The sequence below is a fragment of the Oribacterium sp. HCP28S3_H8 genome, assembly GCF_052064775.1.
Classification (GTDB): domain Bacteria; phylum Bacillota; class Clostridia; order Lachnospirales; family Lachnospiraceae; genus Oribacterium.
Genome location: NZ_JBQHUZ010000007.1, coordinates 115,343 through 170,174 on the forward strand (window position 1 = coordinate 115,343; position 54,832 = coordinate 170,174).

At 47.0% G+C, this 54,832-nt stretch carries 65 protein-coding genes and 5 tRNA genes (1 of these 70 only partly in view); 7 read left to right on the forward strand and 63 right to left on the reverse strand.

The window, feature by feature from the left end:
* The 30 genes from ACTNEN_RS09610 to ACTNEN_RS09755 all read right to left on the reverse strand — a co-directional run.
* A protein-coding gene (locus ACTNEN_RS09610) for a terminase (protein WP_441206102.1) crosses the window boundary here: on the reverse strand, nucleotides 1-808 show its 5' portion. Its footprint begins 557 nt before the window's first position; only the first 808 of its 1,365 coding nucleotides appear in the window; the start codon lies at nucleotides 806-808; the stop codon falls past the left edge of the window.
* Nucleotides 808-1,314, reverse strand: coding sequence for a terminase small subunit (locus ACTNEN_RS09615; RefSeq protein ID WP_441206104.1), 507 nt, complete (start codon nucleotides 1,312-1,314; stop codon nucleotides 808-810). The genes ACTNEN_RS09610 and ACTNEN_RS09615 overlap by 1 nt, the downstream gene beginning before the upstream one ends.
* A 291-nt stretch (nucleotides 1,315-1,605) precedes the next feature.
* Nucleotides 1,606-1,800 (reverse strand): hypothetical protein, encoded by a 195-nt coding sequence (locus tag ACTNEN_RS09620; protein WP_441206106.1) that lies wholly within the window; start codon nucleotides 1,798-1,800, stop codon nucleotides 1,606-1,608.
* A gap of 453 nt (nucleotides 1,801-2,253) precedes the next feature.
* Nucleotides 2,254-2,670, reverse strand: coding sequence for a hypothetical protein (locus ACTNEN_RS09625; RefSeq protein ID WP_441206107.1), 417 nt, complete (start codon nucleotides 2,668-2,670; stop codon nucleotides 2,254-2,256).
* A 25-nt stretch (nucleotides 2,671-2,695) separates the two neighbouring features.
* On the reverse strand, nucleotides 2,696-3,028 hold the full coding sequence (locus ACTNEN_RS09630) for a hypothetical protein (RefSeq protein ID WP_441206108.1): 333 nt from the start codon (nucleotides 3,026-3,028) through the stop codon (nucleotides 2,696-2,698).
* Nucleotides 3,029-3,048: 20 nt separating this feature from the next.
* Nucleotides 3,049-3,228 carry a hypothetical protein gene (locus tag ACTNEN_RS09635; RefSeq protein ID WP_441206109.1) on the reverse strand — a complete coding sequence of 60 codons (180 nt, stop codon included), beginning with the start codon at nucleotides 3,226-3,228 and terminating at the stop codon, nucleotides 3,049-3,051.
* Between the two features lie 12 nt (nucleotides 3,229-3,240).
* Nucleotides 3,241-3,513 carry a hypothetical protein gene (locus ACTNEN_RS09640; RefSeq protein ID WP_441206110.1) on the reverse strand — a complete coding sequence of 91 codons (273 nt, stop codon included), beginning with the start codon at nucleotides 3,511-3,513 and terminating at the stop codon, nucleotides 3,241-3,243.
* A gap of 166 nt (nucleotides 3,514-3,679) precedes the next feature.
* Nucleotides 3,680-4,171: a hypothetical protein gene (locus ACTNEN_RS09645; RefSeq protein WP_441206111.1), complete on the reverse strand. Its 492-nt coding sequence runs from the start codon at nucleotides 4,169-4,171 to the stop codon at nucleotides 3,680-3,682.
* A gap of 39 nt (nucleotides 4,172-4,210) precedes the next feature.
* Entirely contained in the window at nucleotides 4,211-4,357 is a 147-nt protein-coding gene (locus ACTNEN_RS09650; RefSeq protein WP_441206113.1) for a hypothetical protein, read from the reverse strand.
* A 60-nt stretch (nucleotides 4,358-4,417) separates the two neighbouring features.
* Complete coding sequence (locus ACTNEN_RS09655; RefSeq protein ID WP_441206114.1) at nucleotides 4,418-4,693, reverse strand: hypothetical protein; 276 nt, start codon at nucleotides 4,691-4,693, stop codon at nucleotides 4,418-4,420.
* Between the two features lie 15 nt (nucleotides 4,694-4,708).
* Entirely contained in the window at nucleotides 4,709-6,427 is a 1,719-nt protein-coding gene (locus ACTNEN_RS09660; RefSeq protein ID WP_441206115.1) for an N-6 DNA methylase, read from the reverse strand.
* A gap of 152 nt (nucleotides 6,428-6,579) precedes the next feature.
* Nucleotides 6,580-6,915, reverse strand: a complete 336-nt coding sequence (locus ACTNEN_RS09665) for a hypothetical protein (protein WP_441206116.1) — start codon at nucleotides 6,913-6,915, stop codon at nucleotides 6,580-6,582.
* On the reverse strand, nucleotides 6,902-7,159 hold the full coding sequence (locus tag ACTNEN_RS09670; protein WP_441206117.1) for a hypothetical protein: 258 nt from the start codon (nucleotides 7,157-7,159) through the stop codon (nucleotides 6,902-6,904). The genes ACTNEN_RS09665 and ACTNEN_RS09670 overlap by 14 nt, the downstream gene beginning before the upstream one ends.
* A gap of 510 nt (nucleotides 7,160-7,669) precedes the next feature.
* Nucleotides 7,670-7,990, reverse strand: coding sequence for a hypothetical protein (locus ACTNEN_RS09675; RefSeq protein WP_441206118.1), 321 nt, complete (start codon nucleotides 7,988-7,990; stop codon nucleotides 7,670-7,672).
* The gene (locus tag ACTNEN_RS09680; RefSeq protein ID WP_441206119.1) at nucleotides 7,974-8,099 is read right to left on the reverse strand and encodes a hypothetical protein; all 126 of its coding nucleotides are present in this window, start codon (nucleotides 8,097-8,099) and stop codon (nucleotides 7,974-7,976) included. The genes ACTNEN_RS09675 and ACTNEN_RS09680 overlap by 17 nt, the downstream gene beginning before the upstream one ends.
* 21 nt (nucleotides 8,100-8,120) lie before the next feature.
* Nucleotides 8,121-8,525, reverse strand: coding sequence for a single-stranded DNA-binding protein (locus ACTNEN_RS09685; RefSeq protein WP_441206120.1), 405 nt, complete (start codon nucleotides 8,523-8,525; stop codon nucleotides 8,121-8,123).
* Complete coding sequence (locus tag ACTNEN_RS09690; protein WP_441206122.1) at nucleotides 8,522-9,046, reverse strand: replicative helicase loader/inhibitor; 525 nt, start codon at nucleotides 9,044-9,046, stop codon at nucleotides 8,522-8,524. The genes ACTNEN_RS09685 and ACTNEN_RS09690 overlap by 4 nt, the downstream gene beginning before the upstream one ends.
* Entirely contained in the window at nucleotides 9,043-9,777 is a 735-nt protein-coding gene (locus tag ACTNEN_RS09695; protein ID WP_441206124.1) for a DUF6291 domain-containing protein, read from the reverse strand. The genes ACTNEN_RS09690 and ACTNEN_RS09695 overlap by 4 nt, the downstream gene beginning before the upstream one ends.
* Nucleotides 9,777-10,058 carry a hypothetical protein gene (locus ACTNEN_RS09700; protein ID WP_441206125.1) on the reverse strand — a complete coding sequence of 94 codons (282 nt, stop codon included), beginning with the start codon at nucleotides 10,056-10,058 and terminating at the stop codon, nucleotides 9,777-9,779. Before ACTNEN_RS09700 ends, ACTNEN_RS09695 begins: the two co-directional genes overlap by 1 nt.
* Nucleotides 10,045-10,401: a hypothetical protein gene (locus tag ACTNEN_RS09705; protein ID WP_441206126.1), complete on the reverse strand. Its 357-nt coding sequence runs from the start codon at nucleotides 10,399-10,401 to the stop codon at nucleotides 10,045-10,047. The genes ACTNEN_RS09700 and ACTNEN_RS09705 overlap by 14 nt, the downstream gene beginning before the upstream one ends.
* Nucleotides 10,382-10,882, reverse strand: a complete 501-nt coding sequence (locus tag ACTNEN_RS09710; protein WP_441206127.1) for a hypothetical protein — start codon at nucleotides 10,880-10,882, stop codon at nucleotides 10,382-10,384. Before ACTNEN_RS09710 ends, ACTNEN_RS09705 begins: the two co-directional genes overlap by 20 nt.
* Complete coding sequence (locus ACTNEN_RS09715) at nucleotides 10,842-11,522, reverse strand: hypothetical protein (protein ID WP_441206128.1); 681 nt, start codon at nucleotides 11,520-11,522, stop codon at nucleotides 10,842-10,844. Before ACTNEN_RS09715 ends, ACTNEN_RS09710 begins: the two co-directional genes overlap by 41 nt.
* Before the next feature lie 18 nt (nucleotides 11,523-11,540).
* Nucleotides 11,541-12,038, reverse strand: a complete 498-nt coding sequence (locus ACTNEN_RS09720) for a siphovirus Gp157 family protein (protein WP_441206129.1) — start codon at nucleotides 12,036-12,038, stop codon at nucleotides 11,541-11,543.
* Nucleotides 12,039-12,254, reverse strand: coding sequence for a hypothetical protein (locus ACTNEN_RS09725; RefSeq protein WP_441206130.1), 216 nt, complete (start codon nucleotides 12,252-12,254; stop codon nucleotides 12,039-12,041).
* Nucleotides 12,251-12,691: a hypothetical protein gene (locus tag ACTNEN_RS09730; RefSeq protein WP_441206131.1), complete on the reverse strand. Its 441-nt coding sequence runs from the start codon at nucleotides 12,689-12,691 to the stop codon at nucleotides 12,251-12,253. The genes ACTNEN_RS09725 and ACTNEN_RS09730 overlap by 4 nt, the downstream gene beginning before the upstream one ends.
* Nucleotides 12,692-12,736: 45 nt before the next feature.
* Nucleotides 12,737-12,943: a hypothetical protein gene (locus tag ACTNEN_RS09735; protein WP_441206132.1), complete on the reverse strand. Its 207-nt coding sequence runs from the start codon at nucleotides 12,941-12,943 to the stop codon at nucleotides 12,737-12,739.
* Complete coding sequence (locus tag ACTNEN_RS09740) at nucleotides 12,943-13,137, reverse strand: hypothetical protein (protein ID WP_441206133.1); 195 nt, start codon at nucleotides 13,135-13,137, stop codon at nucleotides 12,943-12,945. The genes ACTNEN_RS09735 and ACTNEN_RS09740 overlap by 1 nt, the downstream gene beginning before the upstream one ends.
* Nucleotides 13,138-13,224: 87 nt before the next feature.
* A complete protein-coding gene (locus tag ACTNEN_RS09745; RefSeq protein WP_441206135.1) occupies nucleotides 13,225-13,452 on the reverse strand; it encodes a hypothetical protein in 228 nt (75 codons plus the stop codon).
* 9 nt (nucleotides 13,453-13,461) lie between these two features.
* Nucleotides 13,462-14,214, reverse strand: coding sequence for a BRO family protein (locus tag ACTNEN_RS09750; RefSeq protein WP_441206137.1), 753 nt, complete (start codon nucleotides 14,212-14,214; stop codon nucleotides 13,462-13,464).
* 23 nt (nucleotides 14,215-14,237) lie between these two features.
* Nucleotides 14,238-14,441: a helix-turn-helix transcriptional regulator gene (locus tag ACTNEN_RS09755; protein ID WP_441206139.1), complete on the reverse strand. Its 204-nt coding sequence runs from the start codon at nucleotides 14,439-14,441 to the stop codon at nucleotides 14,238-14,240.
* A gap of 124 nt (nucleotides 14,442-14,565) precedes the next feature.
* Between ACTNEN_RS09755 and ACTNEN_RS09760 the strand changes: the two genes are divergently transcribed.
* Complete coding sequence (locus ACTNEN_RS09760) at nucleotides 14,566-14,979, forward strand: helix-turn-helix transcriptional regulator (protein ID WP_441206141.1); 414 nt, start codon at nucleotides 14,566-14,568, stop codon at nucleotides 14,977-14,979.
* A gap of 25 nt (nucleotides 14,980-15,004) precedes the next feature.
* On the opposite strand, the gene ACTNEN_RS09765 is transcribed toward ACTNEN_RS09760, so the two are convergent.
* Complete coding sequence (locus ACTNEN_RS09765; RefSeq protein WP_441206143.1) at nucleotides 15,005-15,127, reverse strand: hypothetical protein; 123 nt, start codon at nucleotides 15,125-15,127, stop codon at nucleotides 15,005-15,007.
* Nucleotides 15,128-15,325: 198 nt separating this feature from the next.
* Here ACTNEN_RS09765 and ACTNEN_RS09770 point away from each other — a divergent pair, with 198 nt between their 5' ends.
* The 3 genes from ACTNEN_RS09770 (at nucleotide 15,326) to ACTNEN_RS09780 (ending at nucleotide 17,063) form a co-directional block, all read left to right on the forward strand.
* Complete coding sequence (locus ACTNEN_RS09770; protein ID WP_441206144.1) at nucleotides 15,326-15,511, forward strand: type II toxin-antitoxin system HicA family toxin; 186 nt, start codon at nucleotides 15,326-15,328, stop codon at nucleotides 15,509-15,511.
* Between the two features lie 46 nt (nucleotides 15,512-15,557).
* A complete protein-coding gene (locus tag ACTNEN_RS09775; RefSeq protein ID WP_441206146.1) occupies nucleotides 15,558-15,953 on the forward strand; it encodes a type II toxin-antitoxin system HicB family antitoxin in 396 nt (131 codons plus the stop codon).
* A gap of 114 nt (nucleotides 15,954-16,067) precedes the next feature.
* Entirely contained in the window at nucleotides 16,068-17,063 is a 996-nt protein-coding gene (locus ACTNEN_RS09780) for a tyrosine-type recombinase/integrase (protein WP_441206148.1), read from the forward strand.
* A gap of 152 nt (nucleotides 17,064-17,215) precedes the next feature.
* Here the strand turns inward: ACTNEN_RS09780 and ACTNEN_RS09785 are convergent.
* The 13 genes from ACTNEN_RS09785 to ACTNEN_RS09845 all read right to left on the reverse strand — a co-directional run bounded on the left by ACTNEN_RS09785 (nucleotide 17,216) and on the right by ACTNEN_RS09845 (nucleotide 27,679).
* A tRNA-Leu gene (locus ACTNEN_RS09785) sits at nucleotides 17,216-17,295 on the reverse strand.
* Between the two features lie 44 nt (nucleotides 17,296-17,339).
* Nucleotides 17,340-17,412, reverse strand: a tRNA-Lys gene (locus ACTNEN_RS09790).
* A gap of 8 nt (nucleotides 17,413-17,420) precedes the next feature.
* Nucleotides 17,421-17,492, reverse strand: a tRNA-Gln gene (locus tag ACTNEN_RS09795).
* Nucleotides 17,493-17,514: 22 nt separating this feature from the next.
* Nucleotides 17,515-17,588 (reverse strand) — tRNA-His (locus ACTNEN_RS09800).
* 51 nt (nucleotides 17,589-17,639) lie between these two features.
* Nucleotides 17,640-17,713, reverse strand: a tRNA-Arg gene (locus ACTNEN_RS09805).
* A 142-nt stretch (nucleotides 17,714-17,855) separates the two neighbouring features.
* Nucleotides 17,856-19,019, reverse strand: coding sequence for an RdgB/HAM1 family non-canonical purine NTP pyrophosphatase (rdgB, locus tag ACTNEN_RS09810; RefSeq protein WP_441206149.1), 1,164 nt, complete (start codon nucleotides 19,017-19,019; stop codon nucleotides 17,856-17,858).
* 47 nt (nucleotides 19,020-19,066) lie between these two features.
* Nucleotides 19,067-20,308: a THUMP domain-containing class I SAM-dependent RNA methyltransferase gene (locus tag ACTNEN_RS09815; RefSeq protein ID WP_441206151.1), complete on the reverse strand. Its 1,242-nt coding sequence runs from the start codon at nucleotides 20,306-20,308 to the stop codon at nucleotides 19,067-19,069.
* Nucleotides 20,305-20,973, reverse strand: coding sequence for a DUF1700 domain-containing protein (locus tag ACTNEN_RS09820; protein WP_441206153.1), 669 nt, complete (start codon nucleotides 20,971-20,973; stop codon nucleotides 20,305-20,307). The genes ACTNEN_RS09815 and ACTNEN_RS09820 overlap by 4 nt, the downstream gene beginning before the upstream one ends.
* A gap of 30 nt (nucleotides 20,974-21,003) precedes the next feature.
* Nucleotides 21,004-22,812: an aspartate--tRNA ligase gene (aspS, locus tag ACTNEN_RS09825; protein ID WP_441206155.1), complete on the reverse strand. Its 1,809-nt coding sequence runs from the start codon at nucleotides 22,810-22,812 to the stop codon at nucleotides 21,004-21,006.
* A gap of 57 nt (nucleotides 22,813-22,869) precedes the next feature.
* A complete protein-coding gene (hisS, locus tag ACTNEN_RS09830) occupies nucleotides 22,870-24,141 on the reverse strand; it encodes a histidine--tRNA ligase (RefSeq protein ID WP_441206156.1) in 1,272 nt (423 codons plus the stop codon).
* A 42-nt stretch (nucleotides 24,142-24,183) separates the two neighbouring features.
* Nucleotides 24,184-25,449, reverse strand: a complete 1,266-nt coding sequence (locus ACTNEN_RS09835; RefSeq protein WP_441206158.1) for a diaminopimelate decarboxylase — start codon at nucleotides 25,447-25,449, stop codon at nucleotides 24,184-24,186.
* Between the two features lie 61 nt (nucleotides 25,450-25,510).
* Nucleotides 25,511-26,944, reverse strand: coding sequence for a pyruvate kinase (gene pyk, locus ACTNEN_RS09840; protein WP_441206159.1), 1,434 nt, complete (start codon nucleotides 26,942-26,944; stop codon nucleotides 25,511-25,513).
* 96 nt (nucleotides 26,945-27,040) lie between these two features.
* Complete coding sequence (locus ACTNEN_RS09845; protein WP_441206161.1) at nucleotides 27,041-27,679, reverse strand: hypothetical protein; 639 nt, start codon at nucleotides 27,677-27,679, stop codon at nucleotides 27,041-27,043.
* A gap of 293 nt (nucleotides 27,680-27,972) precedes the next feature.
* On the opposite strand from ACTNEN_RS09845, the gene ACTNEN_RS09850 reads away from it, so the two are divergent.
* On the forward strand, nucleotides 27,973-32,364 hold the full coding sequence (locus ACTNEN_RS09850; RefSeq protein WP_441206162.1) for an acyl-CoA dehydratase activase-related protein: 4,392 nt from the start codon (nucleotides 27,973-27,975) through the stop codon (nucleotides 32,362-32,364).
* A gap of 157 nt (nucleotides 32,365-32,521) precedes the next feature.
* Here ACTNEN_RS09850 and glyA read toward each other — a convergent pair whose 3' ends face one another.
* Together glyA and recJ are read right to left on the reverse strand one after the other, a co-directional pair.
* A complete protein-coding gene (glyA, locus tag ACTNEN_RS09855) occupies nucleotides 32,522-33,775 on the reverse strand; it encodes a serine hydroxymethyltransferase (RefSeq protein WP_441206163.1) in 1,254 nt (417 codons plus the stop codon).
* 35 nt (nucleotides 33,776-33,810) lie between these two features.
* A complete protein-coding gene (gene recJ / locus ACTNEN_RS09860) occupies nucleotides 33,811-35,562 on the reverse strand; it encodes a single-stranded-DNA-specific exonuclease RecJ (protein WP_441206164.1) in 1,752 nt (583 codons plus the stop codon).
* Nucleotides 35,563-35,685: 123 nt separating this feature from the next.
* Here recJ and ACTNEN_RS09865 point away from each other — a divergent pair, with 123 nt between their 5' ends.
* Nucleotides 35,686-36,558: a lysostaphin resistance A-like protein gene (locus tag ACTNEN_RS09865; protein WP_441206165.1), complete on the forward strand. Its 873-nt coding sequence runs from the start codon at nucleotides 35,686-35,688 to the stop codon at nucleotides 36,556-36,558.
* A 150-nt stretch (nucleotides 36,559-36,708) separates the two neighbouring features.
* Here ACTNEN_RS09865 and ACTNEN_RS09870 read toward each other — a convergent pair whose 3' ends face one another.
* The 3 genes from ACTNEN_RS09870 to pflB form a co-directional block, all read right to left on the reverse strand.
* Nucleotides 36,709-38,283 carry a helicase HerA-like domain-containing protein gene (locus ACTNEN_RS09870; RefSeq protein WP_441206167.1) on the reverse strand — a complete coding sequence of 525 codons (1,575 nt, stop codon included), beginning with the start codon at nucleotides 38,281-38,283 and terminating at the stop codon, nucleotides 36,709-36,711.
* Between the two features lie 75 nt (nucleotides 38,284-38,358).
* Complete coding sequence (gene pflA, locus ACTNEN_RS09875; RefSeq protein ID WP_441206168.1) at nucleotides 38,359-39,093, reverse strand: pyruvate formate-lyase-activating protein; 735 nt, start codon at nucleotides 39,091-39,093, stop codon at nucleotides 38,359-38,361.
* Nucleotides 39,094-39,208: 115 nt separating this feature from the next.
* Nucleotides 39,209-41,455: a formate C-acetyltransferase gene (gene pflB, locus ACTNEN_RS09880; protein ID WP_441206169.1), complete on the reverse strand. Its 2,247-nt coding sequence runs from the start codon at nucleotides 41,453-41,455 to the stop codon at nucleotides 39,209-39,211.
* A 254-nt stretch (nucleotides 41,456-41,709) separates the two neighbouring features.
* Between pflB and ACTNEN_RS09885 the strand changes: the two genes are divergently transcribed.
* Nucleotides 41,710-42,144 carry an RrF2 family transcriptional regulator gene (locus ACTNEN_RS09885; RefSeq protein WP_441206170.1) on the forward strand — a complete coding sequence of 145 codons (435 nt, stop codon included), beginning with the start codon at nucleotides 41,710-41,712 and terminating at the stop codon, nucleotides 42,142-42,144.
* Nucleotides 42,145-42,285: 141 nt separating this feature from the next.
* Here the strand turns inward: ACTNEN_RS09885 and ACTNEN_RS09890 are convergent, their stop codons facing one another.
* From ACTNEN_RS09890 to ACTNEN_RS09955, 14 genes are all read right to left on the reverse strand, one after another.
* Entirely contained in the window at nucleotides 42,286-42,945 is a 660-nt protein-coding gene (locus ACTNEN_RS09890; protein ID WP_441206172.1) for an HAD family hydrolase, read from the reverse strand.
* On the reverse strand, nucleotides 42,945-43,364 hold the full coding sequence (locus tag ACTNEN_RS09895) for a cupin (protein WP_441206174.1): 420 nt from the start codon (nucleotides 43,362-43,364) through the stop codon (nucleotides 42,945-42,947). The genes ACTNEN_RS09890 and ACTNEN_RS09895 overlap by 1 nt, the downstream gene beginning before the upstream one ends.
* Before the next feature lie 13 nt (nucleotides 43,365-43,377).
* On the reverse strand, nucleotides 43,378-44,265 hold the full coding sequence (locus ACTNEN_RS09900) for a fructoselysine 6-kinase (RefSeq protein ID WP_441206175.1): 888 nt from the start codon (nucleotides 44,263-44,265) through the stop codon (nucleotides 43,378-43,380).
* A gap of 27 nt (nucleotides 44,266-44,292) precedes the next feature.
* Nucleotides 44,293-45,303: a phosphosugar isomerase gene (locus tag ACTNEN_RS09905; protein WP_441206176.1), complete on the reverse strand. Its 1,011-nt coding sequence runs from the start codon at nucleotides 45,301-45,303 to the stop codon at nucleotides 44,293-44,295.
* 30 nt (nucleotides 45,304-45,333) lie between these two features.
* Nucleotides 45,334-46,122 (reverse strand): PfkB family carbohydrate kinase, encoded by a 789-nt coding sequence (locus ACTNEN_RS09910; RefSeq protein ID WP_441206177.1) that lies wholly within the window; start codon nucleotides 46,120-46,122, stop codon nucleotides 45,334-45,336.
* A gap of 3 nt (nucleotides 46,123-46,125) precedes the next feature.
* Nucleotides 46,126-46,557: a secondary thiamine-phosphate synthase enzyme YjbQ gene (locus tag ACTNEN_RS09915; RefSeq protein ID WP_441206178.1), complete on the reverse strand. Its 432-nt coding sequence runs from the start codon at nucleotides 46,555-46,557 to the stop codon at nucleotides 46,126-46,128.
* Nucleotides 46,558-46,559: 2 nt separating this feature from the next.
* Nucleotides 46,560-47,411, reverse strand: a complete 852-nt coding sequence (locus ACTNEN_RS09920; RefSeq protein ID WP_441206180.1) for an amidohydrolase family protein — start codon at nucleotides 47,409-47,411, stop codon at nucleotides 46,560-46,562.
* A 19-nt stretch (nucleotides 47,412-47,430) separates the two neighbouring features.
* The gene (locus ACTNEN_RS09925; RefSeq protein ID WP_441206181.1) at nucleotides 47,431-48,981 is read right to left on the reverse strand and encodes an FGGY-family carbohydrate kinase; all 1,551 of its coding nucleotides are present in this window, start codon (nucleotides 48,979-48,981) and stop codon (nucleotides 47,431-47,433) included.
* A gap of 14 nt (nucleotides 48,982-48,995) precedes the next feature.
* On the reverse strand, nucleotides 48,996-49,805 hold the full coding sequence (locus tag ACTNEN_RS09930) for a BtpA/SgcQ family protein (protein ID WP_441206182.1): 810 nt from the start codon (nucleotides 49,803-49,805) through the stop codon (nucleotides 48,996-48,998).
* A 17-nt stretch (nucleotides 49,806-49,822) separates the two neighbouring features.
* Nucleotides 49,823-50,638: a sugar phosphate isomerase/epimerase family protein gene (locus ACTNEN_RS09935; RefSeq protein WP_441206184.1), complete on the reverse strand. Its 816-nt coding sequence runs from the start codon at nucleotides 50,636-50,638 to the stop codon at nucleotides 49,823-49,825.
* A gap of 156 nt (nucleotides 50,639-50,794) precedes the next feature.
* A complete protein-coding gene (locus ACTNEN_RS09940; protein ID WP_441206186.1) occupies nucleotides 50,795-51,604 on the reverse strand; it encodes a sugar phosphate isomerase/epimerase family protein in 810 nt (269 codons plus the stop codon).
* A gap of 70 nt (nucleotides 51,605-51,674) precedes the next feature.
* Nucleotides 51,675-52,994 carry an anaerobic C4-dicarboxylate transporter family protein gene (locus ACTNEN_RS09945; RefSeq protein WP_441206187.1) on the reverse strand — a complete coding sequence of 440 codons (1,320 nt, stop codon included), beginning with the start codon at nucleotides 52,992-52,994 and terminating at the stop codon, nucleotides 51,675-51,677.
* Between the two features lie 374 nt (nucleotides 52,995-53,368).
* Nucleotides 53,369-54,097, reverse strand: coding sequence for a GntR family transcriptional regulator (locus tag ACTNEN_RS09950; RefSeq protein ID WP_441206189.1), 729 nt, complete (start codon nucleotides 54,095-54,097; stop codon nucleotides 53,369-53,371).
* 13 nt (nucleotides 54,098-54,110) lie between these two features.
* Entirely contained in the window at nucleotides 54,111-54,479 is a 369-nt protein-coding gene (locus ACTNEN_RS09955; RefSeq protein WP_441206191.1) for a transposon-encoded TnpW family protein, read from the reverse strand.
* Nucleotides 54,480-54,832 lie beyond the last annotated feature (353 nt).

Below are 54,832 nucleotides of genomic sequence, written 5' to 3' on the forward strand. Positions count from 1 at the left end.
CTGCCTTTATTTCAGCCTTTATCCACTCAGGGGTAACAATCATTGTCTTTTCATCAAAAACAGGAAATACAAGTCCTGTGGCACGTCCTCTAAGCCCTTGAATCTTGTTCTTCCAGATCTTTGTGCCGCGGGGCGTATTCATCATGATCTGATCCAGCTTATCCTTGGTCAGAGTGGCATTATCGGCAAAAGAAAAGAACCAGTGCACCCATCCGGGCTTTGGTTCTTCTCGTAGCTCATCTTTTATTTCCTGTGGCGTCTCTTTTTCCCATTCCGAAAGTGGTCTCGCGTGATTGATGTACTCCTTATAGACCGGAAGTGACGGATCATCCGGGTTAAGCGTTGCCATAAGATAATCGCATCGCATTGCTGCCTCTCGGACAAAGTCAATATCTGCCGTATTGATCTCGTCAATGTACAAGCATCCGTACTGTCCGCCAAGCGCCTTCTGCCACTTCTGCTTATCTCCATATCCAAGCACATAGATGATCTTATCTCCCTTACTGGTATGCAGAATTATATGCGGAATCTTATCATCCTTAGACCCGTTGCCGTTATACTCTGTCAGAATACCGAAATCATCCAGGATGCCAAGGTCTTTGTTGATGATGTTTTTCTCAGCAGTACCGGTATCCTTGGCTGCCAGGATGTGAAGCTTTTTAGATGATTCTGCACACTTAAGGACAAACTTGAAAAGCCCGACGGTGGTCTTGCCAGCATATGTTGTTCCTTCAAGGAACTCTGCAGAAGCTTTGCACCGGATAAAAGCCTTGTATTTCTCTGACAATAGCAACCGGTCAGTACTCATTACTTACTCTCCTGCATCTGACCGATCATATCGTCCAACCTGGATTTCTCTGTCTGAATCTCGGATATTTCAACTTTATTCACCCATGACCCCATATGTCTGCCAAGCAGCTCAAGCGCGCTTTCTTTGTCATTCATTTTAATTTCAATATTTCCAAACTTATCTACCTTAATCCCGGCAATGGCTTTCTTTTGCGAATCAGTTAATTCGGAAGTATCTTTTACTCGAACATTTCCATTACTGATTGATACAATATCAGTAACATCTGTGAACGCGATTGCCGCAAGCTCCTGGAGCACACGATCCTGTGTAATCTCTGTTCGCTTCTGACGCTCTTCCATGCGTTCAGAAATATAAGCTGAAACCTTAGTATTTCTTAGCAACTTACTAGCGTTTACAGCAGCTGCCTCATCTCGCTTTACGGAAGGATACGCAACCCGGTAAGCCCGTGTAGCGTTTAAATCAATCAGGTACTCATCTGCAAATCTTTTTTGTTTTTCCGTCACTCAGGCTCACCTCCAATCTGATTAATTTTTCCAACCAAAAAGGACAGCCGGTTAAGCTGTCCTCATTTGTATTACTGTTTATAAGGCGGTCACTCAGGACCGCCTCAGGTATTTTTATCCCGGCTTAAAATCCTGTATCCGGTCGTTACGTGAGAAGTGTTAAGTCCCAGGCAACTGTTTAGCAAAACAATGGTAAAAGAAAAGAGAGGTGATACCTCCGTCTCCATGATCGGCAGTATCGCTCCTCTCAATTTTCTATGCTACCAATATATCAGAATTCTTAGTGACATTCTATGACATTTTTTTAGTAGTTTCCACAAACTCTTGCATCATCTTGGTAAGCTGTGATGCCTGCGAGACTCCGGCAGATTCACAAGCAGTGGCAAATGCTTCCACAATATCTTTTTTAAGCTTGTAGCTTTTGGATACATATCCGGCTTTTCTGTTCCACCGGTCCTGCGGTCGTTCTTTCTTAATCTCTGTCATGATCTTACTCCCTGTTTCTTAGTAATGCGATAATTATCTTTACTATTGCACAACAAATGAAAAATATGCCCAAAAATTTTAACGCAGTCATAATCTTTTCAAAAATCCGATTCCGTGTTATTCTTTTTACGTAGGGAGCCCTTCTGAACTCCCTACGTTGTCTGATTAATTGATGTGAAGGTTAATTAATCAGTTTATCGATAATCAAGAGGATTATCCCGATTATCAGCTCTACCAAGGCATTTATAAGTCGCTCTTTGGTAGAGCTTTTAATTTTTGGAATCTTCATTTTGTTTCCTCCTTTCTTCCTTTGATGGTTTAATTATATCATACTGTACACCGTATGTCAACTAAAATATGTATACCGTATAAATAATTTTAGCCGATGCATTTTGCACCGTCTTTAATTTAATCATTAACGTGAAATTTGATACAAATAATTTGTGAACTTATCTAGTTGATATACATCTTACTGAATGCCACAAGGGCATCACCATGGATACGGAAAATATGTCGTATGGACTCATGCATGTTAGATGCTATAGTCTCCCATCTCTCACAATCCACATACCTAAGAGTCAGGATCTCAATGTATCTGGTATCCGGCAATGATCGGATCTCTTCAAGGATCCTTCCCTTGTCTCTTTGCAGCTTGACTGTATCAGTGATAAGTCTCCTCTGCATCTCGTCAAGCCTTGCTATGCCTTCCGATAGTGAGTCCACTGGTGAAGACTGCACCTTGTCGCCGGAATAGTCGATAGCTCTGAGACCTCCTATTTCACTTTCAAGCTCTGCTATCCGGCGCTTGTTGCTTTCAATCTCCCTGGATAACTTATAGACTTGTGATAAGTATTCTTTCGCTGTCATCATTCACCTATCTGCTGTAATCGCTGCCTTACTGTATCTGTAAATCAATGCCGAGTTCATCCATGGCCATCCGTCTGAAATCGGTGCTTTTCAGCTCTCCGCTTTGCCACTTCTCCAGCTGGCTGTCGATGTTCTGATAGACTCGCATGACTCGAATAGCTCCGAAACCGTATTCCTGTTTGAGTGCCAAGCCGATCAGATAGTACATGGCGCTGACCAAATCATGAGTATCTTTATCGACAGCTCGGTTATGCAACTGCTCATACACCTCAGATGATGCACGTTTGATCTCCGCCATTGGATTTTTGTCTCTCAAAAGTTTCCGCTCCATAGCCCTGCGATATTTTCTGCTAAGACTCATCGTTTTCCTCCATGTTCACTTTAACGAATTATCCTTGATTCCTTGAATGCATCATCCATCATCTGCGCTGTTTCTGATTCATAATTTCCACATGCTCCAGTATAGTCGATGTCTGCAAGAACTCTTTGGAAAAATTCATCGAATCTGTCTCTTTTATAATCGCTTTCAAATTCGCTCGGTATCTCTAACTGTATAATCATTCTTCCTCCCTCTCATTTCCTGCGTGGCTTTTTCTGATCTCTCCCACCGTATCGGTACGTCTGACCGTTTACTGACTGGATGTCCCAACGGTTTACAGTCTCCTCAACGATCTTTCTTTTCACCACAATGAACTGTCGGTGAACTCTAATGCATCTTCCGAAGCTTGTCCCTATGGAGACCGTGGACTCAAAGCTGTCAAAGGTTATCCAATTACCAGGTTTGATGTGGTTTCGGCAATCTGCATCTGCTTGGGTGAGACCTCCTAGAAGTTCTTTTCCTTTCACCGCTTCACCTCCGGGATGATTCCATCAATTTTTGCACTGCAGGCGGGACAAAAGATCGGGGTATAATTGATGCATCCCGGGAACGCGAAAATCATGTGGCAGCTGGTACACTCCAGTTCAAAACTATGTGAGGTTGCCTGGTGTTTCTTCCATAGGGCGTGGATCTTCATAGCCCTAACTCCTCAACCGTGTACTCTTTGTATCTTTCCATGCCATTGTACATGATTCCGGCTTCAAACCACGGAAAGAGTGTCTTGTCTCCATTCTTACAATAAATTGCAATAAATTCTCGGCTCGGATATGAAATACACTTACTTATGCTCTTTACATTATCTCTGAACGGTCTGATCACTGCGCTCAAATATCGCTGCTCTGCATCATCAAGAATCTGCGGATGAACGATGTTCTCAAGGCTGACAGGCTCTTTATCGACACACGTAACGTTTTGAAAAATAGAAACTTGTATTGTACAGATCTGGTCATATTCGCCATCGTATTGCCACGTATCATCACTTGTATCCCTATCATAATTTTTATGCGGCTTATCTTTATATACGTAAAGGTCTCCGCAGGTCTCTCTTACAAGCCACTTATAGCCCCCTTTAAGCAGGTTCTTTGCTGTCTGAATTTCAATATCGTTGTATTTATTCATTGCCATGTTTTCTAGCCCTCTATACTTTTCTAAATTAGTTGCAAGTTAGTTGCAAGTCTCTTGCTCTAGTGCTTTGATAGCCATGTCAAGTGCATCTGCATCATAAGATGTAACATAACACACTGCATTTTCATCCTCAGTACATTCTTCTAAAATCATTTTTATTCTTTCTATTGCTTCTTCTCTAGTCATCTTTCTCCTTTCTCTCTAGTGCAAAAATCTCAGATTTTTTGGACTTACCAGCCCGTTAGTTCAATCCTCGCCAAAAACTCTGTTAAATACCTCTTCGCCGCAGTATTTGAGTACGCAGTAGTAAATCTCTTCAAGAGTAAACGTAGTCGGCTTATTCTGGGCTTTCGCTGCTTCATAGAGCTTACTGACAGAAAAGTATATAGCGTAGTCGTTCTCGCTCATTCGCTCACCGTTACTAAGTCTCAGCTCGCCGGTATCGAAGCCATGCTCGCAAATGGCCATAAACTCTTGAAAATTCATATCGTCGATGCTCATCGGGTTCTTCTTATCATTCATTGTTTGCCTCCTTGCTCAGCAGAACATATTTTCAAGATGATATTTCTTCACGTCCTTCAGTCTCTCTGTGGCCTGGTCCTCCGTACTGTCCAGCATTTCAAATTTGTCCAGGATGTCCGCTATCGTCTTTTGCGTGTTTTGATCCGTATGGACTTTCAGCCTCATCATTTTGAAAATTTCTGGATTAATATTTAATCCCGTTTGAAATCTTTCGAGAAAATGCGGCATTGCGAGTCGCATGACATAGTACAGATACTTCGGATATATATTTTTGTCCGTCACCTCAAATACTCCATCTTTCGGCTCGACTTTCCCATCGCTCTCAATAAAGCTCATTTGGCCTCGCGTCGCAGATACCTGGATCGTGATGGCTCCAGCTTTGTATGTCTTTCCTTTTCGGCTTCTTTCAAACTTGCATGCATCCATCAGACTGATGATGTGTGTTTTCTTTAGGTTTTCCTTTTCTCTTTCAAGATACTCGAGCACATCTCGCAGCATGTCTGACAATGTGCTGTCCGGCTCCTGAAGCTGATCGATAAGAACAGTCTTTTGGCTTTCATAGTCATCCGGCCCGCGGAGATCCTGTAGCATTTCGGCGAGCTCTCTGCTGATTTTCTGTTCCTGCTTTTCGATCTCTACGATTTCCTTCAGCACATCGTAAAGATTTACCGGTTCCACTTCTTCTGATGTGTCCACGTATCTCGGTATATTGAGATTAAAATCATTATTCTGCATTTCAGAAAAATCTACGACTCTGCAGAATTTTTCAACATCTTTCCGTTCCCGGTACGCATTGACAATTTTGTCCAGATGCTGCTGCGTCATTCTGTTTACTTTTCCGCACTTTTCAAACTGCTTCGATGCGTCAATAAATACTGTTCCCTCCTTGTCTCTGTTCTTCTTCAAGACCATGATACATACAGGAATCTGCGTATTCATAAATTGACCGCCGGCAAGCCCGATCACAGCATCCAGCAAATTATCTTCGATCAGCTTTTTTCTGATGGCTGCTTCGCCCTGCCCTCTGAACAGTACTCCATGCGGTAGTATGAACACCGCCGTCCCTCCGTCCTTTAAATGGTGTAGACCGTGAAGTACGAATGCATAATCTGCTTTTGATTTTGGCGGAAGCCCATAATATCGGAATCTCGCATCATCTTTAAACTGCTCACATTCCTGAAACGCTTGAGAATATGGCGGATTACTTACGACCACATCAGCCCTGAAATCGTCCATACACAGAACTCGCTCTATGTCGCTGAACCTCCCGCGCTTCGTCAATCGGTACACAGTCTTGAATTCATTCGTTAGACAGTTTCCATTCCCGACATATCCTTCAGCACCCCTTATTGACAGATTGAAGAGCAGGAGCATGAGACTGTTTTCGGATAATTCCTGGCAATAAAGCGTCGTCCCTTTCCTGATCAGCGGTATCGTCAGGCCGCCTATTCCCGAACAGCAATCAAATACAGTTTCATACCGATCTGGCACGAGCATTGACACGAGCCTGCAAATTCCGTCCGGCGTATAGTCCTGCATCATTTGTTTTCTATCACTCTGGCTTGACTGAAAATAATCGGTGAACCAGTCGTGTTCTGTATCGCTCTCTAAGCTCAAGAACTTCTCAAACGTCAATTCGCGTTTCTGTCTGTCAAAAAGAATGCCTTCAAGTGCGTCGTGCAACTGGTACGCTTCTTTTATCCCGAAAATCCCATTTATCTGTTCAGCTGTCATTAATCCTCTTTTCTTCCCTTGTCATTTTCTCCATGTTCATTCTCCTTTTGCCTGCTGCTTATCGCTTGCTTTATCTTTCATTTCACTTCTCCTATCCATGGACTAGTCTAAGAAATCCACATTCGTTAGACTAATTTCACTATTGGTTCAATTTATCGCTTATCGCTTGATTTATCGCTTGCATCCATCTTTGCGCCACAATTCGGGCAGTATGCCCAGCCGTTTTCTTTTGGTGTACCATCAATCAACATCTGTATTTCTCCACAGGCCGAGCATTTGTAAGTGTTACTTCCTTCCCCTGTTTCACTCTCATAGGGAATCCAGTGTGCGTGTACTACTGGCTTTACATCCAGTGCCGGAGCAGCCTTGATCTTACCAACGCAATCATCGACCGCTCTGTCGTATGCTTCTTCTATTTCACTGTACTCAACGAGAGCCTTTAAAGACATAAGGTCCCAAATTACTTCGTCTGCGTCAATCGGTCTCATGTAATGTCCTCAATTCCTCTTTAATTTCTTTGTCGTAACAGTCCTTGCAAACGGCATATCCCATGCCGAAAGGCGTGTGGATCTTCCTGCTAGTGTATCCTTGCCCGAACATGATTGGTTTCCCGCACTCGGCACAGTTTACTATGGTATTCATATCAGCTTCAAAAGTAGATACATTCCATTCATCCGGGACTTCGTAGGGATCATACTCATTGGTTTTGTAATTCCATTTACGTAACATCATCCTAACCACCTCTCTTAAAATGTTCCACGCTCTGACGGATGCCCCTCGCCATTTGAATACCTACAGTAGTCGTCGCAGATTTTATCTATTACATCTTGGATAATCTCATAAGCTGTCCTTCCCTTCATAGGTACTTCCATTTGATCCTCCTTTCCAATGGATCCACATACCCGTATCTGATGATCCTTAATGTTTGCTTACTGTACCGTGTAGTTGAATACTCAGGCACAAGCATCATCTTGATAGGGCCGTTCAACCGGTCCCTCTTTGGATCCCTATAACGTCCCATGGACTTTGTAAGGCTAATTGGACCGATAGTCTCAAACTCTACACATAGTCGCATGTCTGCAATCCCAGTCAGGTATGGAATTCTCTCCTCCGGAGGTACTTTATCATCAAAAAAAAAAAAAGCCTTTGCTGTCACAGCAGTTGCCGTACTGTCTCCAATCAACACTGTTTTTAAGGTCAAAGCTCCAGATATATTGCAATAATTCTTTTGGTCCCATGAATCTATATAGTTTCATCGCCACTCCTTGCTATCATTGAACCATCATCCCATTTTTCGGCTGTTCCCGCTTCGGGCGTATATTTTAACCTTCTCAGCCTTTCAGCCTGTTTTTGCCTATTTTCTTCTGATACTACACGTGGGTGAGACACCTTGACGTACTTGACCGGAATGTGAAATACCAGCTCATCAATCTGCTGACATTCATCGTATTCCTGGCAAAGCTTCATACACCTGTTGTATAATGCGGTTCCCATTGGTGCCGTAATCGTGGCTAAGCTATCACCTCTCACCCATTCAATACAAAATTCATTCATGGTTTCCATTCAATTCACCAACTCTTTCTGGATATCCTCCAAGGTCCCTGGCATGCAGTTCTTTGATGTACACCCCTAAAAGGTTAATGGTGAACGCATAATCTGTTTTTTCGCTCATAGGTTTCTCCATTTCGTTTGATTAGTTAAACGGTAAATACGGATCATCTACGTTATCAGGGATTGACATGAATCCATCTGATGCTACCTGTTCCTGTGTGCCACTTGGCTTGCTCTCGGCAAACTCCTGGCTTCCAATGACGACATCTGACGTATATACTTTCTGACCATCCTTGTTGGTGTAGCTTCCGGTCTGTATCCTCCCTGTGATCACCATCTTGGTACCCTTGTGCAGATATTTTTCTGCAAACTCTCCAGATTTGCCGAATGCCACACAGCTTATAAAGTCCGCCTGGGATTCCTGATCTTTCCGTTTGGGTCTGTCCACTGCAAGTGTGTATCTCGCAACGCACATTGCATTGTTTCCCTGGGTATACCTGACATCCGGGTCGCGCGTCAGCCTCCCCATCAAAACCACATTATTCACTTATTTCCCTCCAGTCTTTTAACTGATTTCTCCATCAGTGCCAAAACATCCGGAGAAGTCTTTTTTATCTCGTTCTCTCGTTCACGTACCTGCTGATAGGCTCGCAAGAAATTTGAACTTTCTACACTTTCGTTGTATCCGTCATTCGTTGCCATGCTTGAAAGCTTAGACGGACTCCCAACTGCTTTCTGTACGGCATTTGGAAGCTTATTAAACTCATCAACTGCGTTATAACTGCTGTTACGCATAGCTTTTACAACCAGCGCCCACGCTTGCTGTCCTGTCAGCTCATCCGGAGATGTCAGTTTCATGGCTATCTCCATCAGCTGACCTATGGACGGTGCGAACCCGGTCACATTTGTCCGGATATAGGTTTTCAACGCTGCCAATATCAGCTTGCCGTCTTGATCTTCCAGCATTGCGTGCCAAACATTGACCGTCTCTGTCATGTCCATTGGCTTGAAGGTTGGAAAACTGGCAGCTATTGCTCGGATAATTGCCACAGTCTCATCTCTTGTCATACCTTGCTCCAATCTATCCCTTGCGGCTGTCCTCGAGTTTTAAGCTCAAACAGCCCTTTCCAGCCATTCGTCACCGACTGGTTTAGTATCTCAATCGCCTTTTTCCGGTCCATTACACCATACCGGTCATCAACAGCCAGCTTTTCCAGCTCATTCATGGCAAGCTTAATAGCCCGGCTGCTCATCGGTGACTTCATCACCTTCCGGTTTTCGATGTAACCCTGGAAAGCCTCTTCCAGCTCAGGATCATCTGGGAAATAGACCGGCTTTTCTTTTTGCTTGTTTTTCTTTACACCCGAAGGGTGTTTAACGTCCGAAGGACGTACAGTATCAGTATCAATAACAGTATCAGTATCAATAACAGTAACAGTATCAGTAACAGTAACAGTATCAGTATCAGTATCACTGTTGATTTCATCATGATCACTATCTGATTTCATGTTGATTTCATCATGATTACTATCTGATTTCACATCGATATCAGCCTGTCTACATTTGCGTGCTTCACCAATTCTGTCTACTTTGTCCTGATATTTTTTATCATTGCTATCCATTTCTGGGACAACCACCGTTTCAAAAAACGCTTTGACAGTCGGATCCTTGATGGAATATTCTTCGCCAAGCTGATAATTGCAAATAGCCTTAGTTAGCTGAATGGCCTGCTCATCAGGCAGCTTTGCGATAAATGCCGCCCATGTCGTATACATTAAAAATGATTTCTTCTCAGCCATTACAGATAGCTCCTTCCAAACTCAAAAATAAACTCCCCTCTAGGTCCTATATACTGCTCGTACCATTTCTGGCAAAGCCTGCGCCATGCATTCCACACTTCGCAGTCCGGATTGGCATGAACATAATCATGGAGTGCTGGTCGGATCGCAACCAGGAATCCATAAGCCTCACTGTTCTTCCGGTTCGGACCGTTGAACACATGATGTATGCAGTAATTTCCGGTATCCAGTTTCTCCTGGAAATCTGCCTGTATTACGCTTCTTACGTCACTCTTTTTCATTCCATGCCCCATAAAGATCAATCCAGTCTGACAGTTTCATGGTGACTAGCCATTCCCCACGATCCTTGCGGTGGAAGACTGTCGGCAGTCCGTCCTTGCGTTTAGCCGCTTCTTCAACTGCCTGCTGCATAGCATCATCTACATTTAACCGTTCTTTACGTTTTATCTCCGGATGGATGCCGTCTAATCCGACCATATCAGACTCGTGGTAGAATACTTTTCCTCGCCTTACGTCATATCCCCAGGTATCCCGGATCAGGTTTACAAGCTCAAGTTCTCCCCGCTTGCCCTTATCCCTAGAAGATTTCCCTCGCTTGTGCGGATCAGTCTGCTTTATTGCCACTTTCTAACTCCTTAATCAGTGCATCAATAATCTCATCATCAGGTGTTTCAAGATTCATCTCCCGCATATCCTGTAGTACTCCGTCAATCAGTCTGCTCATTTCCTTACTGTTGTATGTAGAACTCCCAAAGTAGCAGAGCTCATGTGCCATACCATCTCGGGCTCCAAGATCTACAACTACACGGAATTTACTTTTGAGCATTGGTACCGCAGCCGGAATGACCGCAACCTCTGTCCCTACTCCATAACGTTTGATTTCCGTTTCATACATGGTCCAGTTATCCACGTGCAATGCTGCTGCAAGGTCTGTGAGGCAAGCCCACAACATTGCATTCGCATTCAGACTCCGGTGTTTACGGTGAATCTTTAGTTCAATGTCCAGATCCTTGCCAACATATCTCTCGATGTTGGCAAGATCTCCAGCCATGTCTATCCGGATGTCATGCGGGTTTACGCTCTTTATTGTCCCTCTGCATTTCACTTATCTTCCTCATTGTTGCGTCACGGTCTTTAACAGTTACTTTTTCTGGTATCCTTCTAATGGCTTCTTCTGTAGCACCGGAGTTCCGCATTGCAGTTATCAATGTGTCTCGTTCAAGAGCTGATATATATTTCTCTGTAGGCTTTCCGTATGAATACACAAGCCCGCCTTTACTGTCTTCAATCGCAAGATAGCTGATCGTATCAGCGTTATAGTCGATTTTTGCTACTTTGAATCGTGTATAGCACTTGTATTGACCTTTGACTTCTTTCACATCTGCAATGTCTGCAGGAATCCAGATAAATGGAGCTGTGTATAACTCTCTTCCAATTCCCCAGTTAAACCCGGCTCTCTTGAAGGAATCCGAAGCCTGACCTTTTTCTTTTTCGGTATAGCTCTCAGTCCCAACATCTTGCTTGGAAATCCAGTCTCCTGTATCAGGATCCTTTATTGATATCGTGCAATATAGTCTGTCACCAATTAACTGATGGCTTCTCTGCCACCCAAATATTCCGAAAGTTTCGTCCAGGATGTTCTGGTCTACTCTTGCGTCTTTGTAAAGCAAGAGGCTTACGCCCTTCTGATTTACCGTTGCAATCCGGCAGTCGATTTCATCTGCCGTTAAATGCCTAAATTTCATACTTACCTCTTACTCTCTTCATTTAATATTCAAATGCCGCCCACGATCGCCATAGTGTGCAAATGGAAGCTCCTGTCCGGCATCCAGTGCCTCTCTGATCTTGTCGTTGTCCGGGCTCACCTTAATTTCTGTCTTGGTGAACTCGTCTGGTACGATTCCGTCAATCTTCAACGGAAGCTTTCCTCCGTTATTAACAACCTTGATCTTGTGCAGGTCGGTCTTAATCTCTGCCCGACCTGTGATATCCATTGAAGCCATTAATGCATTGTTCATAGCCTTAATGTGGTTCTCAATGGTGCTTTTCAGTGCAGTCAGCCGGTCGATTTCCTGCTCAATGACAGTGATCCGTCCCTTGAGCTGGGTCTGTACTGCACAATAGCCGTCTGCTTTATGATCAATTTCCCCAAGGACTCCCTCCATGGTGTCCTTGAAGGTCTGCTCGTCTTCCGGATCCATGGAGGATGCAAGGTCAAGTAACTGCTGATATTCTTCCGTGAGTGAAAATAACGTATCCATTTAGTCCTCCCAGTTTGGGTCATAGATATTAGCAGATACCCAGTTTTCCGGATGAAAGTCGTAATCATCGACTGCATCGTTGTGAAGTATCTGCATAACCAACTGCTTAGCCGTTTCAACCGCATCAGCCCGCCAGGTAGCTTCTACTGTGACGGTGATGTCTACGGTCAGAGTAACCTGGACATCTCTGTCTACCGGCTCCTCGTCCCAGATCACGCTGTCACCTCCTGAGACTCTCTTTTTAAAGCCTTCCGGAGTTTTCTTTTCATGCTTGTAAGCTTTTCTTTTTCGGTCTTGATCGTCTCTTCCTGCTCGATGATGTCCCTCTGCAGGACCTCGGATTCTTTTTTCTCATTTAATGTATGCTGACAGTAACTTTTGAGAGAACTAATAAAATCTTCCTTGATTGGTTCATCGACATAGACTGAAAAACTTTTTTTGAAATCAGAACCTACCCCAGTAGAATCAGTGCCCCATCCATCTGGATAGACGTCTATGTTAATCTGTGAAACATGTCCAGAAAAATACATAAACACTGTCGGCAGTGTTCCAGTCTCTGCCCTCTGACGACTATATAAACTGTTGGTGTCCAGGACGATGTCCAGGATCTCATGCAGTTTCTTACGGTTTTCAAGTTCCTGTTCTTTTGTCATTTTCTTTTCCTCCATTTTTGTGATACTATGGAAGACGGATAGGTGTTAATTTCCGTCTTTGGTCTCTACATCAGTTGCCGCTGGTGTGGAGACGTTTTTTATATCATAAGTGTTACCCACTTCTGATATCGTTCCACCTATGATGGATCCTCTGTCCATCTCCCGGTGGATTAACCTCAGAGACTTGTTGATGGCTTCTGCCTTGTCTCCAAGGAAGTCAAACTTTATTGTTACAACTGTCTGCTCCATCATCAGAACTCCTCTCCAGCGACTCCAAATGAAGCACAGCCCATCATGCCTAATCCAATCCCTATGGAATCGGCAATTCCTCCAGGACTAGCCAGAAGGATGAACACCGATGCCATCGTCAGCCCGATCCCTGCCAGGGTCAGCAGACCGGCGACGACGATTCTTTTCTTTCTTCTTTTTCTGATTGTTGTTTTCATCTTCATCAGCTCCCTTAATAAAGTCTTTACAAAGTATTTCCCTTGACCTCTCTGCACATGTGGGTCCATGCAGGCAGCTCCGGCAGGTCATCCTGTCTCCTTAAAGAGCTGTACCCACTCTTCCGCTGTCCAATTCAGCTTCTTATAAAGGATCCTGAGCTCTGCCGTAGTCCAGTCTCCCCGGATCTTCCTTCTCCGCATTGTCTCGTGTGCGATTCCAAGCATCTGCTCGACATCCTGCTGATTTGGATATCCGCTTTTTACAGCCTGTCCCAGGATCAGTTGAGACATGTGGCTAATGTTTCTGCGTCTCATAGCTCCCTCCTATCCGGCAAGGAATTTATTGGTGAAGTACACCTGCCCTTTCCCAGTTAGTTTTGTTGTGCTCGTCACCAGTGGGGGCTTGTCTCCACGCTGTACTGTTCTCTCAATCCTCTCAAACAGCCCCATTTCCATTGCCCGCTGCGTCGGCTCCGTAGAGTTCTTGATGATAAAACCATTATCACGGAACCACTTGTAAAGCCGCTTCTCACCAATATCCACTCCGTTCTGACGGAGGATTTTGGCAAAGTCGCGAACGAGGATTGAGGTCTCGCTGGCAGTGACTGCATCGGCGAATAGCGCTTTAGGCTGTAGTTGCTTGTTTTGAACTTCCAAAGCTTTCCGCTTTTCCTGCTCTGCCTTCAGTGCCTTGAGAACTGTGATCATTCCGTCAGGATTAAGCAGTGCCTTTTCAAGAGTTTCCGGCGTCATGTAAGCACCGTGCTTACGGATGGACGGGAGAACTTCGGAAGTGACCCAATGTTTGAAACGCTTGGCGTTTGGCAATTTGCTCGAAAGAACTAGGCTATATAGACCAGATTCATTAATTAGCCATCCACCACGCTGCCCTAAACTCGATAACGATTCGTTATTGAGTTTGTCCTCATCGTCTACATGGTCAGCTAATGCTTTGCTTGCGTTCTGATACCCTAGAATGTCTGCGACATCCTTGCCAACAAAGTATGGCTGTTCATTGATCTCCATAGTTCGGACTGTTCCGAACTCTTCATTCTTAAAAACTGTTAATTCGTTCATGCTCCACCTTTCTTAAGTCTACATTATGTAGACATTTTAGGTAATAAAATATCATCTTCTGTAAATCCGGTAATATGGCAGAATGCATACAAAAATGTTGTTTTGACTTCTGCTTTCCCGTTTTCCACCTCATTTATGTAGGTTCTTGAAAGCCCCATCTTGTTTGCAAGCTGTTCTTGCGTTAGTCCGGCGGCAACTCTTGCAGCCCTTAACGGAATTTTCGCCATTCGTTCACCTCCTTTTTCTCTTGGTCACACGTGTATAATAGTCTACTTTATGTAAACTGTAAATACATTTTGTAGACTTTTTATTTAGAACGGATTACAATAAGTGTACATGGGAGGTGGATCAATGAGCGACTTAGAATATGGAAAAATAATATCAAAGAATTTGAAAAGAATTTTTTATGAACACCAAAAAACGCAAGCAGATGTTGCCAAGGATTTGCACATCAGCAAAGCAACTATATCTAGCTGGGTTAATGGTACAAGAGTGCCAAGAATGGATAAAATTGATCTGCTTTGCCATTACTTCAATGTAACAAGGCAAGATATTATGGAGCATCCCTCTGATAGAGAACCAAATACTCAGGCATACTACCTCAATCCCGAAACTGCCCGAGTAGCCCAGGAAATCTTTGATGATCCCAACAAACGTATTCTCTTTGATGCCGCAGAAAATGCCACTCCTGACCAACTCCAAAAAGCCGCACAATACATTGAATTTCTTAAATGGGGAGATGCTGATAATGACGATCCTGCCTGACGATATACATATTTATCCGATCAATTTACACAAGGTCTCCGGCAGAGCTTGCAATGAAGCTGTCGTGCCGGATGCAGAGGATGACGGATGGACGGTTTATATAGACAAGAATCTGTCCGATCAGAAGTACCGAGAATCTTACGATCATGCCATGAAGCATATCTTAGGAAAACATTTTGAGATGCATGATGTGCAAGATATTGAATATGAAGCTCACAGGGGCAACTAGTCGGAATTTCCGAACAGTTGAAATGTAAACAAATTGCACGCATTATACACGTGTTACCGTTGACATACGTATTTAACACGTGTATAATATATTTGTAATCGAAAGGAGGGTAAAGCATTGAAAGTATCCGAAATAGTTAAGCTCCTGAAGAAAAACGGATGTTACAAGGTTAGAGAAGGTGCCAATCATGAATGTTGGTATTCACCAATAACCGGAAAAAACTTTTCCGTTCCAAGGCACTATAGTAAAGAGCTCGTCAAGAAAACGGAGCAAAGTATTTTGAATGAAGCGGGGCTGAAATAAGCCCCACAGCTTCAATGCTTTACCTTAATTGTGCAAGGAGGTAATTATGGCTAAGTATATTTATCCGGCGGTTTTTTCTGAAGAAGATGATGGTTACGCTGTAAATTTTCCTGATCTTGAAGGATGCTTTACCTGTGGGGATACCTTGGCTGAAGCTTTGTATATGGCTGAAGATGTGTTGTCTCTTATGCTGGTAGAATACGAAGATGAAAAAAAGAAAATTCCCGCGCCGTCTAATGTGAAGTCTATACCAACGGCTGAAAACGAATTTGTAAATCTTGTTTCCTGCGATACGGAAAAATATAGAAGGTTGCTGAAAAAAACAGCTGTCAAAAAGACTCTGACAATTCCTGAATGGTTGAATGAAGCCGCAACTGCTGCTGGAATTAATTTCTCAAAGACCCTACAGGATGGTCTGAAAGCCCAATTAGGAATGCAATAAAAAATCCCCCGCTGATTGCCTTCAGCGGGGTTTGTTCTCTAAAAAGAAGAGAGTATGAAAATCGCCAACCTCATTGTACTCTCTTTTCGATCAAAGCACAAGGAAGGAGGTACTATGGCTACCATAGAGAAACGCGGTAATTCTTACCGGATTCGTAAGATGATTAACGGAAAAGTCTATTCTCTCACACTGGACTATAAGCCCAGACAATCGGAAGCTGATAAGCTTCTATATGCCCTCACGGATGCTGAGAAAACAACGTCTAAGACACTATCCTTTCAGAAAGCCGCAGAAAACTATATCTCGACAAAAGACTCTATCCTTTCACCGTCTACAGTCCGTGAGTACAGGTCCCAGCTTCGTACCATGCCGTCAGACTTCACTAAACGTCCAATAGCGGGCATTTCATGTGCAGACGTACAAACACTCATTAACGATTATTCAAGGTCTCACAGCCCCAAATCCGTGCGTAATTTGAGTGGCTTTGTTTCCGTGGTGATGACCTTTGTCAGACCGAGCTGGCGTAACTCTGTATCACTTCCGCAAAAACGCGCTGTCAGTTTTTATGTGCCGGAAAAATCCGATGTAAAGCGCATCCTGGAAGCGGTAAAGGGGACTTCATACGAGCTGCCTTTATGGCTTGCTTGTTTCGGCTTGCGGCGGTCTGAAATCATAGCCCTGGAACGGTCTGATCTTGACGGAAACACAATTTCCATCAATAAAGCTCTTGTACTTGATGAAAATCGTAAGTGGGTTCTGAAATCAACTAAAACCACAGCTTCCACTAGGAAAATCATTGTTTCTGATTATGTCGCATCTCTCATTCGGGGTTGTCCAGAAGGCAGACTTTACCGGGGACATCCCGGACAGATCAACGAACATCTGGAAGCAGTCGAAAAAGAACTTGGCATCGAAAAATTTTCTTTACATAAGCTGCGTCACTTTTTTGCATCCACTGCCAGGGAAACTATGCCGGATATTTATGTTGAGCAGGCAGGAGGATGGAAAGCCGGATCGCAGATCATGCGGAAAGTCTACGACTATGCGCAGCGAGAAGAATCTAAAAAAGCACAGGAAGCCCTGGCGTCTCATCTGTCAGATATCCTCTGATCCTTGGACCATTTTGGTCAAATTCTTGGTCAAATTTTTATATAAAAACATTAGATTCCATGTCTAATAGAATAGATTTTTAACATAAAAAAATGGCTTGAAACCTTAGGAAAATCAACGTTTTCCTCGATTTCAAGCCATCCTTTTCAGTCTGCGGATAACAGGACTTGAACCTGCACGGTCGCCCACCAGAACCTAAATCTGGCGCGTCTGCCAATTCCGCCATATCCGCTAAAACAAAAAATCCTGTAAGATTAACCTTACAGGATTTCTACATGAGACACGTGGGAATCGAACCCGCGACAACTTGATTAAAAGTCAAGTGCTCTACCGACTGAGCTAGTGTCTCGTAATCAACAGGGCCAGTTGGATTCGAACCAACGAATGCAGGCGTCAAAGGCCTGTGCCTTACCGCTTGGCGATAGCCCTATGCACTGCCTGCTATGGCTAGGGTGGGTACTGGAACTCGAATCCAGGATCTCCAGAACCACAATCTGGCGCGATAACCAACTACGCTATACCCACCATATTACGGTCTGCCATAATAGCAGTACCTTTCCTCACATCTGTGAGAACTGAGCCCGGGGGGATTCGAACCCCCGACCCACGGCTTAGAAGGCCGTTGCTCTATCCAGCTGAGCTACGGACTCACATGATGTCGTCTCAGCGACTCATATATATTAGCCAATCCGTCTTAGATTGTCAATACCAAAAAGAAAATTTTTCAGATTCCGTCTTTTAGGCTTTTGCTTTTATATAGTAGTTATACTAACCTTTTAAACTGCTTCTCATTCAGCTTTCTTTATAGTACGCCTGACTGTAAAACAGCTCTCCGTTATCCAGGATTTCAATCAGCATAAACGATGGACGGCGGTCCACCTGTCTCGGATAGCTGATGGAACCGGGATTCACGCACATAACACCATTGACTTCATGCTGAAACGGACGATGTGTATGCCCGAAAAACGCGACATCACAACCCCTTGTCCTAGCTTCGTCCGCAAGGATACTGACATCCATGCTGACACCATAATTATGTCCATGGGTCAGGAAGCATTTTTTATTGCCAAGTGTAATTTCCAGTTCCCTGGGCAGATCCGAGAAATAATCGTTGTTTCCCTGTACAAAATAACAGCTAACGTCATTGCCGGCATACTGGCGGAGACTATCCTCCGATCCTTCGACATCGCCAAGATGTATCATAATGTCAATCGGGCGCACCATATCAATAACTTTTTTGAGATTATCATCCTTACGATGGGAATCACTGACTACCAGTACACGCTTCCGACGAGGTTTGTCCTCAAGCGGAGCAACTCTTTTAGAGATTTCCGCATCGGACTCCCGGATATGCTGAAGCAGACGACGCATCTCCCTGAGAGCCTTGCCTCTGTGAGAGATACTGTTTTTTTCCTCTGCGCTTAACTCCGCCGAGGTTTTATGGAACTCCGGCAGATACAGAATCGGATCGTATCCAAAGCCATTTTCTCCGGCAGGCTTATACGCAATAATCCCCGGGAAAATTCCCTCCGTATGAAACACCCTGCCATCCGCAAATGCCGCACAGATATCGCATGTGAAATGCGCTGCTCGTTCATCGCCCTCGGCATATTTCAGCTTATCAATTATGTGCTGATTTTTAACCGCATAGCTGGTATCCTCACCCAGATATCTCGAGGAAAAAATTCCGGGGCCTCCATGCAGCCAGTCTACGCAAAGTCCGGAGTCATCTGCCATAATAATATCGTCATCTGCAAGCATATGATGTGACTTCATGTACTCCCGGATCGCAGTCGCCTTGATTTCGGAATTTTCAGCAAAGCTTTTACCATTCTCCTCCGGTTCAAAATCTATGCCCAGCTCGTCCTTCCCAACAATCTCAGAGGCAACGTCTGACATGATTTGCCGGATTTCAATCAGCTTGTTTTTATTATGCGTTGCAAAAATCAATCTCACGGTAAATTCCTCCGTTACTTAACTCTGTATAAATTGCGGAATCCGACTTACTTCCTTAGCATCCTGCCGGACCTGTCCTTCCCCGCAGGACGTAAAGCACCGGTTTTGGCTCCATCCGTACGGCGGACTCGTTTCCAGCCGTCATAGCTGTAAAAATATGTCTTCATCATACCATTGTAGATCTTACGATTCCGGTCCGCTCTGCCCAGGTATTTTACAGCATCCTCCCAGGCCGTGATGATATGCATGTTCCAGCTCGGGTCGAGACTCTGATAGACCTCCCTAAGCTCTGTATACAGCATCGGAAGATTCCGTTTGTCCTCAATGCGCTCTCCGTACGGCGGATTGGTGATGATATATCCATGCTTTCCGCCATGCGACATATCCGCAACATCCCTTACCTGCAGATGAACCAGCTTGTCAACACCGGCTCTCTCGGCATTTTCCCTTGCCACCTGTATAACCTCAGGATCAATATCATACCCCTGGATATCAACCTTCTTGTCAAACGCGTTGTACCCGGTTTCCAAAAGATGCCGGTCCACAAGATCATTGGCCTCTTCCACCGCATTATACCAGAGTTTTCTGTCAATCAGATTGGTCCATGCCTCCGATGTAAAAGCACGGTCCATGCCGGGTGCAATATGCGCCGCCATCATTGCGGCTTCAATGGGGAATGTTCCCGACCCGCACATTGGATCCACAAACGGTCGGTCATCTCTCCATCCGGAAAGCATGATCAATGCTGCCGCAAGCGTTTCCGTAATCGGCGCAAGTCCCTGCTTCAGGCGGTATCCCCTCTTATGGAGAGATTCACCTGAGGTATCAAGGCATACCATAAACTCGTCCTTCAGTGCAAATACCCGGATCGGATATTTTGCGCCATGCTCCTCAAAGCTGGAGACGCCATAATACTCCCCCAGTCTCACAACCATGGCCTTTTTCATAACAGACTGAATGTCTCTCGTGGAAAACAGCTTGGATTTGATAGAGCTTGCCTTGGTAACCCAGAAGCTTCCGTCTTTAGGAATGTATTCCTCCCACGGCAATGCTTTGGTTGCCTGAAAGAGTTCCTCAAAGGTTTCCGCATGGAAAGAGCCAACCTTAAGGAGAACTCTTTCCGTCGTTCTCAGAAAGACATTGGCTCTCGCAATGGCATCCGCATCTCCCGTGAAGCTGACTCTGCCATCCGTTACCTCAGTGATGTCATAACCGAGATCTATGATTTCCTTCTTTGTTATCGCTTCAAGCCCGAAGTGGCATGGAACAACGATTTCGCAGGTTTTCATCTGTCTAATATTCCCTTAATGAACCATAAAATAACAGCAACCACCAGAAGTGGCAGAAGTACAGGCGACAGTAACGTAAATATGCCGCCCAGCAGCATTCCCAGCAGATATAGTACCAGTATGGTTATTAAAACAAGTACAAAGCATCCCGTACCGCTGGTTGTATAAACATGAGTGTTTCCAAAGGGATTACTGCCCCAGGGATGGGAGTGCGAATTTTGTCTGCTGCCATGGCTTCCATTCTCCACACTCTGTCCATCATATGCAGTCTGCTCTCCGGAATCTGTCTCGGAATCCGATGCTTCCTCTCTCTGCGGTCCCTGATCCCGCCGGAAAAATTTATCCTGCGGACTTTCCGAGTCCTCCGCAGCACCGCGATAGCCAAGATCCTCCTCATCACTATTATAATTGATCTCAGCCTCGGTATAGCGGAACGGTGTTTCATTGGCAACAACATCACCGCCCGCTTCTGCCGCATCAATGATCGTCTTGGCCAGCAGTCTCGGATCTCCAAGTCCCTCCACAACTGCTTCCTCAGCATTGCCTAGGCGGATCTGCTCATTTATATAATCATTATAGTATTGCAGCTGGTTTTGGATGACCTCGTCAGAAACATTCTGACTCAGCTCTCCCCGCAGCTTACGGAGAAACTCATCTCTTGTCACAGTCACGATTCCTTTACTTAAGCGTCTTTATCAGTTACTCTCCGGAGCCTGATCCGGTACTACAGCGATTCCAAGGTCGGTAAGCTGCTGCTCGTCAAATACAGGCGCTGGAGCCTCCATCATCGGATCCGATCCATCCTTGACCTTAGGGAAGGCAATGACATCACGGATTGTGTCCGCACCCACCATCCACATGGCCAGCCGGTCCAGACCATATGCAAGTCCTGCATGAGGCGGAACTCCATACTTAAACGCCTGCATCAGAAAGCCGAACTGCTGATTGGCTTTTTCCGGAGTAAATCCAAGCTTTTCAAGCATCTTTTCCTGTACATCTGCCTGATGAATCCGGACTGATCCTCCACCAAGCTCTGTGCCGTTAAGAACAATATCGTAAGCCTTGGCCCTGACGGCACCCTGATCGGTATCCACCAGCGGCAGATCTTCCTCCATCGGCATCGTAAACGGATGGTGCATTGCCTGATATCTGCCAAGCTCATCCGACCACTCAAACATTGGGAATTCTGTTACCCATAAAAATTTCCAGGCTTTTTTGTCAATCAGATCCAGGTCCCTGCCAAGCTCCAGACGAAGCGCTCCGAGAGCATCCCAAACCACTGTCTTCTTGGTATCCGATACAAACATCAGCAGGTCGCCCGGCTCTCCGTCCATTGCTGTGATAAGTGCTTTGATCTCTTCCTCGGACATGAACTTACTGAAAGAGGACTTGCAGCTTCCGTCTTCATTGATTGCAAGATATGCGAGTCCCTTGGCACCATATCCCTTGACAAACTCCGTATACCGGTCAATGTGCTTCCGCGGCATATGTGCCTGCCCTTTGACATTCAGCCCCTTGATTCTGCCGCCCTCCTTGGCACAGTTAGCAAAGACTCCAAAGCCGCAGTCCTTTACCGTATCCGTAACATCATGAAGCAGCATATCAAAACGCATGTCCGGCTTGTCAGATCCGTAATTGTTCATTGCATCGATCCACTTCATGCGCATCAATGGAAGCTGTACATCTACATTGCAGATCTCCTTAAACAGGTACTGAAGCAGTCTCTCATTGACCTCGATAACATCATCCACATCCACAAAGGAGAGCTCCATATCCACCTGTGTAAACTCCGGCTGCCGGTCCGCACGGAGATCCTCATCACGGTAGCATCTTGCAAGCTGGAAATACCGGTCAAAACCAGAAACCATCAGGAGCTGCTTTAAAAGCTGCGGCGACTGCGGCAGGGCATAAAAGGATCCGTGATGCATACGGCTAGGCACGAGGAAATCTCTTGCACCCTCCGGTGTAGACTTGATCAGCGTCGGCGTCTCAATTTCAAGGAAGCCATTGTCCGACATAAAATTACGGATAAGATGCGCAATCTTTGCGCGCGTCATAATCCTCCTAGCAAGTTCCGGTCTTCTTAAATCCAGATACCGGTACTTAAGCCGGACGTTTTCGTTAGTTGCAATACCGTCCTCAATCGGGAACGGCGGCGTTTCGGCTTCAGCCAGGATCCTGAGTGTCCGTGCGGAAATCTCAATGGAACCTGTTTTCATCTCCTTATTGGTATCCTTACCTCTGGAACGTACAATACCGGTCACCGCGATTACAAACTCCGAACGGAGCTTTGCGGCCTTTTCAAATACTTCACTTCCGCAATCGGCCTCCTCAAAAACAATCTGGAGAAGTCCGCTCCGGTCTCTTAAATCTGTAAAGATCAGACCACCTTTATTTCTGGATCTCTGCACCCAGCCCATCATGGTAACTTCCTTACCAATGTAAGACTCGTCAAGCTCTGTACATCTGCACGTTCTGTGCAGACCCTTCATCGATTCTGCCATGTTACTACCTTCTTTATTTATAGATAAAATCGCTTCCTGTGCCAAAAAAGGCATCTTTCACTTCAAGTCGTCCTGATAGAACTCCTTAAATGCAGTATACCCCTCTGCTGTCAGCTGATCTTTCTGGAATTTCTTATTTTTATTCATCCGGGAAACCAGCACAATTTCGCCTCTCTGACGCATCTCCATTGCCTCATTGAGCGCTGCTGCCGTTTTTTCCGCATCGAGATTTTTATCAAGCAGGAATGCTGTTTTCCTGATTTCTCCCGGGATACTTTCACCGGCATCCATCATGATCGTGATGATTCTCTCAAAACCGATGGAAAATCCAACCGCCGGTATATCCTGACCGGTAAATCTGCCGACCATTTTATCATAGCGGCCTCCACCACCGACAGAGCCTGCAAAGCCCTCTGCACGGATTTCAAAAATCGGTCCGGTATAGTATCCCATCCCGCGTACCAGTGTCGGATCAAATTCCACTCTGACATCCACACTTTTAATCTTGGAAACTGTTTCAACAATTTCTGCAAGGTTGTCTGTCACCTTAACCGGAAGCACATCCTTAAGCTTCTCTCCCAGCGTGCGAATGTCGGATGCCTCTGTACCGATCGTAGAAAGCAACTCCTGATACCGGTCGATGATGCTCTCCTCATAGCCAAGAGAGAGCAGCTCCTCCTTGACACCAGCATTTCCGATCTTATCCGCCTTATCAAGACTAATGCAGACCTTCTCAAAATCTGCCTCCTGGAAACCGGCATATGCCTGCATCCCTCGCAGGATTTCACGGTCATTGATAACGACCTTAAAATGATACTTCTTTCCAAATCCAATGCGGTTGAGAAGCGTCGATATAGCAAGAATCAACTCAATCTCCGATGTATTGCCGGCATCGCCAAAGATATCAATATCACATTGAACAAATTCGCGGAACCTGCCCTTTTGCGGACGGTCTGCGCGGAACACAGGTCCAATCTGCAATGCCTTAAACGGATTTGGCAGCTGTGCCTGATTCTGACTGTAAAAACGAGACAGCGGAAGCGTCAGATCATAACGCAGTCCGGAGTCTGCAAGCTGGTCCATATCGCCGGATGCATATGCCTGCTCCAGCTTGTCGCCTCTTTTAAGGACCTTGAAAATCAGCTTCTCGTTATCGCCGCCCTGCTTGGAAAGAAGGTTTTCAATATGCTCCACTACCGGAGTTTCTATTTCCGTGAAGCCAAATTCACGGTATGTTTTCCGGATTTCGGACAGTACATACTGGCGAAGCTCCATCTCTCTGGGCAGTATATCCTTCATACCGGTTACCGGTTTTTTCTTTAATGCCATACAAAATACCTCATCTGAAATTAGTCACGAGTTATTATTATATCACATATATTTCTTCATAGTATCATCAATATCCAGAGTCGCAAAATAATCCTTTGGTGTCTCTGCACGGCGGATGAGCTTTACAGATCCATCCTCCCGCAGCAGAAGCTCAGAGGACCAGAGCTTACCATTGTAGTTATAGCCCATGGCAAAGCCGTGCGCACCGGCATCATGGATGAAAAGATAATCTCCCTTTTGAAGCTTTGGCAGCGGACGATCAATGGCAAACTTATCATTGTTTTCACAAAGCGATCCTGTAACATCATATACCTCCTCAGAGGCTTCCTTTTCCTTGCCAAGCACCGTAATGTGGTGATATGCACCATACATCGCAGGCCGCATGAGATTTACTGCGCAGGCATCCACCCCGGCATAATGCTTATAGGTCTCCTTGAAATGGATGACCTTGGTAACAAGTGCTCCGTACGGCCCCAGCATAAATCTGCCCATTTCCGTAAAAAGCCGGATATCTCCAAGTCCATTTGGCACCAGTACCTGATCAAACATACGGTGTACCGCTTCCCCGATCTTTAGAATGTCGTTGGCTTCCTGCTCCGGGCGATATGGGATGCCAACGCCGCCGGAAAGATTGATAAAATCAAGGCATACACCGGTCTCTGCCTTGATCTTTACTGCCAGTTCAAAAAGCTCCTTTGCAAGCGTCGGATAATAGTCATTGGTAACGGTATTGGATGCCAGAAAAGCATGGATACCAAAATGCTTTACTCCATTTGCCTTCAGGATCTTATAGCCTTCGATGATCTGGGCTGTTGTCATACCATACTTAGCATCCTGAGGATTGTCCATGATGGTATTGGCAATCCGGAAATATCCGCCCGGATTATACCGGAGACACATCGTTTCCGGCAAATATCCCAGGGTATCCTTAAGCTCCTGGATATTGGAAAAATCATCCAGATTGATGATAGCACCAAGCTTTGCAGCAAAGCGGTACTCCTCTTCCGGCGTATCATTAGAGGAGAACATAATATCCTGCCCCTGGAAGCCGCAGGCATCCGACATCATAAGCTCTGTGATAGAAGAACAGTCCGTACCACAGCCTTCCTCTTTCAGAATTTTTAGTATGGTCGGGTTTGGCGTGGCCTTCACGGCAAAATATTCTTTAAACCCCTTGTTCCAGCTAAATGCCTGATAAACCTTCCTGGCGTTTTCCCGGATTCCTTTCTCATCATAAAGATAAAAAGGAGTAGGATATGTTTCATTGATGGTTTGTACCTGTTCCCTTGTCACAAAAGCCTTTTTCATAATATATGTTTCCTCTAAACGTTCATTTCCAGTTCCCGACCGTCTGACAAACTAAACCAGATTACGCCTGCATAATCCTCATGATATTGGTAGCTGCTGCCGGCTGATGCTTGGTCAGTCTGGAAAGCACACCTGCAGTAATTACGCAGAGATCTCCATCCTGGATCAGATTCCGGTTTTTAAGCTCCTCAATGGAGGACTCAAACAGCTCATCGGTGGTATCCGCTCTTCTAGCCCATACCGGTGTTACACCCCAGAGCAGCATCATCTGACGAACCGTGCCCTGATTTGGAGACAGTGCCATGATTTCTGATTTCGGACGATACTTTGAGATGAGACGTGCTGTTGTGCCGCTCATTGTCGGTGCTACAATGGCTCTTGCCTGAAGCTCATGTGCCGTTGTGACAGATGCCGCGCAGACTGCATTCGCAATGTTCTGATAGATGCTCTTTTCTACCATCCGGTTCTTGTAGATATCCTTATAATTCAGGAACTGCTCTGTGTACTCCACAACAGACGCCATCATATCAAGTGCTTCCACCGGATACTTGCCGTTGGCAGTTTCTCCGGACAGCATCACTGCATCTGTGCCAAGGTATACTGCATTTGCAACATCCGTAACCTCTGCTCTTGTCGGACGCGGATTACGGATCATGGAATCCAGCATCTGGGTTGCTGTAATAACAATCTTGCCGGCAAAGTTTGCCTTGGAGATCATCTCCTTCTGCAGCTGCGGAAGTCTCTTGGCTTCGATTTCAACACCCAGATCTCCTCTTGCCACCATGATACCGTCTGCTGCCGCAATGATCTCATCCAGATTATCCAGTCCCTCCTGAGACTCAATCTTGGCAATGATCTGCATATGTGAACCAGCCTCATCAATCGACGCGCGGATCTGATTGATGGTCTCCGCATTTCTGACAAATGATGCCGCAACAAAATCAAATCCCTGCTGGATACCGAACTTGATATCGTCAATGTCCTTATCGGTAAGACCCGGCAGGCGAATGGAAACATTGGGAACGTTTACGCCCTTCCTCTCGCCAAGCTCACCGCCATTTACAACAGTACAGTGGATCTCCGGTCCCTGGACATCCTTAACCTTAAGACCAATCAGACCATCATCGATCAGGATCACATTCCCCGCAGACACATCCTGGTTCAATCCATCATAATTGATGTAAACCTTGTCCTTGTTACCTGTGATTTCCTCTGTTGTCAGAGTAAAGTCCTGACCGGTCACAAGTGTAACCTTCTCATGATTCTCCAGAAGTCCGGTACGGATCTCCGGTCCCTTGGTATCCAGGAGAGCTGCGATCTGACGTCCGCTGTCCTTTCTTGCTTTTTTAAGAAGCTCCAGACGATCCAGATGCTCCTCATGGTCACCATGCGAAAAATTAAATCTGGCAACATCCATCTTTTCCGCAAGCTTTCTCAGAATTTCATAATTATTTTCATTTGGTCCAAGTGTACATACAATTTTGGTCTTTCTCATAAATGAACTCCTTTACTTTGACTCAACTCATTTCAATAAACTCTATAGCTAAATGCCGCACATGGCAGGTCCTCCTGCTCCATCTGCGGCATGCCTTTAACGATAATCATTAATATGAAAAATATGCTTCGGTCTTCTGGTGGTTAAGAAAAAAAACAGCGCCACATTGAGAAGTGCAAGGCCGATCATCACCTTGGTCGCCACACCGCCGGTAATAAACTGAAAAACATAAAGAACTACTTCAAATACCGCAAGCCAGCTTGCTTTAATCGGGATCAGAAAATAAAGCAGAAAGGTTGCATCCGGAAATGTAATGGCGTAGGCCAGGAAAATGCTGAAGCTCATATAAATAGGATAAAGCTGCATCGGATATCCGGTAAATATGTAGATTAAAAGACTGGCAAGCACCAGCATCAGCGCTCCGGAAAAGAAAAAGAAATTATACTGAAATACTCCCCAAACCCGTTCCAGCGTTGTGCCGAGACTATAGTAGACAAAGACCGCGATCAGCATCCAGATGAGACTCGTGGAGGGCGGATAAAACAGAAATGTAACAATCCTCCAGATGTGTCCATGCAGGATTGCTTCCGGATCAAGATCCAGGTAATAGTAGTAAAACAGCGGATTCACTACCTGAATCAGGAAACCAACCACATACATGACGCAGATATATTTCATAAGATTCGGAACTGCATATTTGCCGAATTTTCTCTCAAGCTTCTGAAAAAAAGTCAAATTTCAACCTCCTGCTCTCTCATGACAGCTCGCTGCCATACGCCGTGATGATAAATCCACTAAGTACCTGCCGCAGGGCATACTACGCGCGCTATACTCTAAGTTAGCAAGAGTATACTTGCTATACGAGGATTTTTCAAGAAAAAAAATGCTTTTAAATAGGTATGGAATTTATAATTATTTAATGATGTCCTGTCTTGAAGCGGACATACATCTATGTTACATTACCTTATTGACATCTTTTTTTGCCTTAAGGATGTCGTTTTTATATGGAAATGGAGTGTAATTTATATATGACACATCAATACAGATTAGGAATTGACATCGGTTCTACCACTGTTAAAATCGCAATTCTTGATACTGAAAATACTCTTTTGTTCTCGGATTACCGTAGACATCACGCCAACATTCAGGAAACACTGGCGGATATTCTGGAGGAAGCACGGGAGAAGCTCGGCGAAATCCATCTCGCATCCGTCATCACCGGTTCCGGGGGACTGGCTCTGTCCAGACATATGGATGTATTTTTCTGCCAGGAGGTTGTCGCAGTTGCGACTGCTCTTAAGGATTTCCGTCCGGATACGGATGTTGCGATCGAGCTCGGTGGAGAGGACGCCAAAATCATCTATTTCAAGGGCGGAATTGATCAGCGTATGAATGGAATCTGTGCAGGAGGTACCGGTTCCTTTATTGATCAGATGGCATCGCTCCTGCATACGGATGCTGCAGGTCTCAACAAGCTTGCTGCCAATTACCAGATGATTTATCCGATTGCTGCAAGATGCGGTGTATTTGCCAAAACCGACATTCAGCCGCTGATCAATGAGGGTGCCGCGAGAGAGGACCTTGCTGCCTCGATCTTTCAGGCTGTGGTAAATCAGACGATTTCCGGTCTTGCGCAGGGGAAGCCTATCCGGGGACATGTTGCCTTTCTCGGCGGACCTCTGCATTTTATGCCGGAGCTTCGCAATGCATTTATCCGTACGCTCAATCTCCATGATGATGAAATCATTGCGCCGGAAAACAGCCACCTTTTTGCCGCGATCGGTTCAGCGCTTAACTGTCCGGAAGACGCCAAAGAGACTGCGATTTCAGATCTCGTGGAGCTGCTCCGCCATGGCATCAAGATGGATGTGGAAATCAAGCGAATGCCTGCGCTCTTTAAAAATGAAGCCGAGTATCAGGAGTTCAGCGAGCGTCATGCAAAATCCAAGGTAAAAACCAGAGACCTCGCATCCTACCATGGAGATGTTTTCCTTGGCATTGATGCCGGATCCACAACAACAAAGCTTGCGCTGGTTTCCGACCAGGGAGAGCTGCTCTATAAATTTTATGCCAACAATAACGGATCTCCCATCGCGACAGCCATAAAATCCATAAAGGAAATCCGTGATCTGCTGCCTTCGGACGCTCATATTGTATACAGCTGCTCCACCGGCTACGGCGAAGCATTGTTAAAGTCCGCCTTCCAGCTGGATGAGGGCGAGGTGGAAACCATCGCGCATTATTATGCCGCTGCGTTTTTTGAGCCGGATGTGGACTGTATCCTGGACATCGGCGGACAGGACATGAAATGCATCCGCATTAAGGATGGCACTGTGGATTCCGTTCAGCTCAATGAAGCCTGCTCCAGCGGATGCGGTTCGTTCCTGGAAACCTTTGCCAAGTCACTGAATTATTCCGTCATTGACTTTGCACATGAGGCGCTTTATGCAGATAATCCGACCGATCTCGGTTCCCGCTGCACGGTTTTTATGAACTCCAACGTAAAGCAGGCACAGAAGGAAGGCGCCAGTGTTGCGGATATTTCCGCAGGTCTTGCTTACTCTGTAATTAAAAATGCGCTGTTTAAGGTCATCAAGGTTACCGATGCCAAGGATCTCGGTCAGCACATTGTTGTACAGGGCGGTACATTTTATAATGATGCCGTACTGCGCGCATTTGAAAATCTGCTTGGAACGCACGTCGTTCGTCCGGACATCGCCGGTATTATGGGAGCCTTTGGTGCCGCGCTCATTGCAAGAGAGCGTTACCATCTTGCCAACGCCAGATTAAAGGCAATGAAGCCCGGCGAGGAGGTTGATGTACCAAGAACCTCCTATGGGCGGATTCAGTCCAGCATGCTTTCTCTTGACAAGATCATTGAGCTTAAATACACCACAAAGATGACTCGCTGCAAGGGCTGCAATAACAGCTGCGTACTGACCATCAACCAGTTTGGTGCCGGCAGAAACTTCATTTCCGGAAACCGCTGCGAGCGCGGTCTTGGAAAAGCCAAGGTAAAGCAGAACATTCCCAATCTGTTTGAGTATAAGCTCAAGCGCATGTTTGACTATGAAACTCTGCCCCAGGACCTGGCGGTCCGCGGCGAGGTAGGTATCCCAAGAGTTCTCAATATGTATGAGAATTATCCATTCTGGGCTACCTTCTTCCGCGAGCTTAAATTCCGTACGGTTTTGTCTCCGGCAAGTACAAGGCAGATCTACGAGCTTGGAATTGAGTCCATCCCGTCCGAGTCCGAATGCTATCCTGCCAAAATAGCACATGGTCACATTGAGTGGCTGATCCGCAAGGGACAAAAATTCATCTTCTACCCCTGTGTACCATATGAGCGCAATGAAACCCCGGATGCAGGCAATCACTATAACTGCCCGATGGTCACCTCCTATGCGGAAAATATAAAAAACAACGTGGAATCCATAGAGGACAACAGCGTCATGTTTATGAAGCCCTTTGTGGCGTTTACCAACGAGAAGATCCTGACCGATCAGCTGGTAAAGGTATTTGTACATCCGCAGCATATCGAGGACTCCATCCGTCCGGTCGGTGAGCTTACACTGGATAAAATCGGGGAACAGTTCCGCAAGTGGAATTTCACGGAGGAGGAAATCCGTCAGGCGGCACATGAAGCCTGGGAGGAGCTTAACCGCGCACATACCGATATAGAAAAGAAGGGGGAGGAAACCCTCCGCTGGATGAAGGAAACCGGGCACCGCGGCATTGTGCTTGCCGGTCGTCCGTATCACTGTGATCCGGAGATCAACCACGGCATACCGGAGCTGATCACCTCCTACAACTTTGCCGTTTTGACCGAGGATTCTGTATCTCATCTCGGTAAGGTGGAGCGTCCATTGATTGTCACAGACCAGTGGATGTACCATACCAGACTGTACCGGGCCGCGGAATTTGTTAAGACACAGGATAATCTGGATTTTATCCAGCTAAATTCCTTTGGATGCGGTCTGGACGCTGTTACCGTAGACCAGGCAAGAGATATCCTCACCGGCTCTGACAAAATCTATACCGTACTGAAAATCGATGAGGTCAACAATCTCGGTGCTGCAAGAATCCGGATTCGTTCTCTGCTTGCCGCGATCCGTGTCCGGGACGAGAAGCATTTTGACCGGACGATCCGTCCCGCAAATTATGACCGGAAGCTCTTTACCAAGGAAATGAAGCAGGAACAGTATACAATCCTCTGTCCTCAGATGTCGCCGATTCACTTTGAGCTGATCGAAGCTGCGATCCGTGCCAACGGCTATAATCTTGTAGTGCTTAATAACGCTAACCGTACCGCAATTGATACAGGACTGAAATACGTTAATAATGATGCGTGCTACCCTTCCATCATCGTTGTCGGTCAGATCATGGACGCACTGCTGTCCGGTAAATATGATTTGGATCATACCGCTGTCATCATGTCCCAGACCGGTGGCGGCTGCCGCGCATCAAACTATATCGGATTCATTCGCCGTGCACTGGAAAAGGCGGGAATGCCGCAGATTCCGGTCATCTCACTCAATGCCAACGGTATGGAAACGACCCCGGGCTTTAAGATCACGATCCCGCTGCTCACCAAGGCTCTGCAGGGCGTAGTCTACGGAGACATTTTTATGCGTGTGCTCTATGCCACAAGACCATATGAGCTTGTGCCGGGATCTGCCAATGCCCTGCATGAGAAATGGAAAAAGATCTGTGTTGCTTCCCTTTCCAAATCGAGTGCCGCCATGCATGAGTTTGAAAAGAACATAAAGGGCATCATCCATGACTTTGACCATCTGCCCCTTAAGGATGGAGTACAGAAGCCAAAGGTCGGCATTGTCGGAGAGATCCTTGTAAAGTTCTCACCGCTTGCCAACAACCATATTGTAGATCTCCTGGAAAAAGAGGGTGCGGAAGCCGTTATGCCAGATCTTATGGATTTCCTGCTCTACTGCTTCTACAATCAGAATTTCAAGTACGAGAATCTGGGTGCTTCCTGGAAGGGAAAGACCTTATGCAATGCCGCAACCAATATGCTGGAGTTCCTGCGTAAAACGGCGCGTAAGGAGCTCGCGCACTCCAGCCGCTTTACACCGCCCGGAAAGATCCGCGAGCTTGCAGAAATGGCAAGAGAATATGTATCCCTTGGCAATCAGACCGGTGAGGGCTGGTTCCTGACCGGCGAAATGCTGGAGCTGATGTCGGAGGGTGTCAACAATATTGTCTGCACGCAGCCGTTTGGCTGTCTCCCGAACCACATTGTAGGCAAGGGTGTCATCAAGGAGCTGAAGCGTCATAATCCGGATGCGAATATCATTGCCGTCGACTATGACGCAGGTGCCTCTGAGGTAAATCAGCTCAACAGAATCAAACTGATGCTGACCGTAGCGCAAAATAATCTGAAAGAAAAAATGAACGCCTGATGTATTAAAAGAGGCGAACAAAAAAGGAATGTCCCTCGGGGGACATTCCTTTTTTTGTTCGCACATTTGTTGGCATATACATGGATTTACTGAGCTCTGTCTGTCTTTCTGATAAGCAGATATCTGCGGAGCACCAGGATTTTACGGATATCAGCTATCAGCCCTCGTAAATCGGATACCTGTCGGTAAGCTCCCGCACCGCATTGATAATAGCTTCTCTGGAGTTATCAAAGTCAGTCGCTGCCTTCCAGATACAATCCGCGATCGGCTTCATATCCTCTTCCTTCATGCCTCTTGTCGTAACCGCTGCAGTACCGATTCTGACACCGGAGGTAACAAATGGAGAACGCGGATCATTAGGGATCGCATTACGGTTTAATGTGATATTGACCTCATCACAGCGATTCTGCAGTTCCTTGCCGGAAAGCTCCGGAAGATTGGTAAGATCAACAAGCATCAGATGGTTATCCGTACCATTGGAAACCAGCTTAAAGCCACACTTCATCATTTCATCCGCAAGTGCCTTACAGTTCTTTACAATCTGCTGCTGATAGGTTTTAAACTCCGGCTTCAGCGCCTCGCCAAAGCAGACTGCCTTGGCTGCAATGACATGCTCAAGCGGACCACCCTGTGAACCCGGGAATACATTTTTATTAAATTTAAAACGATCTGCAGCCTCCTGGCTGGAGAGAATCAATCCTCCTCTCGGTCCACGCAGTGTCTTATGGGTCGTCGTAGTTACCACATCCGCATATGGAACAGGGGACGGATGCAGTCCGGCAGCCACAAGTCCTGCGATATGAGCCATATCCACCCAGAGCACCGCTCCGCACTTATCCGCAATTTCCCGGAATCTCTTAAAATCAATGACTCTCGGATATGCTGAAGCACCGGCAATAATCATCTTGGGATGATTCTTAATGGCAAGTGCTTCCACCTCATCATAATCAATATAGCCCTCGCTGTTGACACCATAAGGAACGATATGGAAGTATCTGCCGGAGAAGTTGGCAGGTGAACCATGTGTCAGATGTCCTCCTGCATCCAGTGACATGCCCAGAATCGTGTCTCCCGGATCACAGACCGCCATCGTCACAGCCATGTTTGCCTGCGCGCCTGAATGCGGCTGAACATTGGCATATTCACACCCAAACAGCTTTTTGGCACGCTCAATAGCGATGGTCTCAATCTCATCTACATTGACACATCCGCCATAATAGCGCTTTCCCGGATAGCCCTCTGCATATTTATTGGTAAGGACCGTACCCATCGCAAGCATCGAAGCTTCTGACAGGATATTTTCAGAGGCGATCAGCTCTATATTATGCTGTTGTCTCTCATACTCCTTTTCAATAAACGAACCAACCTCGGGATCCGCGGCAGTGATAAATTTCATTACTTCCTTGATCATGAAAATACCTCACTTTCTCATGTCGTATGATGGCCTTATGGCTTGAACTGATAATCGTTTATGATGATCTGCAGCTCTTGTCTGCCATTATACTCATTAATATCCGGATAGTAAACGACATCAATATGATGATTCTGTTCTTTTTCCTGCATAAACCGATCCACATCAGAAAATAAAAGCCCTGTGATCCTTCTCCCGGTTCCGGAAACGAGCTCCAGCTTTACCACATTATGCTTCTGGCCGAGAACCCGTAAGGCTGCAATGGTCAGTCCCTTTGTTGCAAACAGAGGCTTCGGATTGCCGGTTCCAAAGGGCTCAAGCTTATCAAAATCATGGATCAGGTCGAAAGTGATATAATCCACCGGCATCGGAACGTCAATCCAGAGCTTCTCGACAAGCTCCTCGCGGCTTAAGCTGCAGTTGCTGTTAAGTGCTGCCCGGAAGGCATCAATGTCACTTCGCTTAAGAGAAAACCCTGCTGCCATTGGATGCCCTCCCCATTTTGTAAGGTACTTGCTCACTTCCTGAAGCTTCTCCGACATAGGATACGCTTCGATGGATCTCCCGGAGCCTTTTGCCATCCGGGTACCATCATCACTGTCCTCTGCATTGGTGATCACAAAGGATGGACGGTAATACCTCTCCTTAAGTCTGCCGGCAACAATCCCGGCAAGGCTCTCATGCAGATCCGGCAGATATACAACCAGCACACGATCCGAGGCATACGTTTCCTCCACCTGCTGAAAGGCTGTTTTGCACGCCTCCAGGGTCATATCCTTCCGGACATCATTCAGCGACTTAAGTCGGATGGCTCTCTCGTATGCCTCGGCGCGATCCTCTGCGCGAAACAATGCGAGCGCCTCCACAGCGCTTTCCAGCCGTCCCCCTGCGTTGATGCACGGTCCCAGTACAAACCCGATATGGTAGGTACTGATCTTTTCCTGCTCCGAGAGCCCTGTGATCTCCAGTAACGCAGCAAGTCCCGGATTGGACGTTTCCTTGATCCTCTGAAGCCCGTATTTTACGATCAACCGGTTTTCATCCTGTAGTCTCACCACATCACAAACCGTTGCAATCGCGGCAAATTCCAGAAATTCCATGGACTCCTCTACAGGGAGATTCCGTTTCTGATACAGGAGCTGAATCATTTTCCACGCCACCACGGCACCACAAATCTCCGGGAACGGGTAACGACTGGATTCTCTCTTGGCATCCACCACCGCAGCTGCAGGCGGCAGAATATCGCGGGATTCACATCCATAGTCCTCATCCGTTTTCTGGCGGACATCGTGGTGATCCGTAACGATGACATTCAAACCAAGCTCCCGGGCATGCCTAAGCTCCTCCACCGCGGAAATTCCATTATCACAGGTCAGAATCGTGTATATGCCATCCGCCTTTGCACGGTCAATGATGCTCCGATTGATGCCATATCCATCCCGGATGCGGTCAGGAATCTGATAATCCACATCCGCTCCCAGATGCTTAAGTCCCCGGAAGAGGATGTATGTGGCGCAGACTCCATCTACATCATAGTCCCCGACAATACGGATTTTCCGTCCCTCCCGGATGCAGCGGTCCAGATTGTTCATGCATCGGATCGCATCCGGCAGCAGAAGTGGCGAATGCAGTCCATCCTCCAATGTCCCGCTCAGGAAATTCCGGATCTGACTCTCGGAATTAACTTCCCGGTTTCTGAGGATCCTCGCAGTCACAGGATCAATGCCAAATTTTGCCGCAATGCCCTGGAAATCTGCTTTTTTATTATATAAAAACCACTTTTTCAATCTCTATCTCCTTATGGTGATCCTGACAGATCTTATGTATAATATATTCATGATAATACTACCCTGCCATGAAGGCTATGTAGCAGTATAACATTCTGAACATCATTACTCAACGGAGATCTCATGCTGCCTTTCCAGACCAATCCCACCAGGCATCAGTTTAACCGGCTGGCGCTGGCACTTTTTATATATGAACTCATTTTCCAGCTCGGAGGGTATCTGATCCTCCTGTTCCATGCAGGACTTGCATCCTATGAGGGGCTTGCCATGCTCCTTGCAGGCTTCCTGGCACTGCTTGCAGCTACCCGGATCCTGGGCATACATTCTGTCGGGCATACGTACAAGCGCTTTCATGCCGTCACCTATCTCAGGCTTTTATTTCTTGTATACGGTCTGCAGGCATACAGCACCATCCTTCTGGATCCGGTAGAGAAGTTTTTAAAATCCATGGGCTTTTCACTGGAATATGCGACAGAAGCCGCGTCCGGAAGTATTACCGGCTTCTGGATGCTGATCTACTCGATCCTCGCAGCACCAATCCTTGAGGAATGCCTGTTCCGCGGATTAATCTACGGGAGTCTCAGACGTTATGGTAAAATCTTTGCCGTCCTGATTTCCGCCTTCCTCTTTGGTCTCATGCACGGAAACATCATTCAGTTTTTTACTGCTCTCCTGATTGGAAGTCTCTTTGCCTGGATCAGGGAAACCTACGGGCTGCCATGCTCCATCCTTATGCACATTTCCAATAATGCCTTTGCCATCCTCTTTAACCAGTACATGCAGGAGAACCTATGGGTTTACAGTCTCTATAACCTGCTGGTTTATGGCGGTATGATTTATATGCTCTGGTTCCTGCTCCGGCATTTCCCTGAAATTCTGGCAGAGCTCCGGACCGAAACAAATCTCGGTAAAATGTTATCGCAGTTTTTCACATCCCTCGGTGTGATCCTGATTCTTATATTATTTCTGGGGATCACGGCACTTAATTTAGAGTAAAATAAACAGGCATGATTCTGTGATAAATTGCAGAATCCTGCCTGTATCTTATCTTTAGCTCCAACACCTTCCATGACGAGCTTACGCTGTAAACGGATATTTTGGGGCTGATTGCATTCGCAAAAGCAAAGCTGCCATCAGCGCACGATTTTATCTGCCGAGCAGCGTATCGAGGATTCCTCTGCCGAGAGCTGCGCCGATATTTCCACCAATCCTTCTGCCGATGGAGCTTCCAAACAGTTCCTTTCCAACGGCATATCCAACCTCACGTCCGAGCGTACCAGCAGTGGATCTACCAACGCTTTTTACCGTTGCAAGCTTTTTCTTCCGTTCCTTTTCCTCCTGCTTTGCCATGCTCTCCTGCTCCCTGGCTTCCCGTTTCTCTCTTTCCTCTGCTTCCTTAGCCTCCTGTCTCTTAAGCTCCTCCTGCCCGGATTTTCTTTTAAAATATTCATATGCGGAATCCCGATCAATCATCACGGCGTATTTCTGATACAATGCAGAAGCCTTTATTGCCGCGGTACGTTCTGACTCCTCTACCGGTCCCATTTTGCTCTCCGGCGGCAGAATCCTCGCACGTCTGACCATCTGCGGTCTGCCGTCCTGATCCAGGAAGGAAATCAGTGCCTCTCCGGTACCAAGCTCCTCGAGTACCGCTTCCGTGTCAAATGCCGGATTTGCCCGGAATGCCTGTGCGGCAGCATGTACACGTTTTTTCTCTGCCGGAGTATACGCCCGTAAGGCATGCTGTACCTTATTCCCCAGCTGTGCAAGTACCGTATCCGGAATATCCGCAGGATTTTGACTTATGAAATACACTCCGATACCCTTGGAACGGATGAGCTTGACAACCTGCTCAATCTTGGCGATAAGCGCCTTTGGTGCATCCTCAAACAGGAGATGTGCTTCATCAAAAAAGAATACCATTGATGGCTCTGCCATGTCACCCACTTCCGGCATCTGCTCAAAAAGCTCCGACAGCATATATAGCATAAATGTCGAGTAAATGCGCGGATTCTGCATCGTTTTACGCGCATCCATGATATTGATACAGCCTTTTCCATCTGCCCCTTTTACCATAAAATCATGAATGTCAATCGCAGGCTCTCCAAAAAAACGATCTCCGCCCTCTGTCTCCAGCGCCACCACGGCTCTCAATATCGCATTCAGGCTCTGTTTTGACATATTGCCATATGTTTCTGAATACTCCTTGCTGTGTTCCGCCACATGCTGCAGCATAGCTCTCAGATCTTTGGTATCTAAAAGCAAAAGTTGATGCTCATCCGCAATACGAAATACGATGCTCAGAATATCCGCCTGCAGTTCCGAGAGTTCCAAAAGCCTCGCAAGCAGCGTCGGCCCAAACTCACTGATCGTCGTCCGAAGCGGAAGTCCTCCCTTTTCCTCAACGTCCCAGAACTCTACAGGATATCCCTGGTACCGGAAACCTGCTGTATCCAGTCCGAAGTATTTTTTTCTCTCTGCCATATCCTGCGTCTCTGTGCCAGGCAGCAGCATGCCTGCAAGATCACCCTTTACATCAGATAAAAAGACCGGAACCCCCATCTCACTGAGAGACTCCGCCATAACCTTAAGCGTGATGGTTTTGCCGGTGCCTGTCGCCCCGGTGATAAGCCCGTGACGATTTACCATTTTCGGCAAGATGCAAAGCTTTTCTGCTCCGTCATAATCCTGCCCCATCCAGATTTTTTCATCATAAAGCATAATAAAAAGGACCTCCCGTTGTGTTGAACTGCAGTAAACTCAGTGTAACACAACGGAAGGTCCGAAACAATCACATCAGATGCCAAGCAGGGCCTTAGCATGAGCCACCTGTTCCTCCGTCGGCGGATTGACATCCTTAAGCGTATATGGAATGCCAAGCTTCTCATACTTATAGGCACCAAGGCTATGATATGGCAGAATCTCTATTTTTTTAACTGTATGTAATGTATCGATAAACTGCTTTGTAGCAATCAGCTCCTCGTCACTATCCGTAAGACCGGGAACCAGGACATGCCGGATCCAGAGATCCACACCCTGCTCAGAAAGATATCTGGCGCAATCCAGAATGTTTTTATTGGTCCATCCGGTCAGCTTTTTATGCTTTTCATCATCAATTTCCTTGATATCAAAAAGCACGGTATCCGTCACCTTAATCAGACGGTTAAACTTGCTGAAAAACGGCTCCTTTCTGGTAAACGGCTGTGCCGATGTATCCAGACAGGTAGAAATTCCTCTTTTATGCGCCTTTTCAAAAAGATCAATTACAAAATCAATCTGAACAAGCGGATCTCCACCACTCACCGTAATACCTCCGTCTGGTCCCCAGTACTCGCGATAGCGTTCCGCATGATCCAGGATTTCGTCTGCAGTACGCATGTCATCGGAGTGGAGATCCCAGGTATCCGGATTATGGCAGTAACGGCAGCGCATATAACAGCCTTTCAGAAAGATGACATATCGGGTTCCCGGTCCATCGACCGATCCAAAGGTTTCTATAGAGTGAATTGCTCCGCGGATCGCTTCTGCCATAATACTTCCTCCTAATTTACAATACTGTCTGCTGCAAAAAGCCGCCGGAGCTTTTAAGTCTCGGCGGCTTTAATATACTTAAAATGCAAGTCTTAATCTGATTTTACAGTTCGGATTACAGTGCCTTATGCTCAGTTCTTGAGATAACATCCAGCTGCTGCTCTCTTGTAAGATCAATGAACTTTACTGCGTAACCGGATACACGGATGGTGAAGTTTGCGTACTCCGGCTTCTCAGGATGTTCCATAGCATCCTTGAGCTTCTCAACACCAAAGACATTGACATTAAGATGATGTGCACCCTTGGCAAAGTATCCGTCAAGCACTCTTACCAGTGTATCTGTCTCCTCTGCCTCGTTGTGTCCAAGTGCTGCCGGGTTGATTGTCTGGGTATTGGAAATACCATCCAGCGCGTACTCATATGGCAGCTTGGCAACAGAGTTGAGGGAAGCCAGAAGTCCGGACTTCTCAGCGCCATAGCTTGGGTTTGCTCCCGGTGAAAGCGGAGCACCTGCCTTACGTCCATCCGGCATAGAACCAGTTGCCTTACCATAAACAACATTGGATGTAATAGTAAGAATCGAGGTTGTCGGCTCGGAGTTACGATAGGTGTGGTGCTTCTTGATCTTGGTAAGGAAGGTCTTAAGCAGCTTGACCGCAATGTCATCTGCACGGTCATCATCGTTACCATATCTTGGGAAATCACCCTCGATCTCGTAATCGGTAACAAGACCGTCCTCATCACGAATGGTCTTTACCTTAGCATACTTAATAGCTGAGAGAGAATCCACTACATGAGAGAAGCCTGCAATACCGGTTGCGAATGTACGGCGCACATCGGTGTCGATCAGAGCCATTTCGGCTGCCTCATAATAGTACTTGTCATGCATGTACTGGATCAGGTTCAGAACATTGACATAAATACCTGCCAGCCAGTCCATCATACGGTCATACTTCTCAATTACCTCGTCATAATCAAGATACTCGGAAGTAATCGGTCTGTACTCCGGTCCTACCTGCTGTTTTGTCTTCTCATCAATACCGCCGTTGATTGCATAAAGAAGGCACTTGGCAAGGTTGGCACGTGCGCCGAAGAACTGCATTTCCTTACCGGTCTGCGTAGCAGATACACAGCAGCAGATGCTGTAATCATCGCCCCATACCGGTCTCATAACATCATCATTCTCATACTGGATAGAAGATGTGGTTACAGAAATCTTGGCAGCATATTTCTTAAAGTTCTCCGGAAGTCTCTTGGTGTACAGTACTGTAAGGTTTGGCTCCGGAGCCGGTCCCATGTTCTCAAGTGTATGCAGGAAACGGAAGTCATTTTTGGTTACCATGGAACGACCGTCCTGACCCATACCGGCAACCTCGAGTGTTGCCCAGACAGGATCACCTGAGAAAAGCTGATTGTAACTCGGGATTCTCGCAAACTTTACCATACGCAGCTTCATGACGAAGTGGTCAATCAGCTCCTGAGCTTCCTGCTCAGTAAGCGTACCCTCGTTGAGATCTCTTGTAATATAGATATCCAGGAATGTAGAAACACGGCCAACGGACATTGCTGCACCGTTCTGTGTCTTGATTGCTGCAAGATATCCAAAATAGAGCCACTGTACAGCTTCTCTGGCATTCTTAGCCGGGACGGAAATATCATAGCCATAGGACTGTGCCATTTCCTTCATCTGACGAAGCGCTCTGATCTGATCGGAGATCTCCTCTCTCTGACGTACTACATCATCGGTCATAGTACCGTCACCAGTATTGGCAAGATCGTTCTGCTTCTCCTGGATCAGGAAGTCAATACCGTAAAGAGCAACCCTTCTGTAATCGCCGACAATACGTCCACGACCATAGGTATCCGGAAGTCCGGTAAGGATCTTATTATGACGAGCCTTCATCATCTCCGGAGTATATGCATCAAATACACCCTGATTGTGTGTCTTATGATACTCTGTAAAAATCTTATGAAGCTCAGGATCCGGAGTGTAACCATAGGTTGTGCATGCCTGCTCTGCCATCTTGATACCACCATATGGCATAAATGCTCTCTTAAGAGGCTTATCGGTCTGTAAACCTACAACCTTTTCTTCGTCCTTGGAGTCGCCGGTGATATAGGCTGCGTCATATGCAGTAATGCCGGAAACGACCTTGGTCTCCATATCAAGAACACCGCCCTTGGCTCTCTCCTCCTTCTGCAGCTTCTGAACCTCATTCCAGAGCTTTTCTGTTGCTGCAGTAGGACCAGCCAGGAAACTGGCATCTCCGTCATACGCAGTATAGTTATTTTGAATGAACGAACGTACATTTACGTCATTAACCCAGTGGCCTGTCTTAAATCCTCTCCACTCTTGTCTCATCTCATATCCTCCAATACATTAACCATTAAACCAGATGCCGAGGTCGATCTCTTTGTTAAATCCTTATCTCTCTCAGCGATTGCAGTATACAATGAGCTATATTGTGTGTCAACAAACAAATACCTTCAAAATATAGTGTTTTTGAATAAAAACAACAATCATTATTATTTTTGTATATTCCTAAAAACATGCTTGAATAAAGTCTAGTAATGTGGTAGGATTAAATTCAATGTATATATTGGGAGGTGAGTGAGATGATGATCTCAACCAAGGGCCGATATGCTCTTACAACTCTGATCGATATTGCCCAAAACTATGATGGTGAGACACCCGTTAGTATTAAAGAGATTTCTGATCGCCAGGGACTTTCTGTTAAGTATCTGGAGCAAATTATTGCATTGATGGTCAAGGGCGGTTTTTTAAAAAGCATACGTGGAGCACACGGCGGATATCTTTTTACAAGACCAATTGATCAGATCCGTGTGGGAGAAATTCTGGATGCTGCAGAAGGAACACTGGCGCCGGTGGACTGTCTGAAGGGCGGCACTGTATGCTCCAAGTCTGCTTCCTGTCCCACCTTTCCTCTTTATAAGGAAATAGACAATGCCATTTATGAAGTTGTGAACCGCTATACTTTAGCTGACCTTGTAAATGAGACCTCCGGAGAAAGTGGCAGCAAAAAAGCCTGATATGCTGTTTGTCAAGAGTATTTTGACGGATCTGCAGCAAATATTTAAGCGGCACTGACGATTGATTGGTCAGTGCCGCTTCCGTATTATATCCGGTGATATGAAAGCTCCCTGCAGAAAAGATTCTGCAGGGAGCTTTCATTAGGAAACAGGAGGTTCATCTAGACTGATAACAGAATAAAAATCAGGGAAGCAGTCAAGTACGCAGTCGGCCTCAGAGGTATCCTGTTGGATCGAAGCGCCTGTATAGCCAACCACAAAGGCGCCCGCCGCTTTACCGGCACTGATTCCTACAGGAGAATCTTCAAATATAATACATTCCTCCGGCCGTGCACCGAGACGCTCCATTGCCATTTGGTAAGGCTCCGGATTGGGCTTATGATTTGTAACCATATCACCGCCGATGACAGTATCAAACAAGTCTGTCATGCCCATTCGCTCCAGGCCGATGGATATCAGACGTAAGCTGGTCATGGACACCACAGCAGTTCGGATTCCCTTACTGCGGAAATCACGCAGGAGCGAAATCAATCCGGGCATTGGAGCAATATCACCGTTTTCATAGGTATTCCCGGAAACAATCCGCTGTGCACGGTATTCTTCCATGGTAACCGTACGGTTTGCACGGGAGAGAAAACGCTCAATCCGGTGGGGATCATTGGTCCCCACCAGACTCATGCGTTCCTCGTCTGTCAGTGTTACGCCGAATACAGCCAATGCCTTTTCCAAAAACTCTTTATTACTGGTTTCGGTATCCGCAATCACACCGTCAAAGTCAAACAAAGCAAATCGGAAGGCCATTATTCAGCAAACAGCTTTCCGGCTTCTGCCTGAATAAAAGCAATATCCTCGGCAGTCAGATCTGAAAAGTCACTGTTCTCCATGGAGCAATTGGAATCCTGGACATACATCATCTTGGTGTCCTTCTGGGTAATGGAATAAAACCAGCATTCAGAAGGAACATTGTAGACCTTTCCAAGTTCCATGGGAGTCAGGCAAATATCTTTGAAGGCATCATTCTCTCGTTCGGCAGTAATCAGAATAGCTTTGCCTGCGGAGAGGATGAACTGTTCATCGGTGGAGTGGTGAACCTCCAGATGGGCGATTCCAGCAATGTCGTTATCGGGTTTCCAGTTCTTAATGGAAACCAGCCATTTCTCGTTTTTGTATACGCAGAGGATTCCCTCACCGTTGTTTTCGTACATATCGGGTCTTTTCATAAGAAACACTCCTTTATACTTCTGTTTTTCCCAAAATGGGGGTGCCGTATCCAAAAGCACCTTCCATGGCGCAGACATGGGCAGCAAAGACAGCTCCGTCATTCATCGCTTTTTTGATGCTTGCAGCCATTTCAGAATCTGTTCCCTCCAGCAATTTGCCGGTTTTGGATGACTTCAGCAGGCTGCACAGGAATGTAGCAAAATAGCTGTCGCCTGCACCCATGGTATCAATCACATCATCTGCGTGAACAGCATTTGCAAAGAAAAATCTACCGTTTACCAGAGCATAGGAACCGTCCTCACCGATCGTACCCAAAACAATGGGAACGCCGTAGGAAGCAGCCTTCATCATTTCTTCCTCCCGTTGCTGAGCGGTCAGATGTGCGCAGGAGAGCAGCGCAACCTGGATATGCGGGCAGACCTTAGCCAGATATTCATCCGTCCAGCGGGTGGAAAAATCATAGGCGATGGGAACACCGGTTGCCTCCAGCTGAGGAAGATCCTCTTCAATATAGGAGTTCAGGTTGGTATAAATCACCTGAAAGCCCTTGATATACTCCAAATCCTCCGCAGTGAAATCAAAGGCATGCTCCTTAGCAATGCCTCCCTTATTGCTGCCCAGGAAAACCCGGTCATTTCCCTTTAATGTAACCAGGGCAAAGCCGTTGTCACCGGGATATTGGCGGCAGTGAGAACGGTCCACCTGCATGGTATCCAGCGTCTCCTGAACGCAGGCAGACACTTCATCTGTACCGAATTTCCCCAGATAAGCAGAGGCAACACCATTCATGCCTGCATAGGCGCAGGTATTGACGCACTGGCCGCCGGGGTACATTTTTCCACGGGAAAGATATTTATCACAAACATTATCACCGATAGCGATGATTTTTGCATCTTTCATGATCGTACTCCTCTGGAAAACGGTATATTAGTACGCAACCTTCCACATATAACGGCGGGTGGACAGGGGATGCTTCCGGGCCTCGGCAAGATCGTGGTTATAGATGGGATACACGTTGTTGAACAGGGAGTGGTTGAAGTAATCCACAACGGAGGCATCGATGACGCTCAGGCCCAGCTCCTTGGCATCCAGAACCTCAATACGTTTTGCATAGGTCTTGAGGAACTTCAGCGCGCGCTCATCCAGGGCACGGGTAGAGCCCTCGGAAATCTGAATCATAAAGGGTCGGTTTGTATCGGTGATTTCAAAGGGGCCGTGGAAGAACTCACCGGTGTGGATGCTGCTGGAATCCAGCCACTGCATCTCCATGAAAATGCAGATGCTCTCCATATAAGCAGCACCGTAACCTGCACCGGAACCCATCGTATAGATCACGCTGTCATTCTTGTACTCTTCTGCAAAAGCCAGAGAGCGCTTAGCAACATGCTTACGGGCGTTGCGGATGACGGTAGTAATCATACCCACGCCAGCCATAAACTTATCGTAGTTCTCATAACCGGCAGTCTGGTTCAGCAGCTCTACAGCAACCAGCAGAGCACACATGGTCTTTTCGCCTGCGTAATCGATGTCGCCGGCCAAATGATCGGGAGAGGCATCAAACTCATAGCAGACAACATAGTCACCGTACTGGACGATTTCGGACTGCTCCAGCCAGGTTAGCAGGATAACGGTTGCACCCATTTCCTTGCCCATCTTGGCAGCGGCAATGGTCTCGGGGGTGTTGCCCTTGTGGCAGGACAGGCAGATCACGGAGTTCTTGCCAAAATCCTTGGGAGTGCTGTGAACAAACTCGTTGGAGCTGATCAGCGCGCACTTAATGTTGGAGCACTCCTTCTCCATAAAGGTCTTTGCAGGATACAGGGCGCCCCAGGAGCCGCCGCAGCCCACATAGTACAGGGACTTTACGCCGCCGATGTCCCTTTTTGCTTCCAGGATCTCGGAAACAATATTTTTGATGTCAGTGCTTTTGTAAGTCATAGTATTTTCCTCCAATATTGGTTTTTTTGATTACAGATAGGGGTTAAACTGCTGAATGACCTTCGTTGCCCGTTCGCGGCCCCGTGCCATGCAGGCGGGGATATCCTCACCCAGGCTCAGGCCATAGGTAAAGGCTGCAATATAGCTGTCGCCGGCGCCTACAGTATTCACAACTGGGACGGAGAAAGAATCAATCTTATAGAACTGATTGCCGTCGTAGGCAAGGCTGCCATGCTCGCCCAGCATCGCAATGACGCAGCCGGTACCTTTTTGCTTTGTCTTCACCATAAACTGCCGGATGTAATCATCATCCGCATCATAGGAGAAGAACGCGTAGTCGAGATAAGGAAGCAGATCGTCGTTGCCGGGCAGCTCCAAACGCTTGGAGAAATCATAGACCCAGATCTGACCGGGCTGCTTCAGTTCCTTGATATAGCGGCTGACCTTCGCCCAGCGTTCGGAATAGACGATGTCAAACTGCTTCACAAATTCCAGGTCATCAGGACTCAGCTCAATTTCTTCCATGGCATTGCCCTCGAAATGCAGATGCTTTTTATCGCCATCTACGATATCCATTGTAGCCATTCCGGTGGGCTTGTCCACATGCTTCAGGATACGCAGGGGGATGTCCCGCTCCTTCAGGCGCTCCTCCAGTGCCATGGCGAAGACATCGTTTCCAAGAATGGTCATCTCGGTCACGTCGCCGCCCATATCCTTATAGTTGAATGCAAAGTCAATGCTGTTGCCGGTCAGGTAGTACCGGTCCAGCTTATAGTACACGTCGATGCAGTTGTCTGCCATTGCAATGGTTTTCTTCATCAGTTACTCTCCCATCACATAAATCATGTATTTTCTGTTTTTGATACCGTCATATTCGCAGAAGTAAATATCCGCTGCACTTCCCAGCTTCACCTTGCCCTCAACAATGGGGAATACGCAGTGATTTCCTGTCAGCAGAGATTTCAGATGGCCGGGGGTATTTCCGCCGATGGTTCCGTAGCTGGGCAGATAGTGATTGTGGTTGTAAGGGTAGTTTTCCGGAATCAGCCGATCCAATGTCTGCATGATGTCCTTTTCCACGCAGGGAAGGGCTTCGTTTACGGCGATGCCCGTGGTGGTATGCTCGGTAATCACATACACGATGCCGTTGGAGATACCGCATTCACGGACGGTATCCTTCACCTGCTCGGTAATATTAATCATTTCAAATTCCTGTTTGGCACGGATTGAAATTTCCTTCAGTTCAAACTTCATGATCAAACCTCCCGTTTCAGGAATCGCAGGGCATTTTTCCAGTAGATTTTCTCCATGGTGTCCTTGGAGAAGTTCAGGCTGTCCAATCCCCGCTTGCTGCGGACCGGGCGGATTCGGGGACTGTCAGAGCCAAACATTACCTGGTCAGCAATGTTATGCTCTACCCAATACTGCCCCATATCCTCTAGAAATACCTTGTGATAAATTTGATAGGGACCGTCAAAATTCATCAGCGCTGTATTGGTGTACAGGTTGGGATACTTAATCAGCAGCGCAGCCGTCTCCTGTACCCAGGGCCAACCCACATGAGCCAGGCAGATGTTTGTATCCGGATATTTGGCTGCAATCTCCTCAAATTCCATAGGATGGCAGAACTTGGAAAGCGCATTGCGCTCCAGACACAGGCCTGCCTGGAAAATGATTGGCTTGTCCATTCGGGCGCAGATATCATACAGCTTCATTAATCTCGGATCATTGGGGTAAATGTGAAGCCGCGCGGTATTAACATAGAGGCCAAGCAGCTTGTATTCCTCAAAAGCCTGAATCAGCTTCTCCTCGGCATCGGCATTTCTGGGATCAACAGATGCAAAGCCCCAGAACATTTCGGGGTCACAGGCCACCAGCTTTGCGATGTCCTCATTGGAGATGGAGGCAGTGCTGGTTTCGGCAGTGCAATCCTCCGGCAGGAGAAACACATGCTCAATATCCGCCAGCGCATACTGCTCCTTCAGCAGATCAATGGAGGCAGGGCCCATAAGATGATAATTCATCTCATCGCAGCGCTTCCGGAAAGCTTCCTTATCCTGGCAGATGGGCGCATACAGCGCCGGACGGACGTGTGTATCAATAACCATAGTTTAGAATCCTTTCCTTTCAGCAGTTCTCTGCAAGAGTATGCATTAACTGCCGATTATTGTGGTACAGATCGCGGAAAATTTGATAATTCTTTTCATAAAGAATATGATTTTCCATGTTGGGATAAAGAACCTTACCCTTTGGCAGGGCCTTACGCAGCTCGGAGAAATCCTTCAGCTGGCCGGCTCCCAGCGCCGCCATCATGGCATCGCCATACGCCGAGCACTGGAAGGGCTCCGGAATGGTGATGGGAAGGCCCGCCATGTCACAGATAATCTGCATCCATGTTCTGTTTCTGGTACCGCCGCCGGCAGTAATCATGGATTTTACGCCCACACCCATCTCTTTGAAGAGCTTCAGATGCTGCAGGGTGGAATAACCCACAGCCTCCAGGGCGGCACGGTTAATATGTGCCCGGGTATGCTTTCCCTTCAGGCCAAAGAGCAGTCCGGTAGCCATAGGATCCTGAATAGGGCTGCGCTCGCCGTAGATATAGGGCAGCATAATCAGGCCATCACATCCGGCAGGAATGTCCGCCGCCTCTTTTGCCATCACGGAATAAGCATTTTCGCCTCCCTGCTGCTCAGCGGCAGCCTCAGCGGAATAGAAGGTATCCCGCACCCAACGAGTCAGGGTTCCGGCGGCATTGGTGCCGTCACCCAGGCAGTAGGTTCCGGGTACGGTAAAGACCTTACCGCCCTTAATGGAGCCGTTGCCCTCCGGGGAAATGTAGTTGTCGAAGAAGCGATCCACGCAGTAGTAGAAAAACATGGAGGAGCCGTACTGGAAAAAGGCGGTTCCCGGCTCGGTCAGACCTACACTGATGGACTCAGAGGTGGAGTCGCCGGTGCCGGTAATAACCGGTGTACCTTCGGCAAATCCGGTTTCCGCTGAGGCCTGGGCCGTTACGGTTCCGGCAAGCTCATTGGAGTAAAGAGACCGGGCGATCTGATCCGGGCGGCAATACAGGCAGACGGTTTCGGAATTTACGGAGCCGTCCCCGCGATAAAGGGGCCGGAAGGAGCCTTTTGCCAGGAATTGGTCAATTACATACTCCCCTGTGAGCTTTGCGGTAAGATAGGAGCTGCCGGTTAAGAATTTATAAGTTTTGGCATAAACATCTGGTTCGTGATTGCGGATCCACAGAATCTTGGTAGCCGTATCGCCGGAGCAGATGGGGTGACCGAAGAGCTCCTGTACCTTATCCTCGCCGTAGTATTCCGTCAGCCACTTTATCTCCTCACCGGCCCGGGAATCAATGCCGTAGAGAATCGCCTTGCGCAGGGGTTTGCAGTTTTCGTCCACAGGCAGGCAGTCGGTGCCGAGTGCGCTGAGCCCAATGCAGGCAATCTGCTTTGGATCCACTCCACTTTTTTGCAAAAGTGACCTGGAAAGAATGCACAGATCCTTCCACCAAACTTCCTCCGCATCGTGTTCAAACCAGCCCGGCCGGGGGTTGTCCATGGTGTGGGGAGTGGAGACATCCGCTACAACCCAGTAGCAGTCATCCAGAAGCATTCCGCGGGAAGAAAAGGTGCCAATATCAATGCCAACAAAATACTTCTTCATACACAGCCTCCGTGTCAGTTTCCATTGCGGATATCCGCAACAATATCCATAAAGCTGCGGACTCTTTCAACATCCACGCGGCCATTGAATATGCCATCCTTCTTGAAAGCGGTGCCCATGCAAACGGCATCGCAGCGGGTCAGCTTGTCCCGCACATTGTCATGTCGGCAGCCAGTATTGCAGAACACAGGAACATTCCGGGACTTTGCGACAGAATAGACCTCACTGAGGATACCATTGTCCGGCTCGCAGCCGGCAGCAGCACCAGAAACGCACAGTCCATCCGCAAAACCACCGAACATAATGGATTTCGCAACCACTTTCACATCCCGCTGTACGAGATAAGTGTCAGCCTCGGGATTGACCTTGAAGAGCAGCTTAAAGTCCTCAATGTCCAGAGCCTTGCGGTGACGGATGGCTTCACCACTGTTGGAGGTGTAGAGGCCATATTCGCCCATATAAGCACCGGAGAAGCAGCTTCTTCCGAATTTGGCACCGGTAGCAGCGCCCAGGTCAATGGTGGCGATTGGGTTCTTGACCACATTTACGCCAAAAGGAACCTTGATTTCGGATTTCAAAGCGCCGATGATGTAGGCCATGGTAGAAATCGTTGCAATATCCGCAACCGGTTGGTAGGGCAAACTGAACTCGTTGGCAAAGAGAATGCCGTCCACGCCGCCATCCTGCAGGGCTTTCAGATCTGCTCCTGCATGCTCCAGTACCGTATCCAGGCTGCCGCAGAAGCCGGGGTCACCGGGCAAGGCATCCAGATGCAGCAGAGCAATAATCGGCTTTTCCACGCCGAACATATCATGAATCCACATATTGCAGGCCTCCAGTCTCAATCCAACTCATTGGTGTTGGCCTTGAACCATGCGATGGTATCATCGATAGCCTTGTCAGGATCGCAATAGTACCGACGGTCGCAGATCTCGAAGGAAACGGTACCTTCGTAGCCATGGGCTTTGATCTGGTCGTAATACTGCTTCATGGGGAAATCGGCGTCACCGGGCACAGTGTGACCACGGTCATTAAAATGAATATGCTGAAGCTTGTCACCCAGATTGGCAAAATAATCATCAATGGTTTCTTCTGCATAGGTCATCTGATCCATATCCACCATGCCAACAACAGCAGGGGAACCGATTTCTTCGATCATTTTTGCAAGGTCAGTGCTCTTGATCAGAACATTGGTGGTGGTTACTTTCAGTTCCTCCAGAAGCAGCTTAATGCCCTTACGTTCGGCATAAGCAGCCAGTGTACCTACGCTGTCTCGGCAATAATTCCAGGCATCTTCCCGGGGCATATCGAAATATCCGAAGCCAGTGCTGATTTGGATAGCAGGACATTCCAGGAACTGTGCGGTGTCCACTGCCCGCTGATAATAGCGGATGCTGGACTCCCGGGTAATGGGATTCTGGGTGCAGAAGTTTACAGGGTAGGTGCAGTTTTCCGGGGTCATGGCCATAACCTTCAGGTTGTGGCGCTTAATGCTCTTGTCCAGCTCAATCAGACTACTGACCGGATAGTCGAACATATTCAGCTGAGGAGCGCAGCAGTACAGGTCAATGCTGTCAAACGGGGAGCGCTCTACCTTATCCAGAAATTTTTCAATAGGATAACGGAGATAATGGTAACTCATGGGAGCGAATTTCATAATAAAACTCCTTTCAGACTCGTTTGGGCTGCCCAGGGATTTCCCGGAGAGAAAGAGAAGCAGGAAAAGCCTCTCCGGGAAATCAGAGTCACACCTGCGTAGCTATCTATGTGAACTGCCTGGGAACCGGTAAAGAGAAGTGACTAATTACATTTATTAAGCCTGCAGCACATTCCGGATGAAATTGATGTAGGCATCTGTGGCTGCATCCGGATCCACATAATAATCCCGGCTGCACATCTCACAGGAGCACCAGCCTTCATAACCGCGCTTTACAAGGGTATCGTAGTACTCCTTCATGGGCAGGCCGCCGGTGCCGGGGATGGTATGGTTCAAATCACTGAAATGAACGAAGCCATATTTGTCGCCAAGGTTGTCAAAATAGTCGTTAATATGTTCACCGGCTTGGGACATCTGATCGGTATCGGACAATCCCATCAGATAGGGAGAATTCACATCGTCCAGGAACTGCTTCAGCTCTTTGCTGGTTACAATCAAATTAGTAGTGGTTTTTTTGCAGGTTTCCAGGAAAATGGACACGCCCTTGTGGCCTGCATATTCGCACAGATTCTGGACGGCTTCCACCTGACGTTCCCAGGCTTCTGCCTTGTCTGCATCAAAGTAGCCGGAGCCAGGACATATCTGAATATGGGGGCATTCCAGGAACTGGGCTGAATCGATCAGCCGCTGGTAGTAGCGCTGGGTAGATTCCCATGTCTGCAGATCGGAGGTAGCAAGATTGACAGGATATACGCAATTTTCTGCGGTCAGTACATAGGGGCTCAAATGGCGGTCCTTGATGTCCCGATTCAGCTGAATCAGGTCGCCAAGAGAATAGTCAAATGGGTTCAGTTGGGGGCCGGTGCAGTAAATGTCGATTCCATCCAGCTCGGAACGCTCCATTTTATCCAAATATTTCCGGATTGGATAACGCAAATAATGGTAGCTCATCAGTGTGAATTTCATAGCAAACGCCTCCAGACGGAAAAGATAAGGAGCGGGATGGAGAGGAAATTCCGCCCCTGTATAAAGAGAATTAGATGATGATGCTGGCCAGAGCAAAGGCCACAACAGAGTCAACAACAGCCATGACCACAGAAGGCAGCAGGTAGCTGGTGTTGAAAACGAACTTGCCGATCTTGGTGGTTCCGGCAGTATCGAAAGCGATGGCAGCCAGGCTTTCGGAAGCTGCGGGGATCAGGAAGTGGGAACCGATTACAACCCAGCCTGCCAGCAGGACGGGAGTGCTGATGCCCAGAGCCAGGTCCAAAGGAATCACGATGGCGGTGGTGGAGCCCTGAGAAGTAGTGATGTTGCCGACCAGATAGCAGGCAATGATGAATACCCAGGGATACTTGTTGGTGAACTGGGAAACAACCTCGGTCAGGTAGGAGGACTGAGCACCAATGAAGATGTTGACCATCCAGCACAGGCCCAGAGTAATAACAGCGGCGAACACGCCGGAACGGAACACGGGGCTATCCAGGATAGCATCCGGCTTCTTGTCCATTACCATGCAAATAACGCCGGCAGCCATCAGCATAAAGATCTGAATGATATCAGTCATGCCCAGAGTATTGCCGTCGGACAGGACAGGACGCAGGGGCTTGATAACGCCCAGCAGGACGATGACAGCCATAGCAACCAGGAAGGTGACAACGGAAATCTTGGACTGCTTGCTGAACGTGGAGGTATCAACGACCTTACCGGTGTGCTCCTTCAGAACCAGAGTGCCATTGGCAACGCGGGCCTGGAACTCGGGATCGTCAGCTAGCTCCTTGCCCTTCTTCAGCATGATGAGGCCAGAAGCCAGAGAGCCCAGCAGGGTTGCGGGAATAACAACCATTAGAACCTTGATCATATCAACGCTGCCGGAAGCTTCGAGGAAGCCAACCAGTGCAGCGGTAGCAGCAGCCAGAGGAGTGCCGCAGACGGCGTTCTGGCTGGAAACAACGGATGCAGCGATAGGACGCTCGGGACGGATGTCATTTTCAATAGCGATCTCATTGATGATGGGCAGCAGACTCCACAGAATGTGGCCGGTACCGCAGCAGAAAACGAAAACCCAGCTAACCAGAGGGGCAACAATGGTGATAGATTTGGGATGCTTTCTCATAATCTTTTCAGCCAGAGCAACCAGGTAATCGATACCACCGGCTGCCTGCATGGCACCGCCGGCGATAACCACACACATGATGATTCTCAAAACCGTCATGGGGGGATCGGACATGGGAGTTTTGAACAGGAAAGTGAAAATAAAGGCGCCAAAGCCGCCGGCCAGAGTCAGGAACACGCCGCCTTTGCGGACGCCCCATGCGATCAGAACCAGCAGAATGACGAGCTCAATCCAGAACATAGAAATCCTCCTAAAATACTTTGTTTTTAATTTTCCCACAAATACGGACAAACAAAGTTCATGACGTTCTGCTTCTCTTTCTCTGTAGGTGCCGGAATCATTTCGAGAGTGTGTGCACACCGTCTCTAACAAGCAATCCATTCAGCATTTTGTAATCTTTTGTATTGATATGTATTGCTATGTATTGATGACATTATAGGAATATTAGGATCGGATGTCAACAGTATTCCACAGGCATCATCCATTTTTGGCACATTGTAAAAAATTGAGTGCGCTGTTTTAGTGATTATAACATATCTAATACATTGAAATACATTTAGGAAATAATTAAGCTCGCATCCTTTCTTTGATGCGAGCTCATATGCCTTTCTATGTCAAACCATGAGTTTGAATTTGTCTCCAATACAAAGCTGCTTGGAAAGATGACGGAATACCCCGGTTGAATCCTCCACAACGCTTTCAATTCTCAGCAGCGGATATCCCTTGGCCACACCCAGGAATCGGCCCTCCTGACTGGTGGCATACACAATATCCAGTGTCTTTACCGATTTTGAGAAATGAATATTCTTTTTCCTCTGAATCAGGTCATAGAGCGATATATCCTCCAGATTTTCCTGCATAAGAAACAGAAAATCCTCCGGAAACTTACAGCACTCAATGACAACCGGCACCCCATCGGCACTGCGGACTCGCTCAATTACAACAATCTGGCTGTCTTCCGAAATCCGCAGCTGCTGCGCGTCCTTCTCACTGGGATATTCCTTACTCAGCTTAATCACCTTGGAGCCTGGAATGCATCCCATCATACGACACATTTCCGTAAAGCCAATAACGCCGGATAGCTCCCGCTGGATTTTCTTTTCCGCAACAAAGGTGCCCTTTCCGGAGCGTCTTTCCAGGTATCCCTGTTGCGTCAGTGAATCCAGCGCTTTTCTTACGGTTACACGGCTGACTTTGTATGTTTCAACTAACTCGTTCTCCGTTGGCAGTTTGCTGCCGGCCAAGAGTATGCCATCATCCATTTCTTTCTTCAATTTGTCCGCAAGCTGCCGATACAGAGGCTCGGCGCTCTCGGAGTTAAGGCTGTTCATCGTATTCATCATTCATTCTCCATGTTCATAAACATAGTGATTTTGTGTTCATTTGTATTAAATTATATCGGAACCCCTCCGCAAAAAGCAAGACAGTACTTTTGCTAATTATCCACACAATTCCCTTCTTTTTTTGATAATCTCGCAACATTTGTATTGAATTGTATCTTTCTGGAGTCAAAAAACTGCAGCAGCATTTCGCGCAAACGGATCTCTTCACCATTTTGTTAGGCCGAGTCGGAGTGCTACGGAAGCATCCGATACACGCACGTATCATGCGGAGAATTTTCTCAGACATGGTTTCGGTGGCATCCGGTGAGAATACAACCTTCATCCTGTAGCTGGTACCTCCGATTCGGCGGATCATCGTAAAGACATTCGTTTCTTTACCCATTTAGCCTCTCTTTCCTGCAAATACTGCATCATGTGTTTTGTGTTGACAATTTTCATGGTAATTTTCCTTTCTTGTTTGTTATGATTGGTAGACTGACGGACGGGGAATGCTATCGTTTCTTCATAGGCAAAAACCTCCTTCTCAAAGATTGAAAGCAGCGCATTTTGCCAAGGCTGCTTTTCGCTTCCAATAACAGGAGATTGGAGGCAAAATTTCGGAACTTTTTTTGCGGTTCATAAAACTTTTACATTTGACTTTGGGCGCAGAGTGGATTCAGTACAGATTATTGGACAGTATGCTGTGCTAAAATAGGCTGAAAATAGGGCAGGTATCGCCCAGAATTAGGAGGTTGT

What these genes read in the sequence shown, in the direction of transcription:
- ACTNEN_RS09620 (WP_441206106.1), bottom strand. Translation starts at nt 1,800, where the DNA reads ATGACAGAGATTAAGAAAGAACGACCGCAGGACCGGTGGAACAGAAAA.
- ACTNEN_RS09625 (WP_441206107.1), bottom strand. Translation starts at nt 2,670, where the DNA reads ATGATGACAGCGAAAGAATACTTATCACAAGTCTATAAGTTATCCAGG.
- ACTNEN_RS09630 (WP_441206108.1), bottom strand. Translation starts at nt 3,028, where the DNA reads ATGAGTCTTAGCAGAAAATATCGCAGGGCTATGGAGCGGAAACTTTTG.
- ACTNEN_RS09635 (WP_441206109.1), bottom strand. Translation starts at nt 3,228, where the DNA reads ATGATTATACAGTTAGAGATACCGAGCGAATTTGAAAGCGATTATAAA.
- ACTNEN_RS09645 (WP_441206111.1), bottom strand. Translation starts at nt 4,171, where the DNA reads ATGGCAATGAATAAATACAACGATATTGAAATTCAGACAGCAAAGAAC.
- ACTNEN_RS09650 (WP_441206113.1), bottom strand. Translation starts at nt 4,357, where the DNA reads ATGACTAGAGAAGAAGCAATAGAAAGAATAAAAATGATTTTAGAAGAA.
- ACTNEN_RS09655 (WP_441206114.1), bottom strand. Translation starts at nt 4,693, where the DNA reads ATGAATGATAAGAAGAACCCGATGAGCATCGACGATATGAATTTTCAA.
- ACTNEN_RS09660 (WP_441206115.1), bottom strand. Translation starts at nt 6,427, where the DNA reads ATGACAGCTGAACAGATAAATGGGATTTTCGGGATAAAAGAAGCGTAC.
- ACTNEN_RS09665 (WP_441206116.1), bottom strand. Translation starts at nt 6,915, where the DNA reads ATGAGACCGATTGACGCAGACGAAGTAATTTGGGACCTTATGTCTTTA.
- ACTNEN_RS09670 (WP_441206117.1), bottom strand. Translation starts at nt 7,159, where the DNA reads ATGATGTTACGTAAATGGAATTACAAAACCAATGAGTATGATCCCTAC.
- ACTNEN_RS09675 (WP_441206118.1), bottom strand. Translation starts at nt 7,990, where the DNA reads ATGGAAACCATGAATGAATTTTGTATTGAATGGGTGAGAGGTGATAGC.
- ACTNEN_RS09680 (WP_441206119.1), bottom strand. Translation starts at nt 8,099, where the DNA reads ATGAGCGAAAAAACAGATTATGCGTTCACCATTAACCTTTTAGGGGTG.
- ACTNEN_RS09690 (WP_441206122.1), bottom strand. Translation starts at nt 9,046, where the DNA reads ATGACAAGAGATGAGACTGTGGCAATTATCCGAGCAATAGCTGCCAGT.
- ACTNEN_RS09695 (WP_441206124.1), bottom strand. Translation starts at nt 9,777, where the DNA reads ATGGCTGAGAAGAAATCATTTTTAATGTATACGACATGGGCGGCATTT.
- ACTNEN_RS09700 (WP_441206125.1), bottom strand. Translation starts at nt 10,058, where the DNA reads ATGAAAAAGAGTGACGTAAGAAGCGTAATACAGGCAGATTTCCAGGAG.
- ACTNEN_RS09715 (WP_441206128.1), bottom strand. Translation starts at nt 11,522, where the DNA reads ATGAAATTTAGGCATTTAACGGCAGATGAAATCGACTGCCGGATTGCA.
- ACTNEN_RS09720 (WP_441206129.1), bottom strand. Translation starts at nt 12,038, where the DNA reads ATGGATACGTTATTTTCACTCACGGAAGAATATCAGCAGTTACTTGAC.
- ACTNEN_RS09730 (WP_441206131.1), bottom strand. Translation starts at nt 12,691, where the DNA reads ATGACAAAAGAACAGGAACTTGAAAACCGTAAGAAACTGCATGAGATC.
- ACTNEN_RS09735 (WP_441206132.1), bottom strand. Translation starts at nt 12,943, where the DNA reads ATGATGGAGCAGACAGTTGTAACAATAAAGTTTGACTTCCTTGGAGAC.
- ACTNEN_RS09740 (WP_441206133.1), bottom strand. Translation starts at nt 13,137, where the DNA reads ATGAAAACAACAATCAGAAAAAGAAGAAAGAAAAGAATCGTCGTCGCC.
- ACTNEN_RS09745 (WP_441206135.1), bottom strand. Translation starts at nt 13,452, where the DNA reads ATGAGACGCAGAAACATTAGCCACATGTCTCAACTGATCCTGGGACAG.
- ACTNEN_RS09750 (WP_441206137.1), bottom strand. Translation starts at nt 14,214, where the DNA reads ATGAACGAATTAACAGTTTTTAAGAATGAAGAGTTCGGAACAGTCCGA.
- ACTNEN_RS09755 (WP_441206139.1), bottom strand. Translation starts at nt 14,441, where the DNA reads ATGGCGAAAATTCCGTTAAGGGCTGCAAGAGTTGCCGCCGGACTAACG.
- ACTNEN_RS09760 (WP_441206141.1), top strand. Translation starts at nt 14,566, where the DNA reads ATGAGCGACTTAGAATATGGAAAAATAATATCAAAGAATTTGAAAAGA.
- ACTNEN_RS09765 (WP_441206143.1), bottom strand. Translation starts at nt 15,127, where the DNA reads ATGATCGTAAGATTCTCGGTACTTCTGATCGGACAGATTCTTGTCTAT.
- ACTNEN_RS09775 (WP_441206146.1), top strand. Translation starts at nt 15,558, where the DNA reads ATGGCTAAGTATATTTATCCGGCGGTTTTTTCTGAAGAAGATGATGGT.
- ACTNEN_RS09780 (WP_441206148.1), top strand. Translation starts at nt 16,068, where the DNA reads ATGGCTACCATAGAGAAACGCGGTAATTCTTACCGGATTCGTAAGATG.
- ACTNEN_RS09815 (WP_441206151.1), bottom strand. Translation starts at nt 20,308, where the DNA reads ATGAAAACCTGCGAAATCGTTGTTCCATGCCACTTCGGGCTTGAAGCG.
- aspS (WP_441206155.1), bottom strand. Translation starts at nt 22,812, where the DNA reads ATGGCAGAATCGATGAAGGGTCTGCACAGAACGTGCAGATGTACAGAG.
- hisS (WP_441206156.1), bottom strand. Translation starts at nt 24,141, where the DNA reads ATGGCATTAAAGAAAAAACCGGTAACCGGTATGAAGGATATACTGCCC.
- ACTNEN_RS09835 (WP_441206158.1), bottom strand. Translation starts at nt 25,449, where the DNA reads ATGAAAAAGGCTTTTGTGACAAGGGAACAGGTACAAACCATCAATGAA.
- pyk (WP_441206159.1), bottom strand. Translation starts at nt 26,944, where the DNA reads ATGAGAAAGACCAAAATTGTATGTACACTTGGACCAAATGAAAATAAT.
- ACTNEN_RS09850 (WP_441206162.1), top strand. Translation starts at nt 27,973, where the DNA reads ATGACACATCAATACAGATTAGGAATTGACATCGGTTCTACCACTGTT.
- glyA (WP_441206163.1), bottom strand. Translation starts at nt 33,775, where the DNA reads ATGATCAAGGAAGTAATGAAATTTATCACTGCCGCGGATCCCGAGGTT.
- ACTNEN_RS09865 (WP_441206165.1), top strand. Translation starts at nt 35,686, where the DNA reads ATGCTGCCTTTCCAGACCAATCCCACCAGGCATCAGTTTAACCGGCTG.
- ACTNEN_RS09870 (WP_441206167.1), bottom strand. Translation starts at nt 38,283, where the DNA reads ATGCTTTATGATGAAAAAATCTGGATGGGGCAGGATTATGACGGAGCA.
- pflA (WP_441206168.1), bottom strand. Translation starts at nt 39,093, where the DNA reads ATGGCAGAAGCGATCCGCGGAGCAATTCACTCTATAGAAACCTTTGGA.
- pflB (WP_441206169.1), bottom strand. Translation starts at nt 41,455, where the DNA reads ATGAGACAAGAGTGGAGAGGATTTAAGACAGGCCACTGGGTTAATGAC.
- ACTNEN_RS09885 (WP_441206170.1), top strand. Translation starts at nt 41,710, where the DNA reads ATGATGATCTCAACCAAGGGCCGATATGCTCTTACAACTCTGATCGAT.
- ACTNEN_RS09890 (WP_441206172.1), bottom strand. Translation starts at nt 42,945, where the DNA reads ATGGCCTTCCGATTTGCTTTGTTTGACTTTGACGGTGTGATTGCGGAT.
- ACTNEN_RS09895 (WP_441206174.1), bottom strand. Translation starts at nt 43,364, where the DNA reads ATGAAAAGACCCGATATGTACGAAAACAACGGTGAGGGAATCCTCTGC.
- ACTNEN_RS09900 (WP_441206175.1), bottom strand. Translation starts at nt 44,265, where the DNA reads ATGAAAGATGCAAAAATCATCGCTATCGGTGATAATGTTTGTGATAAA.
- ACTNEN_RS09905 (WP_441206176.1), bottom strand. Translation starts at nt 45,303, where the DNA reads ATGACTTACAAAAGCACTGACATCAAAAATATTGTTTCCGAGATCCTG.
- ACTNEN_RS09910 (WP_441206177.1), bottom strand. Translation starts at nt 46,122, where the DNA reads ATGAAGAAAACCATTGCAATGGCAGACAACTGCATCGACGTGTACTAT.
- ACTNEN_RS09915 (WP_441206178.1), bottom strand. Translation starts at nt 46,557, where the DNA reads ATGAAGTTTGAACTGAAGGAAATTTCAATCCGTGCCAAACAGGAATTT.
- ACTNEN_RS09920 (WP_441206180.1), bottom strand. Translation starts at nt 47,411, where the DNA reads ATGGTTATTGATACACACGTCCGTCCGGCGCTGTATGCGCCCATCTGC.
- ACTNEN_RS09925 (WP_441206181.1), bottom strand. Translation starts at nt 48,981, where the DNA reads ATGAAGAAGTATTTTGTTGGCATTGATATTGGCACCTTTTCTTCCCGC.
- ACTNEN_RS09930 (WP_441206182.1), bottom strand. Translation starts at nt 49,805, where the DNA reads ATGTGGATTCATGATATGTTCGGCGTGGAAAAGCCGATTATTGCTCTG.
- ACTNEN_RS09935 (WP_441206184.1), bottom strand. Translation starts at nt 50,638, where the DNA reads ATGAAATTCGCTCCCATGAGTTACCATTATCTCCGTTATCCTATTGAA.
- ACTNEN_RS09940 (WP_441206186.1), bottom strand. Translation starts at nt 51,604, where the DNA reads ATGAAATTCACACTGATGAGCTACCATTATTTGCGTTATCCAATCCGG.
- ACTNEN_RS09945 (WP_441206187.1), bottom strand. Translation starts at nt 52,994, where the DNA reads ATGTTCTGGATTGAGCTCGTCATTCTGCTGGTTCTGATCGCATGGGGC.
- ACTNEN_RS09950 (WP_441206189.1), bottom strand. Translation starts at nt 54,097, where the DNA reads ATGATGAATACGATGAACAGCCTTAACTCCGAGAGCGCCGAGCCTCTG.
- ACTNEN_RS09955 (WP_441206191.1), bottom strand. Translation starts at nt 54,479, where the DNA reads ATGGGTAAAGAAACGAATGTCTTTACGATGATCCGCCGAATCGGAGGT.